This window comes from Actinoplanes auranticolor (assembly GCF_018332655.1).
GTDB lineage: Bacteria > Actinomycetota > Actinomycetes > Mycobacteriales > Micromonosporaceae > Actinoplanes > Actinoplanes auranticolor.
The window spans coordinates 1-56265 of the sequence record NZ_BOQL01000071.1; the positions used below are offsets into that span (position 1 = coordinate 1).

The following is a 56265-nucleotide window of genomic DNA, read 5'->3' on the forward strand; positions in this document are numbered from 1 at the left end:
ACTGAAGGTGATTCGCCGACAGTCGCGCGCCGCCGCATACGCCTAGCGTTGCGCGAAGCCCGCGACGCGGCCGGACTCACCCAAATGCAGGTCGCCGAGGAGATGGAGTGGTCTCTCTCCAAGGTGATCCGGATCGAGAACGGCGACGTGACCATCGCGCCGAACGACCTTCGGCCGCTTTTGTCGTTCTACGGGATCAAGGACCGCAAGCAGGTCAGCGATCTGCTGACTTCGGCGCGGATCGCGCGCGCCCGCCAGCGCCAGGCCTGGTATCAGACACCGGATTTTCGTGAGCATCTGTCCGACGCCACACGCCGTCTGATCGAGTACGAGATCGAGGCAGTCGCCATTCGCTCCTACTCCATCTACTACATACCCGGGTTTCTCCAGACCGAGAGATATGCCGCCGCGTTGACCGGCAAATTCGGCGAGGAGCTGGCTTCTCCGAAAAAAGAGCTGTTGCTCGCTGCGCGACAGAACAGGCGGCAGACTCTGCTTTCCCGCTTGGCCGCCGTCGAAGTCTTCGTGCTGCTGGAAGAATCGGTTTTCATGCGTCCCATCGGGGGCGAGGAAACGTTCGCCGAGCAATTGCATGAGATGCGGAGAGTGGCCGCCGAAGGGCAGATCCACCTTCGCATGTTGCCCTTCGCGCTCGACTACCCTATCGCCAATAATGGTAGCTACGACCTTATGGCCCTCAGCACTGAGGACACCGATAGCGAAGTCTTGTACCGCGAGAACGGCATGAACGACGAGATCGTCGAGGATAAAACCACGACTCAGCGCCATCGCCAACGCTTCGACCAGCTTTGGCATCTATCGAAAGACGAACCGGACACAATTCGGTTTATCGACACCCGGATCAAGAAGTTGGAGACACGATCACCTTCTCCCGATATCCCAGAACTGGAATGATTGCACCCGGTACACCAATGGCGGTGTACGAAGAAACCGGAGAGACCTGTGTCTACCTCAGAATCGCTGCAATGGCGTAAGAGTTCTCACTGCAGCAACGGCACCTGCGTCGAAGTGGCCAAGCATGACGGCCAGTATCTCGTTCGCGATTCCAAAAATCCCAACGCCGACCCACTCACCTTCACAACGGATGAATGGTCCGCCTTCGTGCAGGGCATCAACGAAGGACAATTCATCTTCTGACGATAAACCGCCATCCGTTCGGGGTGCAGTCGACGTGCCGTCACGCGTCGAGTGCTCTCTGAACGGCCGGAGCCACACCGTGCGGAGTCGGATACCGGGCTGCCAGCCCTCACCTGGCATTACTCGGTGGGGCAGCGGGCGTGGACACCGGCCGGGGATAAATGCAAGCAAAATTCAAACTTCACCCACTCCTCGTTGAACAGAAGCTTTCCCGCACCAGGCCTCAGACATACGGGACCAGCAGACTGCTGAGACTCATGATTGAGGAGGCGTCTCCCACTATCGCAAGCCGATGCGCTCACCTCGGCGTTTTCGAGACCCGCCCAAAGGGCCAAGTGACTCATGACATAGGTTGCCGGCCGCCTGGCGAGGTCCTTCAGTAAGGCCGTCGCATCAGAACGGCGAAGTGATCATCTCGCCGGACGACCTTCGCTCCCCTCCTCAAATATCTCGACGTAGTGGACCGGTCGCATGTCAGCATCCTGTTGATCGATGCAAGAACGGCTCGGACGCGTCCGCGGCATGCTGCGTAGAAGAAATCGCCCGAGCGCGAAGCCGACGCGACGGCGATTCGTTATTTAAAAACTATTCGTTCCAAGCCGCTTCAGTCGCCCGGCTACGGCAAAGCCGTATGAACTATGGGCGAGCGAGATTTCCACGGGCCGCCAAGAGCCCTGAAGGTCGCCGCGGCGACCGGGAGTGCCGCTCCGGCGCCGACGCCGTCACCGTATTGCTCCTCCTGGACGAGTCAGTGTTCATAGGACCATCGGACGGAGAGCAGGTCTTCAACGATCAGCTCGAGAATTCAACCGCTGGGCGACCGCAACCGTGACCGCATTGAACGATGCTTGTCATCCTCGACGCTCCGGTCACCAATAACGCCTCCTTCGATCTGCTCTCGCTCGGCGCGGACGATGCCGACAACATGCTTCTTTATCGCGAGAATGGACTAGCGGACGAGCTCGTCGAAGGCCGGTCGACGACCCGCCGGCACTCCGCGCGTTCAATGAGTTCAGGCACCCAGCCGCGAACGAGTCGGACACGATCGACTTCGTTCGGGATTTACACGTCGGAACGGTCAGCACCGGCCATTGACAGCTCAGACATTCGATGCGCCCATGGCACCGATGACCATTCGGTGTACCTGGGGCAGACCCCGAAAGGTAGACAATGGACAGCAGCAGCAACCTGCCCGTGTGGCGGAAGAGCAGCAAGTGCGCGAATTGTTCATGCGTGGAAGTCGCGCAAGTAGACAATGACACCTACTTGGTCCGCGACTCGAAGCTGCCGGACAGCCCGGTTCTCTCGTTCACGAAAGAGGAGTGGGTGGCCTTCGTGGAAGGCGTACAAGCAGGCGAGTTCCCGTTCTAGGTATGCCGGCTAGCCGCTCTGCGCACGGAAGACACGCCAAACGTGCGCAGAGCGGACAAAAATTTTCGCAAAAACGTCCGAAACGTCACCTTGTCGGTGTTACGCGCTGGTTCACTCACTGCCGCACACTTCATGACCTGTGAGGCGTCGCTTACCGTGTTACTCGGGAACCATCGCGGAGGAGTAGCCATGATGCATTCGACGGAACACCCGGCGTGGCGCAAAGGTAGCAAGTGCGCGAACGGAACCTGCGTGGAGATCGCCGCAGTCGACGGTGGGTATCTGGTTCGGGACAGCAAGCGCCCCGAGCAGCAACCGATGTTCTTCACCGGTGAGGAACTGTCCGCGTTCGCGGAAGGGTTCGTGGCCGGGGAGTTCGCGCCCGAGTGAGCGTTTCCGGTCGCTGATCTTCTGGCGTTCCCGGCTGTGCCCTGGGCCGAGCGGGGCATACTTCGCTGGTGGGCGACACCGGATCGCGACCGGACAGCTTCTCTTCCCGGGTCTCTGACGCGGGGCGGTTCCTCGTGCTGCACGAGGCCGCCGAGGAAGTTCTCGATGAGTTGACCGAGCGTTACGTCGTCGATCGGCGGGAGAGCAAAGAGCCGGTCGGGCCCGCGCCCGGTGCCGACGTGGTGCGCACAGTCTTGCTCATGCCCCGCAGCCCGGCCGCCGGGCCGCTGTCGATCGCCTTCACCGACTTCCCGGGCATCGTGCTGCGGCTGGGGCGCTGGTTCTTCGAGGCTTTGCCGGACTGCGGCTGCGACGACTGCGCCGAGGATCCCGCCGCGCTGGTCGAGGATCTGCGCTCGCGGGTGTCGGCGCACGTCGAGGGCGGTCTGTGGGAATGCGTCCGGCGCGGGGTCACCGGGTCGTGGCTCGAGACCCGGCTCATCGGGCCGGGGCTGCGGACCACCCGGCAGGCACCGATCGATCCCGCCGAGGCCCGGGCCGCCCGGCAGGAGGGCTTCGCCGCAGCCGTGCAGTGGGCCCCCTGGATCCGCCGCGCCCCTTAAGGCTCCGCGACGGCCTGGAGCGCCGCGCGGCCTAGGCCGGGCGGCCGCCGAGGAGGTTGATCGCTGTGCTGATCGACGGGCGGCGGACCACGTTGGCCATCGAGAGCTCGCCCCGGCAGAACGACTCGAACGCGCGCCAGCCCATCGGGGTCGCGAACGCCGCGTGCATCAGCCGGGGGTGTTTGGCGAAGACCCGCAGCAGGCGGCGGCCGGCGGCCATCTCCGGGGCGAGCTCGCGTTGCACGTTCTGATCGTATTCGGTCAGGTCGGCCGGGGTCTGAGCCCGGGCCGCGACCTCGCCGGCCCATGTTCCCGAGCGCAGCGCATAGCTGATCCCTTCCCGGGTCCACGGCTCCAGCAGACCCGCCGCGTCGCCGACGACCAGTACCCGGCCCTTGCGCAGCGGCGCGTCCGTACGGCGGCAGCGCGTCAGATGCCCCGAGTCGCGGACGACGCGACGGCTCGCCAGGCCGAGCTGGGCCAGGAAGTCGGCGAGGTACTTCTTCGTCTCGGCGCCCCGGCCCTTCTCCATGATCACGCCCACCGTGAGCTCGTCGTCCTTGGGGAACACCCAGCCGTACGAGCCGGGGACCGGGCCCCAGTCGAGCAGCACCCGGCCCCGGTACGCGGCGCGGTCGGCCCCGGTTGCGGCCACCTCCACCTCCAGGCCCAGGTCCTGCTGGTCGAAGGTCACGCCGACGTGCCGGGAGCTGATCGCCGCCGAGCCGTCCGCGCCGATGACGAACCGGGCGGTGAGCACCTCGCCGTCGGCCAGGGTCACGGTGGCGGCTTCGGCGTCCTGGTCGAGCGTGCGGACCTGGGCGTTCTGCCGTACCTCGGCGCCGGCTGCGCGGGCTGCCTCGTACCAGGCGAAGTCGAAGTCGTCCCGCCGTACCATCGTCAGCACCGGGTGTCCCGGTGAGCGGCGGGTGAAGGCCCGGCGCCCGTTCTCGGTGAAGGTGATGGCCGCGACCGTGTCGCGGGCCGGCACGGCGATCCGGGGCGCGGCGATCGCCAGGGACGTGCCGATCAGGCCGCCACCGCAGGTCTTGTAGCGCGGGTGCTCCGCGCGTTCGAGCACGATCGTCCGGGCGCCGGCCGTGGCCGCGGCGTGCGCCGCCGCGAGGCCGCCCGGGCCGGCGCCGATCACGGCGACATCCCACTGCGCTGTCACCTGCCGGAGTCTAGCGATCATCGTTGTGTACCACCGTACACACGATGGGTACAGTTGTACGCATGGGCGAACGGACGATGCGCGAGCGGATGCTGGCCGGTGAGTTGTACCTCGCGGACGACCCGGAGCTCGGGCGCGAGCTCGACCGGGCCGCCGCGCTGAGCCACCGGTTCAACACCATGGACCCCACCGACGGTGCCGCGCGGCGCGCTCTGCTCACGGAGCTGCTCGGCGCTTTCGGTACGGACAGCGAGATCCGTCCGCCGTTCCACTGTGACTACGGCTACCAGACGTTCATCGGCACCCGCACCTTCGCCAACTTCGGGCTCGTCTGCCTCGACGTCGCCACCGTGACCATCGGGGACGACGTGCAGATCGGCCCCAACGTGCAGCTGCTCACCCCGACCCATCCGGTGGCGGCCGGCCCCCGCCGGGACAAGTGGGAGGCGGCGCTGCCCATCACCATCGGTGACAACGTCTGGCTGGGCGGCGGCGCCATCGTGCTGCCCGGCGTCACCATCGGTGCCAACACGGTGGTCGGGGCGGGCGCGGTGGTCACCCGGGACCTGCCGGCGAACGTGGTCGCGGTCGGGAACCCGGCCCGGGTCGTCCGGGAGGTGCAGCCGTGACCACCGAGGCCGGCACGACGCGGCCGGGCCGGCGGTACGACCCCGATCGCAAACTCCGGATCGTCGACGCCACGGTCGACGTCATCGCCGAGCACGGGGTCGCCGGCACGACCCACCGGCGGATCGCGGCGGCTGCGGACGTACCCCTGGGTTCTCTGACCTATCACTTCGACGGCCTGGTCGATCTGCTCGCGCATGCGTTCCGCCGGCATGCGGAACGCATGTCGCGGTCCTACGAGGCCGCGTTCGACGGCGTCGTGACCACCGAACAGCTGATCGACGCGATCACCGATCTGATCCACGGTGACGCGGACGCGGACCCGCGCGACTGGGCGGTGGCCTACGAGCTGTATCTCGCGGCGCTGCGGGATCCGGCCCTGCGCACCGTCACGGAGTCGTGGATGCGGACCAGCCGCGCGGTGCTCGAACGCTTCATGGACCCGACGACCGCACGGGGCATCGACGCCCTCATCGAGGGCCTGGTCATGCACAAGACCCTGGCCACGACCCCGGGCGCGACCCGGGCCGAGACCCGCGAGATCGTCGCCCGCCAGCTGGGAGCCACCGCATGACCACCCTCGTCGCGCCTGCGGTCGACGTGCTCGCGGCACGGCGCGCGGTCTACATCGCGTTCACCGGCTGCGGCTTCGCCATGGCGTCCTGGGCGACGCGCATCCCGCAGGTCCGCGACGGGCTCGGGCTGACGCCGTCGCGGCTCGGCCTCGTGCTGCTGGCCATCGCGGCCGGCTCGATCGTCTCGCTGCTGCTGGCCGGGAACATCGTGGCCCGGTTCGGCTCACGCGCCACGGTGGCCACGATGGCGGGGTTGCTGCTGGTCGCACTGAGCGTGGTCGGCATCGGCTACCCGTACGGCATCGCGCCCGTGGTTGTCGGGCTGTTCCTCTTCGGCTTCGCCATCGGCGCCTGGGACGTGGCCATGAACGTCCAGGGTGCGGTGGTGGAGGGGCGCCTGGGAAAGTCGATCATGCCCCGGTTCCACGCCGGCTACAGCGTCGGTACGGTCGCCGGTGCGCTGGTCGGGGCCGGGGTGGTGGCGCTGCGCGTACCGGTCACCGCGCATCTGATCGCGTCGGCGGTCCTGATCGGAGTGGTCGTGATGCTGGCGGTCCGCGGCTTCGGACCGGACGACGCGCAGCCGCCCACCGCGGGCGAGGGTGGCGGCCTGCGTCGCACCCTGGCCACCTGGCGCGAGCCGCGCACGCTGCTCATCGGCTTGTTCGTGCTGGCGTTCGCCTTCGCCGAGGGAGCCGGCATCGACTGGATCAGCGTCGCGGTCATCGACGGCTACGGCGCCGACGCGACGATCGGCACCCTGATCTTCGCGGCGTTCCTGACCGCGATGACAGTCGGCCGGTGGTTCGGCCCGGGACTGCTGGACCGCTACGGCCGGGTGGCCGTGGTCCGGGTGCTCGCCGTGCTCAGCCTCGCCGGGCTGGCGCTCTTCATCCTGGGCCCGAACATCGTGACCGCTTTCGCCGGCGCGCTGCTGTGGGGGCTCGGGGCTTCACTCGGCTTCCCGGTCGGCATGAGCGCGGCGGCCGACGATCCGGCCAAGGCCGCGGCCCGGGTCAGCGTGGTCGCCACGATCGGCTACTGCGCGTTCCTGGGCGGGCCGCCCCTCATCGGCTTCCTCGGGGACCACATCTCGGTGCTGAAAGGGCTGGGCGCGGTGGCGGTGCTGCTCGCCGTAGCCACAGCGGCCGCCGGAGCACTGCGGCCGCTGCGGCCCACCGAAGACTGACGAGAAGAACCGCACCCGGTTGCCGCCGGGTGCGGTGTGGTGTCTCCCCTCGGACTCCGCCCTTTTCCTCACACCAGTGAAGCATGGCCAGTGCGCTGATCGCTACTACTCAACCTGCTACATCGCAGATTAGGTAATTCGGAGATCTACTCACGCAGTCCGATCCCCTGCACCGGCGGCGTGCGCAGGACCCGGCCGATCGGCAGCATCGTCGCGATCAGGGCCAGAGCGATCGTGCCGCCGAGGATGACCGCCGCGCCCAGGGCCGGCACGTACGGGATCCGTTCGCCCGAGACCGCGTGCACGACCGACGACAGGGTGATCGCCGCGATCGCCGTGCCGATCACCAGTGCGACGCCCAGCAGGCCGGCCTGTTCCGCGTGCACCATCCGCCTGACCTGGCCCCGCGTCACACCGACCAGGCGCAGCAGGGACAGCTCACGGGCCCGGGCCAGGGCGGCCATGATCAGGGTGTTGGCCGCCGCGAGCACCGCGTACCCGACCAGGACCGCGATGAGCATCTTGTTGAGCCAGGCGCTGACCGCCAGGTCCTGGGCGAGCTCACCGGTCAGCTGATCCGTGCCGATCACCGTGCTCATCGGATAGGCGTTCGCGAGATCCGTCAGGCCCGCGGTGACGTCCGCGCCGGGTGCGGTGCGGATGAGGACGTGATCGTCGAGGCCGGTCGCGGTGTGGCCGGTGAGGGTCTCGGAGTCCAGCGTGACGTCGCCGAACCCCCAGCCACGGTCGTAGAGAGCAACCACGCGCAGGGTCACCGGCGTGCCGTCGCCGAGCCACAACCGGGCGTCGTCGCCGAGCTTCCAGCCCGCCGAGTCGGCCAGAGTGGTGGACAGCGCCACTGTGGACGCCCGCAGATCGGTGAGGCTTCCCGACCGTACCCCCAGGTCCAGGGTCTGGTCGGCGCCCACCGGATCGATGCCCTGGGCCGCGACCGCCTGGGCCTCGAGCTGGTTCGGGATGATCACCGACGTGCGGCGTACCCCCGTCGCCGCGACCACCCCGGGGATCTTGCGGGCCTTCGCCGCGGCCGTCGCGGGCAGGCCGGCCGCGCCGGTCAGCGCATGCTGGGCGAGCGTGCCGTCGTGGCTCTGGACCACGGTCTGGCGTTGCAGGTTGTCCTGCAGGAACCACACCGTGCCGCCGAAGCCGACCGAGAGCACCAGCGCGGTCAGCACCGCGACCATGCCGCGGGCGTTCGCCCGCAGGTTGGCCGCGGCCAGGTAGCCGCTGGTCCCCCAGACGGTCCGCAGGACCGGGGTGAGCAGCTTGGCGGCGGCCTGGTTGATCCACGGCGCGAGCAGCGCGACGGCCAGCACGAAGGTGTAGAGCATGCCGGTCGCGGCGCCCAGCGCGGTCGTACCGCCGGTGGCACCGGTGAGGCCGATGAGCGACACCCCGCCGGCCAGGAACACCAGGCCGGACACGATCCGGACCTTGCCGCCGAGGGCCGGCTCCACCGCCGCCTCGCCCAACGCCTCGGTGGGACGGATCCGCGTGGTGCGCAGCGCGGCGATCCAGGCCGAGCTCAAGGCGACGACGGCCACCGCAACGGTCACGGCCAGCCCGGACAGGAGGCCGCCACTCAGCTCGAACGTGCCGGGGACGAAGCCGCGGGTCACGAGCTGGTCGCGGGTCCAGGCGGTCGCGGCCAGACCGGCCGGGACGCCCACCACCGCGGCGAGCAGGCTGAGCAGGCCGACCTCGCCGAGGATCATCAGCCGGACCTGACCCGGGGTGGCCGCGACCGCCCGCAGCAACGCGAGGTCACGGCGGCGGTGCCGGACCGAGAGCCCGACCGTGCCGGCGACAACGAAGATGATGATCATCGCGGCGTAGCCACCGAACGCGGCGCCGGCCTGCACCGTCAGCGCTCGCGCGGCCACCGCCTCGGGCTGCTCGACCAGTCCCCGCTCACCGTCCACATAGGTCTTCGCGTTCACCGCGGCTGTGCGGACCGCGGCCACCACGGCCGCCTTGTCGGCTCCCGGTGCGGCGAGCACGCCGATCGCGGTGAAACTGCCCGGATTCGGGTCGAGCCGCGCGGCCTGCGTGTCCGTGAAGAACACCGCCGCCCGCGGACCCACCGCGTCGACGACCCCACTGACCCGGAACTTGCGCTCGGTGCCGCCCACGACGAGCGCGGTGGCGTCACCGGGCTGCAACTTCCCGCCTGCGGCGAGCCGGGCGTCGACGGCGACCTCACCGTCGGTCCGCGGCTGCGTGCCGGACACCATCCGGTACGGGGCCAGCGCGGCACTCCCCCAGCCGTGACCGGTGGCCGGCACCCCGGGCGCCGCCACCGGCGTGACCGCGATCGAGTGGTCACCCACGGCACTGGCGACACCCGGAACCGCCGCGATCGCCTTCACCAGCGTCTCCGGGACCCGGCCGCCCTCGGGCAGCGACACAGTGGTGGACTCGGTCTCGCCGAAGATCTCCGGCCCGGCGATGGTGCGGTCACGGTCGGCCACGACGGCGACCGCCGCCGCGTACCGCTGGGGTGAGCCCTGATAGCGCAGGCCGGACTCGACCAGGAGCCCGCAGGTCATCAGGATCATCACCCCGGCGGCGAGGGCGACGAACGTCGCCACGAAAGTGCCCTTACGGAAGCGCAGCATCTGCGCGGCCAGTCCCAGCACGGTTCAGCCCTCCCGGCTCGTGACGGGCTGGCGGCGGCCGAGCCGCGCCAGCTGTTCGGCGATCCGCTCGGCCCCCGGCTGCGGCATGTCCTGCACGATCCGGCCGTCCGCGAGCACCATGACCCGGTCGGCGTAGGAGGCGGCGACCGGATCGTGGGTCACCATGATCACGGTCTGCCCGGCGTCGTCGACCACCGACCGCAGCAGGCTCAGCACCTCGGCCGCGGTCTGGGTGTCCAGCGCGCCGGTCGGCTCGTCACAGAAGATCACCTCGGGCCGGGTGACCAGCGCCCGGGCGATCGCCACCCGCTGCTGCTGACCACCGGAGAGCTCCGACGGCCGGTGCCCCAGCCGGTCACCCAGCCCGACGCGGTCGACGACCTCGGCGAGCCAGGCCCGGTCCGGGCGGTTGCCGGAGAGCCGCGACGGCAGCAGGATGTTCTGCTCGACGGTCAGCGCACCGACCAGGTTGAACGCCTGGAACACGAAGCCGATCCGGTTGCGGCGCAGCTTGGTGAGCGCCTTCTCGGACATCGACGAAAGGTCGGTGGCCCCGATCCGCACCCGGCCCGCGGTCGGCCGGTCGAGGCCGGCCGCGCAATGCAGCAGCGTGCTCTTGCCGGAGCCGGACGGCCCCATGACGGCGGTGGCGGTCCCCCGCAGGAATTGGGCGTCGACATTCGCGAGGGCGATGACGGGCTGCTCACCGCCGTACGTCTTGCTGACACCTTCGACGCTGACGGCGATATCTGACATGGCTGGGGCCTTCCGGAGCGGTCTTGTGCGGTCTCCTACGACGCTAGGGAGATCACCGCTCAGCTTCGATGAAGCAGACTGCCCACCCTGGGTACAGCAGGCGCTACCGCCCGGACGACGGGAAGTAGCCGGTCAGGTACCGCAGGGCCGCGGCGGCGTCCGGGCACGCCCGCCCAGGTCCGCGGTTCGTCACGCACCGGACGGCATCGTCCGCCACTTCGCCGCCCGACGGGCACCGCCGATGATCGACAACCCTTATCGTGGCGCGGTGACCTCGTACCCGCCTCCGGCCTTCGCCCCCGCACCACCGCCGCCGCGCAAACGCCGCACCTGGCTCATCGTCCTGGCGACCGTGGGGGTGCTGACCGTACTGGTGTGCGCGCTGGGACTCGGCCGGCTGTTCTTCCGGCTCAAGCACGTGACGGATGTCGAGAAAGAGATCGAGAGGACGACGGCGGCTTTCATCGAGGACCGCCGGGACGGGCTCAGCCAGGCGGGGTACGACGGGCTGTGCGCGGAGGCGAAGGACGAGTTCCGGCTCGAGGACCTCGCTAAGCCGCCGGAGGAGGCGGTCACCGACTTCAAGGTCTTCCACACGAATGTGGCTTATGAACGTGGCCAGGCGACGGTGAGTGTCGACGTGCAGCGGCCGGACGGGACGCGGGAGAAGGAGGTTTACATCCTGGACGAGGACGGCGAGCGGTGGAAGATGTGCTCGTTCCCGGCCTGAGCCGGGACCCCGTGGTGACCGGGAAAAGACGAAGCCCAGGTCGATGACCTGGGCTTTCGCGCTGAGCCGCCTGACGGAATCGAACCGTCGACCTACGCTTACCGAAAGTCACGGCCCCTTGCTTGTCGTTGGTCGTCAGGAACTATCACTGAACTGCTGATACATAGTCTTCAGCTTGTCAGCGTTCGTCACTGATAGTCGACCCGTGGCAGGGGTTTTCGGGGGGTAAACGGGGGGCACCGTTGGCCGTTGCCGGGACGTTCGCGGGCCTGCCAGACGTCCCATTCGGGCATCCCGACAACTCCGCCAGGGTTGGCGTGCCGGGCAAGTCGCTGGTCCGAGGCGGGAGCGTAGGCGTTGGCTGATCGCCCCAGGGCTGGGCGGAGCCGGAGTGAACCGCCCGCTCGGTGGCTTGTGGTGGGTGGCTTTGAGAGATGATGCCATCGGCGGGTGAGATCCTCAGCGGTCGTAAAGCGTAGAGAACTTCATGATCACCTAAGTGATCTCACCCGTCTCCACCGCCTCCACCAAGGCCGCTCACCGCACATCGGCCCAGCTCAGAAGCTGGTCAGCCGACTACGCAATGGCCCTGCACGACGGTCACCCAGGTTGGATGACCCTCCGGGCCTTAAAGAGCTTCAGATCCACCACTAACAGGGACCAGCGAAAAACGAGACGGTTACGCGGACCGGCGGTTTCCCACCCTCGCTGATATCGAACGGGACGCACTTTTGGTCCGGAATATGGAAACCACCGATATATGCGGTGTCGTAGTCCTTGCAACCTTGGAAGGTAACCGATCGGGTGGGTTCGTAGTTCCAGCGCTGCCCGTACTTGAGCCCCACGTCATTCGCGTTCGAATCAGCCACGGAAACGGTGACGACGGCACCTGCTTTGACCAGGGCGCCAATCTTGTAATCGCCGCTCTCGCCGTTACCGTAATCCTTCGGGTCAGCCGTTGCCCAGCTCTTGAGGTCCGGCCACGAGATTGCGCCGACGGTGAGGGCATTGTCGGTCGGGACGTCCGTGGATTTCACATGGGCCTCCTCGTCGACGCAGGCGACGAGGCGTGACCCGGGTGACTTCTCGGGCGATTGGGCGGAGGTGCCGTCGCCGGATTGAGAGCGCCCGTCGGTATTGGGATCCGTTCGGCCGTCGCCGGTGCAGCTGACCAGCAGAAGCGCGACAATGACCAGTCCTGGCCAGTGCATTTTGGCTCGAACCAGCATGTTAACCCCTTGCTTCGACGCCGTTCGTACCCATGCTCGCACACGATCCCCCGGAGAATCGCCGGGCCCCGCAAAGTCGTCAGGGGATGCCGCGTTGTTGCCAGTCGGGCTCCGCCTGGCGCGCCGACGGCGGTGTTGCGGAAAGCGATCATGACCGGAGTTCCGGTCCTGGTGCGGATCCGGTAGCGGTCCTCGTCGTAAGCGATGTCGCGGCCACGGTGAAAGCTGTCATCGACGGCCAGTGGCCACAGATCCGGGCGGCCACTGGTCCGGCGTCAGGGGCCGGTACCCCAGTCTGCGCCTGCCCAGTTGGAGGGCGCTCATTACACCGCCGCACTGAACGTCGCCACGGTTTTGACGGCACCGTAAGGGCTCCGAGAACGACCCCACCCAGCAATCTTATCCATAGGGGCTTGTCAATGCCGAGCGACTCCGGCAGCATCGATGTCTGAAGGTAGCGGATGCTTCACAGGGAGTATGCATGAGTCAAGAGCGAGGGATCTCGCGACGTCAAGTACTCAGAGTCGGCGCCGTAGTCGGCTCTGCCGTCACGCTTGTCGCGGTCTCGGGCCAAGCCGCCTCGGCCGCGCCGGAGGAGGTAGACCCGAACCAAGCTACGTCCAGAGGTGATCTCGGCCGGGTCTCAACGGCTAGCGGCGGCGTGGGCGTCATCGCGGCACCGAATCGCGCGAATCGAACGAAGGTCGAGGCTCCGGAACGGGTGCCGTTCGCGGGCTTCCCGGAAGGGATCACGCCGCGTCCGGGTGACCTTGTCACGGTCACCGACAACTGGGACGGGCTAGCGCTGGCCGCCGTACCCGTGGTGCATTGGCTGGCCGGCGTACCTAAACAGCGCAGCGACGGAAGTTTCGAGGTGGCGGGTGAACGGATCGCGGCATCGCCCCTGCTGAAGGAGAAGACGTCGAAGCGGATCCGGGTTTGCGTCCTAGACACGGAACTGCCCGACGCGCAAGTGCTGGCTGTTCGTGCCGCCTGAAGTGCCGGTGGCCGTCGACGCGGCGGTGCGAATGGTCGCGGCGGCGGTGCTGCTTTACTCGGCGAGCCAGAAGCTGGTGGCACCGAGCGCCATCCGCCAGACGATCCGGGCGCTGCGGCTGCCGGCTCCGCATGCCCTGGCGACCACTGTCGCCATTGGCGAGCTCGCCACAGCGGTTCTGCTGTTGGCCGCTCCGAGATTGTGGTTAACGTCAACACTTATTGTCGGCCTCGGAGTGTCCTTTGCCAGTGCGGCATTGATCGCGCGGATTCATGGCGAATCCGTCCGCTGCGCTTGCCTCGGCCGCAAGTCGGAGACCGACCTGGGTTGGCGGCAGTTCGCCTTGCTTCCGGTGTGGTCGGCGGTGGCGTGGGTGACGCACTCCGGAACATCCGATAGGTTCTCGGGCTCGTTGTGGGTTGCCGTTACCGCGGTCGCCCTGGCGGTGATCGTCGTCGTTTTTCAACTCCTGCCATTGGGCCTCAGGAGCTGGAGTTATCTCAAGGTGCTGGAGAGTCAATGGACTTCCTCTGGATCGTCGTCGCGATCCTCAGCGTCATCATCGTAATCTGCGTTCTGGCACTAGTCGACCAGTACCAAACGCTCGAATTGATTCGAGCCACACTCAAACTTGAGGACAATCCTTCTCCGATTCCCTTCGCGGACGACGGCTCGATTAGGCCTTCGCTGATCGGGCTTCCGCCGGACCTGGACGAGCAACCGCACCTGGCGCTGCTGTTCCTATCCGTCTCCTGCACCACATGCCGATCCATCGCCGAAGGGCTACGCCGACAGGACTGGCAACACGTTTGGATAGTCCTGCAACAAGCTCATTCAGAAGAAGAGGGCCGCCTCTGGCTTGACGGTATGAAGGTACCGATCAACAGGGCAACGGTCGACGTCGATGAAAGTGTTGCCAGAGCGGTCGGGATCGAAACGGTTCCCTCGGTCATTCTTTACCGTTCCGGCGAAGCATTTCTGGCTCAGACACTGCCGTCTTTCCGGCAGCTACAACCGCTGTTAGCTCCTCGCAAGACAACCAGCCCTCTCCCCGTCGTCAAGGAAGGAACAATCCAGCTGTGAGCGATACGTTGGAATGCGTAGTCTCCTCGAATACAGCCAGTGCCGCAGAACGACCGACTCGCCGTCGATTCGCCGTCCTAGGCGCCGCGTCCGCGGTGGTTGCCGGCCTGGCCACCGTGCTGAAAGCCTCCCCAGCCGTGGCGGACTGCCAAGGATCGCCCTGCTGTAGTTTGGCGCTGTGCAAACAGTGCAGCTACGCCGTAAGCAAAGACCGGTTCACCTGCCCGACGGACTATAAGCGTACCTACTGGACGTGCACGAGCGGCTCGCGGACATACGGCTGCGGTGAATGCACCACGGGCGCGAACTGCTGGAACGGCACATTCTACTGTTCCATCTGGTACGCGTGGTAACTGCTTGGGTAGTCTTGCTGGCCGCCATGGCTGGCTTCGCCCAATTGTTCAGCCCTTGAGGTCAGTCATTCATCGGAGTAATCCGCCCTTTCGTGCAAGGGGACTCGTTCCGAGCAGCCCGGGGATGGCTGCGCTTCCTGCTAGTTTTATCCGTCTCCCACGTAGCAATGGCCGGATTCGTCATCGGCTTGCTCTATCAGGTGGGCACCTTTTTTGCACCGCACACCGATGACCGGATCGCACTGGCGGTCGTCATCGCCGCCGCGCTTATTGCGGTAGTCTTCGACGTACGTGCGATCAAGACCGACTCATTCGCCCCTGGGCTGCACCGCCAGACATCCAAGGAGCTCGCCCACCGTGCGAACATCCCAGAATGGGTCGCACCAATGATGTGGGGCCTTGACACAGGGCTGATGTGGACCACATTCCGCGTCTCGGCGACAACCTGGGTGTTGATGGCAGCCGCGTTGCTGAACGTCGCTCCTCAGTGGAGCGGGCTCATTTTTGGCACGGCTTTCGCGGCGCCCTTGGCGGTGGCCGTATTGGTGGGTCGCGGCAACGTCAGCGAATTGGGCAGGCCAGGACCTCGCCGAGCGGTCCAGATGGCAACGGTAGCAGCGGCGTTGCTACCGGCCCTTCTCCTCGTCGGCGGGCTCGTGCTGTGACGAGCGGCCGGGGCCGGAACCTCGGCCCCGGCCTGGCTCTTACGCTGAGACGAGGACCGCCGGCCCCTCTCGCTCGACCACTGCATAACGATGACAAGAGTCGATAACCTACGCTTACCGAGCGTTACGATCTAGCGTTTGTCATTGGTGATCAGATCTTGGCATTGAGCTGCTCAAACTCGGTCGTCGACTGGTCAGCGTTAGTCACGATTAGTCAACACTTTGCAGGGGTTTTCGGGGGGGGGTAACGGGGGGCCAGCTGACTGTTGTCGGGACATTCGTGCGGCCACCAAGCGCCCGTACCGGGCTCCCGTCGACGTTTCGCGTGGGAGAGCTACCCATTCTGGGAAGTAAATCCGCGACGGAAGATCCAGACAGGATTCCAGTAGGCCGACGGGCAGACAGCCCGCAACGGCGGAGCATTTGTCTACGGCTACGGATCGCGTGGTGATGACTCCTGTCAGGCGACCGCAGCGACAGCCATCGAGAACTCCAGGTCACCGGACCTGTCCCGCACCGAGTTTGATGGAGACATCGAAACGTGTCAGGAACAAACGTCTCGTGCGGCCTGACCTGGAACAGTTACCAGCCGTCCCGGGTCGGGCGGCAGGAAATGGTCACAAACGGTTTGGATTGGGTCGCGCAACGGCTCTAGCGCCACGACGCGCACGGCGTGGTCGTCACCGATCATGGCGAGGAACTTGCCGTCCGGGTGAAAGCTGATTGCACGCACCGGTCCCGTGGGATTCACCAGCGGCAGACCCACCTGCTTGCCGGTGGTCACGTCCCAAAGTTCGACGGTGTCGTCCACCGCTGCCGCCACGACGGGCAGGTCGGGGCTGACAGCCACGGCTGACAGGGCGGGCCGGTTGTGCCGGTCGGCAGTGCCGGAGCGGCCGGTGCCGATGTTGTACAGCGGCTTCCCGATCGATGTGCCGGTGTGAACGTCCCACAGCTTGACGGATGTGTCGAAGGTGACGGCCAGCCGATCACTGCGTGGGCTGAACAGCAGACGGTGCGTGGCTCCATTGCCGAGGGTGCGGCCGTTGGTTGCACCCGTGGCTGGATCTCGCTGTTCGACGCCCTGGTAGGTCAGAATGGCCAGCCGATGCCCGTCTGGACTGCTCGCCATGATGCTGGGTGCCTCCCGTACGTCGGGCAGCGGGACGTCGGTCCAGACGTTCCGGGCGGGGTCCCACAGCTTCAAGGACGTAGGCAGCCCGAGCGCGAACGAAGGGAAGTCGTCAAGCTTCACGACGACCGGCGGCCATGGCTCCGTACCGGCGAGCACGGCCGACTTGATCTGCGCCCCACTGGTGCGGTCCCACAGGGCGGACTCCCCGTCGCTGTTCAGGACAGCGACGTAACGTTCGTCGGGGCTGATGGTTAGGTGTGTCGGTGACTCGACGGCATCCTTAAGCTGAACCAGGTATTGCAGCACCCGGCGCAGCAGTACGCCCTCTGGTTGTCTGGTCAGCAGGTGAGCGCCCAGCCCGGTCAGTCCGCGGACGAGGTCGAACTCCGACAGCGAAGGCCGTCGGCGCGCCGCGAGGCGCACCTCGGCGTCGGCCAGCCGGCGCTCGGCCAGGTCCGCGACAGCCCGGTCCAATGGACCGAGTGCTGCCGGGTGGGCGTGCGGGGCCGCCGTGGTGAGCGCGTGAGTGATGGCCGGTGTGCCGAACCAGAGTCCGGCCCCGGTGCTGTTGTTCAGGGCGTCGGCGGTCGCGCGTCGCAGCCAGGTGTGGACCGGCTCCCAGCCGCCATGTCCGGCCTGGGCGTGCACGCCGTGCAGGATCGCCACTCCGGCGGCACCCTTGGACAGCGATTGCGCGTGCCAGCGTGTGCTGAGTGGCCCGTAGTCGCCATCCGCGAAGTCCGGCAGTGGTGGATCGGTCAGGGTGTCGGTGATGCACGAGGCCGTTGTCTCGGCCTGGCGCGCCAGCGTCTTCAGCAGCGGTGGGAGGGTCATTCGGGCGCACCTGCCCTGCGGGCATGGCGGCGGACGGTGGCCAGCGCGAGGTGACGCGCCAGCCGGTAGGTCCCCTGTTCGGCGGCCTCGTCGGGACCGTGAGTACGGACGTGGTGCAGGTGCAGCAGCGAGGCGAGCACTGAGTCCGGTGTGATGGGGCCGCCCGTAGCGGACAGGGCCTCGGCGTACCGCGCCGCAGCGTCGGAGCGTTCCCGCCATGCGTCCCTGACCGGCCGTGCGAGCGCGGCGGGCTCGAAGGTGACGGCTTGCCGGAGCACGTCGCGGTCGATCGGCGAACGCCCGGCCTGCTTCAGGCGGGCTATCAGCCACTCACATCCGTCGTTGCGGTTGCCGAGCATGGCAGCGGCAAGGTCGACCACGCTTGCAGCGGTGAACGCCTGCCGATTGATCCGACGTTCGCGTTGTGCCCACAGTTGGGCGAGGGCTGCGGTGGAGTCGGCGGCGAAAAGCCTTTCAGCGGCGGCCAGCGCCGGACCATCCCCGTAGCGGCCGGACTCCGGATGGTAGGTGTCCAGGCTCAAATCCCCCGCGAGGCCCTGCTGCCGCAGCGCGGCGGCCCATCGGCCGATTTTTGCCGCCGCGTAGCCGAAGTCATCGGTGTGCAACCTGAGCCGAAGGTGCGGGACAGGGCGGCGCCTGCGGATGAACCACATCAGTGGCGGCTCGTCCCAGTCGGCAAGCAGCGCGGGTAGAGCGCCCATGAGGACAAGTTCCATCAGGGAGGGCTCCATGGCCAGGGACACGGAGATCAGGCCGTCGGTTCCGGGAAGCAGCGGCTTGGCGGGAGCAGGCGGTGGCCACGAGTTCCGTCCGGTAAGGGCGGCCGGCGCCGCCGCGGGCGCGGCCGTGGAGGCGACCGGCACGACGATCTCGTGGGCGCGGCCGGAAAACCATCCGAAGTCTGCTGGTTGCGCCGCGTCGACCAGGGTGATCGGTCCGTCGCTGGCGTCCAGGTGGGCGCGCAGCAGCGCCCGGTCCATGGGCTGATCAAGATTGAGCCGAAGCCGCTGGTCGCCGTTGCCGATCTGGGCCCAGGCCGGCAGTCGCAGCCTCGCGCGGAGTAGCTCCCAGGCCGTGTCCCACTCGCCGTCGTTCGTCTGCGCAGCAGGCAGACCAGCAGGGTCAATGCGCCAACGAGCCGCCGTCAGCACAGTTCGGCCGTACCGCAGCGCGGGCCGAAACGGCAGGCCGGACGCTGCGCCCCAATCGAAGGGCTTGAGCCGAGCGTCCATACCGCGCGGCAACTCCACAAGAAACCGGCCGAGCGGCGGCATGGTGTGCAGCGCGGCGGCGTGTACCACCGTCGGCTCGACCACCCGTCGCTGCGACAGCGACACCAACACCAGCCGATCACGACCGGCAGCCACACCTAGGTCATCAATGCCGATCGCGTCGTCAGTGACGGACCGGTGCTCGGCCAGCGATACCAGCCACGGCAGGACTTGCCTGGTGTTAAGGACGTTCTGTGCGTGCACCAAGAACGCCGCAGCCCAGCTCGGGCACGCCACCGAACAAGTCACCAAGAAGCACTACATCGTCAAGCCCGCCATCGCCCCGGACAGCTCCAACTTCCTGGAACAGCTCGGCGCCACACAGGTACCCTTGGCCGCGCGACGCGGCCACGGGCAGCACCGGGACAGTTAGATTTCGCCCGCGCGGCGGCCCCCGTCCCGCCCGCAGCCCGCATGGACGACCGCCACCGAACCTGGTCGCGTCCAGGCGTTTCTGGGGGGTTTTCGGGGGACGATTCAACCGCATAGATGAACGTGAGGCCCTGATCAGCGTTTCCGCTGGTCAGGGCCTCACCCTTTGAGCCGCCTGACGGAATCGAACCGTCGACCTACGCATTACGAGTGCGTCGCTCTAGCCGACTGAGCTAAGGCGGCAACGATCGTTGAGTCTACTGCATCGGTCGTCGTGCTCCTGAACGGGTCCGGTCGCGGCGCGTCGGAACCGGACGGCGGGTGTCATACCCCCGGGCTAGTCTGCCTCTCGTGACCGATCAACAGCCGCCCCCGCGGCATCGACGGCGGTCCGCCGAGGCTGAGCCCTCGGCGGCGCGGCGGCCGGTGAGCATGGATCCTCAGCAGCTCGGTTTCACGCCGCAACGGCCGGTCGGCTGGCTCGCTCCGTTGCTCCTGCTCAACACGGGTCTGCGCACCCTGATGGCCCTTCTCTTCGGCGCTTATCTCGACAAGCGCGAGCTGCAGAATGCGCTCTCCGGTGACTCCTTCCAGCAGCCGGGCACCGACGGTGAGCTGTGGCTCGACTACGTCGCCGACCTGGGCGACGGTTTCCACTCGACCTACTCCGTGGCGTACCTGTTGGCACAGCCCCGGCTGGAGGTCGACGGCCGGGTCCTGCCGCGCGGGCAGGTGCTGCTCATGGGGGGCGACCAGGTCTATCCGCTCGCCAACGGCGACGGTTACGAGAATCGGATGAAAGGGCCGTACCGCGCGGCCTTGCCCGAGGCGCCGGCCGACGGGCCGCGACCCACGCTTTTCGCGCTGCCGGGCAACCACGACTGGTACGACGGGCTCACCGCTTTCCTTCGCCTCTTCGCCCGCCGCAAGGACGGCCACATCGGCGGCTGGCGCACCCAGCAGCGCCGTTCGTACTTCGCTGTCGAGCTGCCGGCGAAGTGGTGGCTGTTCGCGATCGACGAGCAGTTCGGCGCCTACATCGACGACCCGCAGCTGCTCTACTTCGAGAAGGCCGCCCGCAATCTCGGCCCCGACGACCGGATCATCCTGATGACGCCGTCGCCGACCTGGGTCAAGGCGGCGAAGAAACCCGAGGCGTACGACGCGGTCGACTACTTCATCCGCACCATCCTCGCGCCGACCGGGGCCCAGGTCCGGCTGCTCGTCTCCGGCGACCTGCACCACTACGCGCGCTACACCGGCGAGGATCGTGAGCTGATCACGTGCGGTGGCGGCGGTGCATATCTGCTGGGCACCCACCAGCTGCCGGCGACCCTGACCGTGCCGCCGAAGGACACGCTGACCCGCAGCGCCAGCCGCAGCCGGGAGTATTCGCTGGCGTCCCGTTTCCCCAGCGCCGCGAAGTCCCGGCGGATGGGCTGGGGAGTGTTCGGCAAGCTGCCCGCGCGCAACACCGGCTTCGCGACGATGCTCGGCATCGTCCACACGCTGACCATGCTGGCGATGGCCGGCGCGGCCAGCCAGGGCGGCACGATCCAACGCCTCTTCAGCATCCCGCTGGTCTTCATGCTGGTGCTGATCCTGACCGGCACGGTGCTGTTCGCGCAGCCCCCCGGGGCCAGCTCCGACAAGCACGCCCGGCACTGGATACTCGGCCTGGTCCACGGGTTCGCCCAGATCGCGCTCGCGGCGGGCGGCACCTGGGTATGGCTGCAACTGCCGTTCCGCGACTGGGCCTGGCCCGGGCCGCTGGCGGTGGCCGCGGTGCTCTACGGGCCGGTGATCGCCTACCTGGCCACCCAGTTGCTGGCGCTTTATCTGCTGATCGCGAGCTATTTCGACGTCAACGTCAACGAGCTGTTCGCGGGCCAGGGCATCGAGGACGGCAAAAGCTTCCTCCGCCTGCATATCGCCGCGGACGGCACCCTGACCGTGCACCCGATCGGCGTGGAGAAGATCTGCCGGAAATGGAAGGCCGACCCGAACGGCGCCCCGGACAGTTCCTGGCTCCGCCCGGAAGAGCCACTGCTGACCCACCTGATCGAAGCGCCCATCGTCGTGGACGGCCCGGCCGACCCAGCGCCCGCGTCGGTCCCAGCGGCACCAGGCTCGGCGCAACTCTGAGCGGCGGCCCGGCGGCGGCCCGGCGGCGGCCCGGCGGCGGCCCGGCGGCGGCCCGGCGGCGGCCCGGCGGCGGCCCGGCGGCGGCAGCTTAATCGGTCAGGAGTCTGCTCGTCGTGCGCCTGTCGGGGGCCACAGACCGACGCGCGCTGCAGGAAGCAGCGGGAGCCGTCGGCGTCCATCCCGACGACGACCGCGTCCTTCGGGACGCTGTGGGCCCCACCCTGCCGTTGCCCTCAGGGGTTCTCACCCCGGGGTGCCCGCTGCCGGCGCCGACGCCTGGAACTTTGATACAGGGGACGTCCTTCACTTCGCCGTAGGCAGCACTTCTTCCGGCAAGGTAGCCCTCGGGCCCCGTCTGCATCGGCGCGACCGGACCGAGCCGGACCCCTGCCGCCCTCAACATCAAGGTCAGTTCGCGCCGTTCGGCAGATGTCATGATCGCTGCGCCGCGATGAACTGTCCGGGGGTCGTCCCGGTGATGTGCAAGAAGTCCCGAATCATGTGCGACTGATCGGCGTAGCCTACGGCGGCGGCCAGGTCGGCCTGAGTGGTGCTCTCCTCGCGCAGCCGCTCGGCAGCCGCCTGCAGCCGCCTGCGCTGGATGAGGCACTTGGGCGTGAGCCCGAGACGGCGGCGCAGGAGGCGCTGCAAGGCTCGCTCGCCGATGGTGAACCGCTCGCAGATCTGCGCAACCTGCAGGAGTTCCGGATCGTTCTCGACCGCAGCAACCACAGCGTTGAGGAGCTCGCCGTCAGCGTCGAGCGGCAGGAAGCGCCGCAGGGTGTCCTCGCACGCTTCAATGGCGGCTCGGTGGGCCGCCGGGTCGTGCGGATCCGGTGCCATGAGGCTCCGTACGCGGTCGACGACGGCTCGCCCGTCGTCGCCGAGCACCTCCTCGAGGTCGACGTAGCGGTCGTTGAGGGCGTCGACCGGACCGGCGATCGTGTAGCCCGCGGCCGGCGCCAGCACCAACCCGACGGCCCATCCGTCACCCATGAGCGTGGTCGTCGACAGCTCGGGGGCGACGCCGTAGAAGCGCGCGTAGTCGCCGCTGATCACTACCAGGCAGACGGGGTCCTGCAGCATTCTCTGCGGCGCCTCTTCCCCCGGCGGTACGGACCAGACCGGAATCCAGAACCGGCGCAGCAGACCAGTGAGGTCCGCGCTCGCGGCGTGCCGGTAGGTCCGGTGATAGGCGTCGCGCGGACCGGCCAGATGAGCCAGCTCCGCCGGGCCACGGCGCACCGTGCTCACGACGACACCGGGCTCGGCGTCGACGCGGATGCCGGCGGCGGTGTCGGGTTTCATCAAGTACCACCCAGAGCAGTGCTCATAGGGTCCCCAGCATGACTGACACCGCGACGCAGTACGAGATCGCCCTCCGCCCATTGACCGCCGTCGTCGAGGCGGTGCCGCCGCAGGCATGGGACGCGCCCTCTCCCTGCGAGGGCTGGAGCGCGCGGGACGTCGTCAGGCATCTCGCCGAGACCCAGTACGAGACGCTCACCAAGAACGGCGTGGATCTCGGCAGAGCGCCGGACTTCGACGCCGATCCCGTCGCCGCATGGGACGAGCACTCCCGGTGTGTGCTCGATGCCCTGGCGGATGACGACCACGCCGGCCGGGCCATCGACTGGTTCTTCGGCCCGACGACGCTCGGCGCGACTTTCGAGCAGTTCTACGTGTGGGACATGTACGTCCACCGGTGGGACCTGGCCCGCGCCGCTGGGCTTGACGCTGACCTCACCGACGCCGAGCTCGACCGGATCGAGCAGGGCGCCGACAGCTTCGGCGAGGCTCTGCACATGGACGGCATGTGCCGACCAGCGATCACCCCCACCGACGACGGCCGCACCACCCGGGTTCTCGCACGTCTCGGGCGGGTTGCCGGAACGTCGTGACAGCGGTTGAACGACCAGCTCAGCCTTCGTTGTACTGCTCGTCATGTGCCTGTCTCGGCCCGCAGACCGAAGCTCGTGAGCACGAGCATCGGGAGCCGTCCGCATCCATCCGGACGACCACCGCATCCTTCGGGACGCTGTGCGCCACCACCTTGCCGTCGCCCGCGGGGGTGGTCACCCGGGTGCCCACCGCCGGCGCCGACGCCTGGAACTTCTGGTACAGCGGATGCTCGTACTTCAGGCAGCACATCAGGCGCCCGCAAGCGCCTGAGATGCGCAGGGGGTTCAGAGGGAGGTCCTGGTCCTTGGCCATCCGGATCGTCACCGGCTCGAAGTCCGTCAGGAACGTCGCGCAGCACAGGTCGCGGCCGCAGGAGCCGATGCCGCCCTGGACCCGGGCCGAGTCGCGGGCCGACAGCTGACGCAGCTCCACCCGGCAGTGCAGGGTCGCGCCCAGGTCGCGGACCAGCGATCGGAAGTCCACCCGGTGCGGGGCCGTGAAGTAGATCGTGGTGCGGGCGCCGCCCGTACCCCCCTGCTCCAGGACGTGGTCCACGGCCACGACCTTCATCGGCAGCTCGTGGGCCTTGATCAGCTTTTTGGCCGCGACCTTCGCCTCGGCCTTGCGCTTGCGCAGCAGCTCGTCGCGGCGCAGGTCGCGGTCGTCGGCGAGGCCGGCGACCTTGGGGAAACCGTCCGTGTCCTCGCTGACCCACTGCGCCGCCCAGACGCACTCCGCCACCTCGGGCCCGTCGTCGGTCGGGACCAGCACCCGGTCACCCACCTGGGGCGAGAATTCACCCGGGTCGAGGTAATAGAGACGGCCGTAGCGGTTGAAGCTGACGGCGCACAGCATGCCCATGGCCCCACCCTACGGCGACGGACCGGCGGTGCGAAACAGCGCGAAACTACATAGATCAGCGCAACCCCTGGCATTGACTCTCGTTGGGCCATGCCGTAGACGCCGCTCGTTGCGGTGATCCTTGGGGGAGGACTTTTTCATGATGCCCGCCGTGCCAGCACGGGTTGATCTTGTGACACCCGCCGAGCCCGACCAGGGCGTACCCAGCACCACCCGGGCCCGGCTCAAGGCCGCCGCGCTCGGCGTGGTCGGGGCCCTGCTCGTGCCGCTGCCCGCGGCCGCCGCGCCGGCGCCCTGCGAACAAGCCCTGCGGTACGCCGCCCAGTCCGGCGCGCAGCTCATGCGCATCGGCACCCTCGACCTCGGCCCGGCCGGTCGCGACGACCAGCCGATCAAGAACGTCGGCGTGGGCGACGCCAAATCCGCCCTGGTCGCGCAGTCGCCCATCAACGCGGCCGCGCTGGGCCGGGTGCTCGACGGCGGCCCGGCGGACAGCACGCTCGGCGAGGTCCTGCAGCAGACCGCGCCACCCACCCACAAGAAGTCCGAGCGCCGCAAGCACGAAGCCACCGAGGCGGGACCGTTCCGGCTCGGTGCCAGTGAACTGACCGTGCACGCTCAGTGGGATCCACGGATGGCCTGCGGCAACGTCGCGGGCCCGGCGACCCGGGCCGAGGCGGAGCTGCGGCGGGCGGGGGTGCTCGACGGCGGGGATGCCGCGCTGGTTCGCGTACCCGGAAAGATCTCGGGCCTGAGCACGACGGCGATGGAGCGGCGCGGGCCGGCCGCGCGGGCCGTCGCGGCGGCCTCGATCGCCGGCGGCAAGGTCCGGTTGCTGGGCGGGGCGGTCACGGTCGAGATCGTGAAGCCGCCGTCGCTGCTGGCCACGATGTCCGGGGCGGACGGCGGTGAGGTGCGGTACCAGCCGGCGGTGCTCGAGGTCTCCGGGGAGGGCTTCGAGACGGTACGGCTGGACACGGCCGGCGACAACGTTGAGCTGCGCCTGGATGAAAACGGCGAACCGGCTCCCGAGCCGGACGGGGTGCCGCGGAACGACGCCGGCCAGGGCGGCGCGGCCGACGGTCACGCAACGTTGCACCGGGCGGGCTTCAACGTTGCCGCCCGGCGCGACCCGGACCACAGCAAGGGTGACAAACCGGGCAAGGGGCATGCCGACGACAAGCGTGTCCACAAGGGAACCTCGGGCAAGGACGCCGTTCGGGAGCCTGACGCACCCGCCGGCAAGCCGGACGCCAACGGCGGTGCGGCCACCCCGGATGTGAGCAAGGACGGTTCCGGGAAGCCGGGCGGTGGCCTCTTCTCGGGGCTGCCGAAGGTCGGCGCTCTCGCCCCGGTTGCGCCGCTTCCGCTGCCGAGCCTGCCCGGCGTCCCGCCGCTCGCCGGCACCGAGCCGGGCCCCGAGGCCGTGCCGGCGACCGGACCGGGCACGACCGTCGCGATCTCGCTGGGCGACGTGCGCCAGGCCGTCTCCGGCCACGCCATCGCCGCGAAGGCAACCGCGATGACCATCGCGATCACCAAGGGCCCCGACCGTCAGGCGTACGGGGACAGCGCCCCCAACCGCAGCGGCGCCGTCCTGGACCTCGACATGGGACTGCTCGAAGTGGCCGCCGTGGCCCCCGAACCCGCGGGCGCAGCGTCCGGCGTGGCCGGTGGCGACGCCGGTGGCCTGCCGATCACCGGGCCACGGGTGGACGTGCTGGCGTTGGCCGGCGTGGCCCTGCTGATCGCCGGCGCGGCGGCCCTGATCTTCGGCATGCGAGGCCGCCCCGGCCCCCGCCCCTGATCACCTGCGCACGGGCGCCTGAGGTGCGGCCGGCCTGCCTTTCGTCCGGGAACACCGGCTCGCTCGGACGGTCCATGGTCCATCGAGGTGGTACCGGCCGACCGACGGTGTACCTCCATCCCCCCGCAGGTGCTGTTCTGGCGCGACGAGCGGCCGGTTCCCCGTGCCGCACGGCGACAAAGGCCGTCCGCGGGCGTTGAGTGGGACGTAGGCCTGCGGGGGGTGCAGGAGACGCGGCGCCGCGCTCGGAACCGGCTATCCGAGCGTGGCGCCCGTCGTCACCGCAGCGCCGCCACCGGCTCGGCGAGGCGGGCCGAGGTGGGCAACAGGTCCGCGCCCGCCTCGTATCCCTCGGCGACCGCTTGCAGGACCAGCACCGCGACGGCGGCCGCCGCTTCCTGCTGGCGCACCGAAGCCAGGTCCGTTCCGGGCGCCGCCAGGGTCACCGCTTCGGCGGAGACGAGCACCTCGGCCAGGACTTCGGCCAGCGAGTCGCGGGCCGACCGCATCCAGGTCATCAGCGAGTCGGCCAGGTCCGCCGACGCCTGCAAACTCTCGTCCAGGCTTTCCGGGCCCCCGCTGAGGTGCACGGCCGCCCGCTGCCGGGCCGCGTCGTACGCCTCGGCAGCAGCCCCGGTCCACTCCCCCGGCTCCGGCAGCGACGCGGCCAGCACCGCATAGGCTCGCGCGTCCGCGCGCAGCTCCGGCGCCGCCTCCGCGAGCTCGTCCGGCCGCAGCGCCGCGACCGCCCGCGCCGCGTCGCCCGGGAGCAGGCGCACCCGGCGCAGCTGGATCCACACCCGGTGCTCCGGCGGCGCGCCGGCCGCCGCCAGGATGTCGTCGACCCGGCGCAGCAGCGGCCCCGCCGTGGCCAGCAGGCGGTCCAGCCGGTCCATCACATTCCCCTGCGGATTCGGCGGGCGGCCTCGTCGTCCGTCTCGGTGTAGGCCTTGGCGGTCAGCCGGACGTCGGCGGCCAGCGTGGTCAGCTGCGCCGCCGCGGCGGCTGCCTCCTGGGAGCGGGCGGCGAGCACCGCGAGCCACCGGTCGTGCAGCTGACGGCCCAGCCGGCCCGGCGCTCCCTCGTCGTCGGCGCCGAACGCACCCGGCGACGCGGCGTGGGCGGACAGCGACCGGTCCACTGTGATCAGCGCGTCCGCGGCGGACTCCAGGCGATCGGCCAGCTTCTCCATCTCAGCGGTCCCCCAGCGATCGGAACGCCCCGAACACCTCGTCGTGCAGCTTCTCCCGGGCCCAGCGGGCTGCTTCCGCCGCGGTGGTCACCACTGCCTGCACCTCCCGGGCCAGCTCGGTCGCCGTGCGATGCTGCAGGCTGCCGCGGATGTGGACGTCGGTGATGTCGCCCGCCGCGGTGACCAGGACCTCGATCGAGTCGTCCGGCGAGTGCACCGACACCACGTGACCGGCGACCGCCTTGTCGAACTCGGCCCGCAGCACGTCGAGCCGGCGGTAACGTTCGATCGCCTCGTCGATCCATGCCTCGTCGATCTCGCGGGGCATCCACAGGCTCCTTACCGGGCGTACCGCCTTGGTTGCTTTACGGCACCGCGACCGTACCCGGTTCCCGGACTCTCGCGCACCCCCCGGCACGTCCCTTGTGGATTACCCGCGCCACAGATTGAGCATCATCGCTTCGACGGCGATCTTCGGCTTGACGTTCTGCTCGATGGCCTCGCGGCAGGCCAGCACGGCCTCCAGCCGGCGCAGCGTGCTCTCCGGCGTCCATTTGCCCGCCGCCGCGGCCGCCTGCTCGGCCGTGTCCCGGTGCACCACGGCGACCGGCGCCTTCAGGCCCGTGACCAGCACGTCCCGGTAGAAGCCGGCCAGATCCACCAGCGCCCGGTCCAGCGCGTCCCGCTGCGAACGCGTCGACCGGGACTTCTGCTTCTTCTCCAGCTCCTTGAGCTGCCCGGCAGCGCCCCGCATGGCTCCCGCCGCGCCCCGGCCCGTACCGCCGGCACCCAGTGCCTGCTCCAGCGCCGCGCGTTCCGTCGTGTCGTTCTCGGCGAACGCGGTCGCCGCCTCCGCCTCCGCGGCCTCGATCAGCGCGGAGGCCGCGTCGAAGCAGGCGCCGACACTGGACAACCGGCGGGGCACCGCGAGCACGGCCTCGCGCCGGCCGCGGGCCTCCGGGTCGTTGGCGAGCCGCTTGGCCCGGCCGACGTGGCCCTGCGCGGCGGCCGCGGCCCAGGCCGCGACGTCCGGCGCGATGCCGTCCCGGCGGACCAGGACCTCGGCCACGGCCTCGGCGGGCGGCTGCCGCAACGGTACGACCCGGCACCGCGAGCGGATGGTCACCGAGATGTCGTCCGGGTGCGTCGACGGGGTGCAGAGCAGGAAAACGGTACGCGGGGGAGGCTCCTCGATGGCCTTGAGCAGCGCGTTCCCGGCCGCCTCGGTGAGCCGGTCGGCATCCTCGATCACCACGGCCTGCCACCGCCCGCCGGAGGGGGCACTGCCGGCCCGCAGCACCAGCGCACGCATCTCGTTGACGCCGATCGACAGTCCCTCAGGCACCACAAAACGCACGTCGGCGTGGGTGGCACCGAGCACGGTGTGGCAGCCGTGGCACTCGCCGCAGCCGACGCCGTCCCGCTCACACTGCAGGGCGGCGGCGAGGGCGCGGGCGGCGACCGAACGTCCCGAGCCCGGCGGGCCGGTGAAGATCCAGGCATGGGTCATGGCGCCGTTCCCGGCGTCGGCGCCACCGCCCACGATCCGGGCGGCGGCCGCGGCGGCCCGGCGCAGCGTCTCGACTGCCTCGTCCTGCCCGACCAGGTCGGCGAACACACTCATGGCGTCGATTCTCGCTCGCTCACGGCCGGCTGCCCACCCGCGGCCCGTCCGGCGGCGTCTCGTCATCGGCGGCCCGCGCCCGGTTGCCGGTCAGATCCTCGAGCACCTCGATCGGCGTCTCGTCGTCGTCCGCGTCAGCGGAAGCGGCCGGCTCATCGGTGACCGCGGCGAGACCGTCATCCTCAGCGTCGTCGTGAGGCTCAGCGGCATCGTCCGTCCCGGGGACATCGCTGGTGAGCGGCTCATCGGCGAGCTTCGTGGCAGAGACCGCGCCTGCCGAGTCCGAGGCCGGCCCACCGGCCGGGACCACCATCGTCTCGTCCGACTCGCTGCCGGAAGAGGCCGGTCGCACGACCACCGTCTCATCGGAACCACCGGCCGGGATCGCCATCGTGGCGTTCGGGTCGTCGGATGCCGGCCGCGACACCATCACCGTCGCATTCGGGTCATCGGATGCCGGCCGGGAGACCATCACGGTCGCGTTCGGGTCGTCCGGGGTGGACCGCGGCAGGGCCATCGTCGCGTCCGGGCCGAAAGCGGAGACCACCATCGTGTCGTCCGGGCCGGTTCCCGGGCGGATCACCATGGTGTCGTCCGGGAACGAGGCCGGGCGGACCACGATCGTCTCGTCCGAGCCGCTCGTCGCCACCGCGCCCGACCCCGTGCGCATCACCAGCGTCTCGGCCGGCCCCGCGTGCGGCGGGACCACCATCGTGTCGGCCAGGTCCGGCGCGTTCAGGTCCGGTCCCGGGGGTACGGCCGTCGACGCCGGGTCCGGGTGGCTGTCGTCGCCCTCGGTGAGCATCGCGTTGAGCCGGGTCGCCACCGCGTTCGCGATCTCCTCCGCCGGGCGGGCCGCGTCGAGCACCAGGTAGCGCTTCGGGTCCGCGGACGCCAGGTCGAGGAAGGCGTACCGGACGCGTTCGTGGAAGGAGCGGGACTCGCTCTCCAGCCGGTCGGTGCCGAGGCCGCGCTCGTCGACCCGGCCCAGGCCGACGGTCGGGTCGATGTCGAGCAGGACCACCAGGTCGGGCTTGAGGCCGCCGGTCGCCCACGACGACAGCCACGAGATCTCCTGGACCGGCAGCGTGCGGCCGGCCCCCTGGTACGCCAGCGACGAGTCCACGTACCGGTCGCTGATCACCACCGCGCCCCGGGCCAGGGCCGGGCGGACGACGGTGGCCACGTGATGCGCCCGGTCGGCGGCGTAGAGCAGCGCCTCGGCGCGCGGCGACGGCGCGTCGGCGCCTTCACCGTTGGACAGCACCAGGCTGCGGATCCGGGCGCCCATGTCGGTCGCGCCGGGCTCGCGGGTCACCACCACGTCGTGGCCGGCCTCGATCAGCGCCTCCGACAGGCGGGTGACCTGGGTGGACTTGCCCGCGCCCTCGCCGCCCTCGAAGACCACGAAGATGCCGTGCCGGGTGAAGTCCTCGCCCGGTGACAGCGGGCGGCCGCGGATCGAGCTCCACAGGTCGGCCAGCACCGGTACGCCGCGCTTGTCGTCCATCTGGCGGAACGCGCTGATCCCGGTCCAGACCCCGATGACCCCGGCGACCAGGAGCAGGATGCGGGTGGAGGAGATGTCGACCGAGAGGCTGCCGGCCGAGATGGTGCGGGAGCTGCCCAGGCCGACCAGCAGACCGGCCAGCGAGATGGCCAGCAGCAGGACGAGCCGGGCGCCGATCTGCACGACGGCGAAGACCCGGCCGCGTACCTCGTCGTTGACCTGGCCACCCAGCAGGGTGACGCCGGCCAGGAACGCCATGCCGGCGCCGGCGCCCACGAACAGTGCGCCGAACAGAGCCATGGACAGGTGGAACGCCACGGACAGGAAGCCGACCGCGCCGCTGGCGAGCACGATGCTCATGCCGAACCAGCGGCGTCGGGACAGCTCCTTGACGACCATCGGGCCCAGGCCGATGCCGATCGCCAGGCCGATGAAGAGGGTGGCGAAGAGCAGGTAGAACGCGGCGTCGCCGGCGCCGAGCGAGGCGGTGAAGAAGCGGGCCGTACCGATGACGATGCCCGCGCCCGCGAACGCGCCGAAGATGCCGAGCACCAGGCCGCGGACGAAGGGGGTGCCGCCGATGTACTTCCAGCCCTCGACGAACTGCCGGAACATCGAGGTCTGGGCGTTGCGCTCCTGACGTTCGCGGTGGCCCTCGCTGATCTCCTTGATGCCGAAGAAGACCACCGCGGCCGTGGCGGCCCGGGAGAACGCGTTGATCCAGAGGGCGAGCTGGACCGGCTCCGCCCAGTCGGGCAGCCCGCCGATCGGGCCGCGGACCACACCGTCGAGCGCGGCCAGGGCCAGCGCCGCCAGGATCGGGGTGATGCCGTACGTGGTGATCAGCGTCAGCTGGTTGGAGACCTCGAGCCGGCCCTTGGGGATCAGGTTGGGGACCGCGGCCTCCTTGGCCGGGATCCACATCAGGGTGATCGTCTCGCCGATGAAGGTGGCGATGACCGCCCAGGTGACCGTGACCCCGCCGGAGTCGCTGAACAGGGCGACGACCGGGATCGAGCCGTACACGAAGAAGCGCAGGATGTCGCAGATGACCATGGTGTAGCGCCGGTCGAACCGGTCGGCCATCACTCCCGCGACCGGCCCCAGCAGCAGTGCCGGAAGCAGCCGGATCGCGATCGTGCTGCTGAACGCGGTGCCCTGGGCGACGCTGCCGGTGACCTGCTGGGAGGCGAACAGCGCGGTGGCCAGGGTGCCGATCCAGTCGCCGAACGAGGCCACGCTGAGCACGAGCCAGAGCCGCCGGAACGGGCGGATCCGCAGGACGGAACGCAGGGCCGCCGCTCCCGACAGATCCACCGGAGGGCTGGCCTCCTTGCGTGCCGAGCTCGTTTCGGTGTCGATGGCCCCTACCTCCCCGTGGTCACTGCTCGAAGCACTCTAACGGGCGTACCCCGCTCATCGTGGCTGCGCCCGTTCGGGTGGCGCATTCATGAAGGTGTTTCGCATACGCCCGCGACCGGTTAGGTTGCTGGCGTGATCGTCGAACGCACCGCGTTGCAGAAACGACTCGACCGCGCGACCGGCGGACTGGAGACCCCGCTGGCCGTGGTCGACCTGGCCGCCTTCGACGCGAACGCGGCCGCACTCTCGGTGCGCTCGGCGGGCAAACCGATCCGGGTCGCCAGCAAGTCGGTCCGCGTACGCGCCCTGCTCGAACGGGTGCTGGCCCGGCCGGGCTGGTCCGGCGTGATGGCGTACACCCTGCCGGAGGCGATCTGGCTGGTACGCAGTGGTGTCACGGACGACGTGCTGGTGGCGTACCCCAGCGTCGACCGGACCGCGATCGCCGAGCTGGCCGCGGACCCGCAGCTGGCCGCCGCGATCACCGTCATGGTCGACAATCCCGCCCACCTGGACCTGGTCGATGCCGTCGTGGCGCCGGGCCGGCGGCCCGACGTGCGGATCTGCCTGGAGCTCGACGCCTCCTGGCGGCCCGCCGGGCCGCTGCACATCGGCGTCCGTCGCTCCCCCGTCCATTCCGCCGCCCAGGCCGGTTCGCTGGCCGCCCGCCTGGTCAAGCGGCCGGGCTTCCGGCTGGTCGCGATGATGTCCTACGAGGCGCACATCGCCGGGCTCGGCGACGCCCCGCCCGGGCAGGCCCTGCGGGCCCGGGCGATCCGGATGATGCAGCGCCGGTCGTTGCCGGAGCTGCTGCGCCGGCGGATGGCCGCGGTCCGGGCGGTACGCGAGCACGCCGACCTGGAGTTCGTGAACGGCGGTGGCACCGGCAGCATGGCGCTCACCGCCGCCGACCCGTCGGTGACCGAGGTCGCCGCCGGCTCGGGACTGTTCGGCCCCACGCTGTTCGACGGGTACCGCGCCTGGCAGCCGACCCCGGCGGCGTTCTTCGCGCTGTCGGTGGTCCGCCGGCCGGGACCGCGGATCGCGACCGTGCTCGGCGGCGGCTGGATCGCCTCCGGCCCGGCCGGACCGTCCCGCCAGCCCACCCCGTGGCTGCCCGAGGGCCTGCGGATGCGCGGTGACGAGGGTGCCGGCGAGGTGCAGACGCCGTTGCTGGGCGCCGCGGCCGACGACCTGCAGCCGGGCGACCGGGTGTGGTTCCGCCACGCCAAGGCCGGCGAGCTGTGTGAACACGTCAACGAGGTGCACCTCGTCGACGGCGACACGGCTGCGCCGACCCCGACGTACCGGGGAGAGGGGTATGCGTTCCTCGGCTGACCTACGCGGTGACGTGGCGGTGCAGGTACTCGCGGATCAGCGCCTTGGCCTCGGTCAGTACGGCCTCGTCGCCGGTCACGTCGCGCCGGAACGCCAGCTTGATCAGCGCGTCCGACGCCTCCACGGCGATGAGCAGGGCGAAACGCAGCCGCGCCCGGTCCATCAGCTGGAACTGCTCCACCAGCAGCTCGGCCAGCCGGTCGGCGATGACCGCGTTGTTGTCGCGTTCGGCGTCGAGCAGGTGCAGGTCCACCACGTCGCCGAAGTGGAGCGTCCGGAAGCCCGGCACGCTGCGGTGCATGTGGATGTAGGCGTCTATCGCCGCGTCCACGCCGTCCCACCAGTGGGCGAACGTCTCGTTGGCGAAGCGTGCCGACAGCGACTGCAGGTACGCGTCCATGTTGCGCATGGCGAGGGCCTGGACGATGGCCCGCTTGTCGGGGAAGAACTGGTAGACCGAGCCGATGGCGACCTCGGCCCGCTCGGCGAGCAGGGTCGTGGTCAGGCCCTCGTACCCGACCTCGTCCACGAGCTCCGCGCAGGCGTCGAGCATGCGCTGGACCCGGGCAACGCTTCTGCCCTGCACCGGAACCCGCCGCAGCGGTCCGGTGGTGACGGTTGGTGTCGACACGCGTCGCCACTCCCTCTCAGCAGTGATAATGGGAACGTTACTCGGATCAACGAGCGAGATGCATCGACGGGACGCCGGGGACACGCGGCATCTCCGGTTTTGTGCGACTGTCCGCTCGTCGGGAGGACAAAGCCGGAATGACTACGTCTCTGCACTGGCGCAACTGGGGCGGTAACCAGCTCTCCGTGGCCGCCGAGGTCCTGACCCCTGGCACTGTCGACGAGGTGGCCGCCCTCGTCAAGGAGGCGTCAGTCACCGGACACAAGGTGAAGGCGGTCGGCAGCGGGCACTCGTTCACCGCCATCGCGGTCGCCGACGACCGGCGGCTGCTGCTGCACCGGCTGAGCGAGCTGGTCGCGATCGACGGTGACCTGGTCACCGTGCAGGCCGGCATGCCGCTGCACCGGCTCAACCGGCTCCTGGCCGAGAACGGCCTGGCGATGCCCAACCTGGGCGACATCGACCAGCAGACGGTGGCCGGCGCGATCTCCACCGGTACGCACGGCAGCGGCCAGGCCCACTCGACGCTGGCGTCCTGCGTCGAGGCGGTCACGCTGGTCACGGGCACCGGCGAGGTGCGGCGCATCGACGCGAGCTCGCCCCTGTTCCCGGCGGCCCGGATCGGCATCGGCGCACTGGGCGTGCTGGTCGAGGTGACCCTGCGCTGTGTGCCGGCGTTCGTCCTGCTGGCCGACGAGCGCCCGATGCCGCTGTCCGAGGTGCTCGCCGGTCTGGACGAGGGCATCGCGACCAACGATCATTTCGAGTTCTACTGGTACCCGTACACCGACCGGGCGCAGCTCAAGCGCAACAACAAGGTGCCCGCCTCGGACCGGCCGCTGTCCGGGTTCCGGGGCTGGCTGGATGACGAGCTGCTGGCCAACACCGTCTTCCAGGGCGCCTGCCGGCTGGGCCGGGCGGTTCCGGCGACCGTACCGGTGATCAGCGCCGTGGCCGCCCGGGCGCTGACGGCACGGACCTACACGGACCGCTCGGACCGGGTCTTCTGCACGCCGCGCCGGGTCCGGTTCACCGAGATGGAGTACGAGATCCCCCGGGAGTGTGTGGGCGAGGCGCTGTCCGCGCTGCCCCGGATCATCGAGAAGCTGCCGTTCAAGGTGCAGTTCCCGGTCGAGGTGCGGTTCACCGGCCCGGACGACATCTGGCTGTCGCACGGCTACGGGCGCGACTCGGCGTACATCGCGGTGCACCAGTTCAGCGGCAGCCCGTACGAGCCGTACTTCCGGGCGTTCGAGGCTGTGTGCGAGCCGCTGGGTGGGCGCCCGCACTGGGGCAAGATGCACTACCGCGACGCGGAGTCGCTGCGCCGGGCGTACCCGAAGTTCGACGACTTCCTGGCCGTCCGCAACGAGCTGGACCCGGCCCGCATCTTCACCAACGCCTACCTCGACCGCGTCCTCGGCTAGTTATCCACAGGCCCGTCCACAGGCAGTCGCTACCGAGATCTCTCAGTTCGCGTTGGCAGTCGCCTTGGAAGGGGTGGCCTTCTTGGCGGCTGGGGAGGCGTTGGTGGTGCGCTTTGCGGGCGCGGCCTTCTTGGCGGCCGCCTTCTTGGCGGGCGACTTCTTGGCAGCGGCCTTCTTGGCGGGAGTGGCGTCGGAGGAGGCTGCTGCCTTTTTGGCGGGGGCCTTCTTGGCGGCTGCCTTCTTCTTGGGGGCGGGACCCTTGGCGCGCTTCTCCGCGAGCATCTCGGAAGCCTGCGCGACGGTCAGCTCCTCGGGCGTCTGGCCGCGGCGCAGGGAGGCGTTGAACTCGCCGTCGGTCACGTACGGGCCGAAGCGGCCTTCCTTGATCACCATCGGCTTGTCGGTCGCCGGGTCGTTGCCCATCTCGCGCAGCGGCGGTGCGGCGGCCCGGCGCTGACGGGTCTTCGGAGCGGCCAGCAGGGCCAGCGCCTCGTCCAGCGTGACGGTGAAGAGCTTGTCCTCGCTTTCCAGCGAGCGGAAGTCGTCACCGCGCTTCACGTACGGCCCGTAGCGCCCGTTCGCCGCCACGATCTCGGCCCCCTCGGGGTCCTTGCCGACCGTCCGCGGCAGCTCCAGCAGCCGCAGGGCCTGCTCGAGGGTCAGCGTGTCCGGCGTCTGCGACTTGAACAGCGAGGACTTCTTCTCGCCGCTCTGCACGTACGGGCCGAAGCGACCCGACTTGAGCGTCACGGACTCACCGGTGGCCGGGTCGTCGCCCAGGCTGCGCTCGCCGCCGCCACCCAGGTAGAGCTCGGTGACCTTCTCGACGGTCAGCTCGTCCGGCGCGACGCCCTCGGGGATGGACACCCGGTCCTCGGGCGCCTCCTCGGTGGTGTCCGGCAGGGCGCGCTGCAGGTACGGCCCGTACCGGCCGACGCGGACCACCACGTTGCGGCCGGCGTCGTCGGTGAACAGCGGGATCGAGTTCACCGCGCGGGCGTCGATGTCGCTGAGGTTCTCGGTGACCATCTTCTTCAGGCCGCCGGCCTTGGCGATCGAGTCGTCCGCGCCCAGGTCGCTGCCGAAGTAGAAGGAGGTGAGGAAGTCCAGGGCCGCGTGATCGCCACCGGCGATGTCGTCGAGCTGGGTCTCCATCGCGGCGGTGAAGTTGTAGTCGACCAGCCGGGGATAGTGGCCCTCGAGCAGGCCGACGACCGCGAACGCGATGAACGACGGGATCAGCGCCTGGCCGCGCTTCTCCACGTACCCCCGGTCCTGGATCGTCCGCATGATCGACTCGTAGGTCGACGGGCGGCCGATGCCCAGCTCTTCCAGGGCCTTGACCAGCGACGCCTCGGTGTAGCGGGCGGGCGGCGAGGTGTGGTGACCGATCGCGTTGAGCTCCTCGGCCGTCAGCGGCTGGTCCTTGACCAGGTTCGGCAGGCGGCGCTCGGCGTCCTCGGCCTCGGCGTTCTCGTCGTCGGACGACTCGACGTAGGCGCGCAGGAAGCCCGGGTCGGTGATGGTCTTGCCGCTGGCGCCGAAGTCGACCTCTTCGCCGGCGGTGGAGATCGCGCGGATCCGCACCGAGACGGAGTTACCCACGGCGTCGGTCATCTGCGACGCGACCGTACGGCGCCAGATCAGCTCGTAGAGCTTGAACTCGTCGGTGGACAGCTCGTTGGCGACCTCGCCGGGAGTGCGGAAGTTGTCCCCCGCGGGCCGGATCGCCTCGTGCGCCTCCTGCGCGTTCTTGACCTTGCCGGTGTAGCGGCGGGGCTGCGGCGGCACGTTGTTGGCGCCGTACAGCTCGGCGATCTGGCGGCGGGCTGCGCTGATCGCGGTCTCGGAGAGGTTCACCGAGTCCGTACGCATGTAGGTGATGTAGCCGTTCTCGTACAGCCGCTGGGCCGTGCGCATGGTCTGCGACGAGGAGAACCGCATCTTGCGGGCGGCTTCCTGCTGCAGCGTCGAGGTGATGAACGGCGCGTACGGCTTACGCCGGTACGGCTTCTCCTCCACGCGGGTGACCGTGAACGGGCGGTCCTCGAGACGCGCCGCGAGCCCGCGGGCCCCGTCGCCGTCCAGGTGGACCACGCCGGCACCGGGCTTGACCTTGCCGGTGGTCGGCTCGAAGTCGCGGCCGGTGGCGATCCGGTCGCCGTCCAGGGCGATCAGGGTCGCCGAGAACGACTTGGTGCCCTCGGTCTTGCCCTGCACCGACAGCAGAGCGTTGATGTCCCAGTACTCAGCGGTGCGGAACGCCATGCGCTGCCGCTCGCGCTCGACCACGATCCGGGTGGCCACGGACTGGACGCGCCCGGCGGACAGGCGGGGCATCACCTTCTTCCACAGGACGGGGCTGACCTCGTACCCGTAGAGCCGGTCCAGGATGCGCCGGGCCTCCTGCGCGTCGACCAGGTCCTTGTCGATCTCCCGCGGGTTGGCCACCGCGGCCTGGATGGCGGCCTTGGTGATCTCGTGGAAGACCATCCGCTTGATCGGGACCTTGGGTTTGATCGTCTCGACCAGGTGCCAGGCGATGGCCTCGCCCTCGCGGTCCTCATCGGTGGCGAGCAGGATCTCGTCGACCTCTTTGGCCAGCTTGGTCAGCTTGGCGATCTGGGCCTTGCGGTCCTGCGAGACCACGTAGAGCGCGTGGAAGCCGTTGTCGACGTCGACACCGAGCCGCGCCCACGACTCGCCCTTGTACTTGGCGGGCACGTCGGCGGCGTTCTTCGGCAGGTCGCGGACATGCCCGAAGGAGGCCTCGACGAAATAGTCGGGCCCCAGGTAGCCGGCGATCGTCTTGGCCTTCGACGGGGACTCGACGATGACCAGACGGGTCGTCCTGGCTTTCTCCGGCACGGCACTCCCACACTTCTCGATCGATCGGCGGCCCGTCGCGGACGACGGACACGCGGACGTTCAACGTAACGCGCCGGACGAGCAGGCATTCCCCGGGCAACGGAGAAGTCGGATGGTAACGGTCCGGCCACCGCATGCGTCCGACGGCGACACCGTACACCGGGAACATGGCGTCGTGTCGGACACAATCAGGGAAGGTCAACCGGCGGCGGCGCCCGGCCACAGCCTTTCGGGTGCCGCGGCGGGCCGTTCGCCGACCAGCTCGGCGAGCCGGGCGAGACGCCTGCGACCTGCGATGACGTACGCCGGACCGGCCTGGATGGTGCCGGCCAGACCGACCCGGGTCAGCGCGGCGTCCGCGGCTTTGTCAAGAAAGCCGTCGGGATCCAGACCGAGCGCGTAGCCCTCGGGCCGCGGCGACCCGGCCGCGGCGACCCAGAGCCGCAGCTGCGGCCCGGTCAGGAAGATCCGGTCGGCGGCCGGCGGCCAGGCCCGCGCGAGGCCGTTCAACCGGCTGCTGTAGGCGGTCCGGACCTCGAAGAAGACGGTACGGGGCTCCGCGTCCACCTTCTGCTCCACCGCCCCGGCTCCGGCGTCCGCGGCCTGGTCGGTGGCCGGGCTCCCGGCCTCGGCTGCGGCCGGTTCGCCGGGTTGCTCACCGGCCTGCTCGCCGGGCCCTGCGGGCGCCGGATCCGGGGGCTCATCGGAGTGCTCCTCGGCGGCGGCCAGCGTCATCTCCAGCGGCTCGGCCGTGAGTTCCGCCACGTGATCGTCGGGCCCGTCGTCGCTGACCGGCGCCCAGGTGACCACGAGACCCCGCGAGACCAGCTCCTCGACCAGCACGTGCACCCGCCAGGCGGCATCCACCCGGACCGCGACCCGGGCCGTACCGCCCATCCGGCCCAGCCGGCCGGGACCGGTGAGCAGCCCGGCCAGATCGGCCAGCGACGGATCGGCCGCCTCCACCCCGAAGATCGACAGTTGCCGCCCGGCCGGCACGGTCTGGACCGCGCGGCGCCGGCCCTTCGCCGCGGCCGGGGCGTGGGCGGGCTGAACCGGCGCGGGCAGGACCTCACGCGGAATCAGCGGCCACCCGGGCTCGGTCATGGTCAGCGGCGCTCCGTCATCAGCAGGTGCCCGTCATCAGCAGGTGCCCGTCATCGGCATTCCGGCGCCTCGTCGAACGCCTTCTTCAGCTCTTGCGAATCGAGCCGGCTGGTGTCCAGCTCACTCTGCTTGTACTCGACGTTGAGGGTGTCCACCACGGAGCCGACCTTGGCATAGAAGTCCTTCGACGGGCTGGTGGCCAGCGCCGCGATGCCGCTCTTGGCCCGCCCGTACGCGTCGCGCATCGCGCTCAGCGAGGCGGCGAAGCTGTCGGCGACCGCTTTGCCCTGCTCGACGTCCGGGACGCCGGCCTTCTGCACGCCGGCCCGGGCCTTCTCACTGGCCGACTCGGCCCCGCCGAAGAGCCGGGTCAGGTTCTCCTTCGCCTGCGCCGGGGTGGTCTCGGCGGTCATCTGCTGCTGGGTGCGGCTCGCCAGGGTGCCGATCTCGGAACGCCAGGGCGCGAGCACCGTGCAGACCGAGGCGGCCCAGGCGCGGGGCGCGGGACCGCCCGCGCAACCACCCAGTGTCACGACGAACGAGAGAACAAGCAGTAAGGGTGTGGTGCGGGCCGTGCGCATGGATTGCAGCGTACGGCCAACCTCCGACAGAGGGCACCCGGCGAGTGCCGGGTGCCCTCTACGACGTGCTCGGATCAGGCGCTGATCCGCTCGGACTTGTTGTCCGCGGTCGGGCTGGGCTCGCCCATGGAGATCGGCTTGCGCTTGCTCCACACCACCGCACCGGCCACCACCAGGGCCGCGACCACCGCGAGGGCGATCCGGACCGGGTCGTTGGCGTCCGCGCCGATGCTCAGCGAGATCACGGCCGGGGCGACCAGCAAAGCCACCAGGTTCATGACCTTGAGCAGCGGGTTGATGGCCGGACCGGCGGTGTCCTTGAACGGGTCACCCACCGTGTCGCCGATGATCGTGGCCTCGTGCGCCTCGGAGCCCTTGCCCCCGTGCGCACCGTCCTCGACCAGCTTCTTGGCGTTGTCCCAGGCGCCACCGGAGTTGGACAGGAAGACGGCCATCAGGGTGCCCGCGCCGATCGCACCGGCCAGGTAAGAGGCCAGCGCGCCGGCGCCCAGGCCGAAGCCCACCGCGATCGGCGCCAGGATGGCGAGCAGACCGGGAGTGAGCAGCTCACGCTGGGCGTCCCGGGTGCAGATGTCGACGACCTTGCCGTACTCGGGGCGCTGGGTGCGCTCCATGATGCCCGGGAACTCGCGGAACTGGCGGCGTACCTCCATCACGACCGCACCCGCCGAACGGGACACGGCGTTGATCGCCAGGCCGGAGAAGAGGAACACCACCGCGACGCCGATCAGCAGACCGACCACGTTGCGCGGGTCGGAGATGTTCAGCAACCCGAGAATCCGCGTACCGATCTGGTCGGCCGGGATGCCCGCGTCCGCCAGCGACGACTGCAGGGTGTTGGTGTACGCCCCGAACAGCGCGGTCGCGGCCAGCACGGCTGTAGCGATCGCGATGCCCTTGGTGATCGCCTTGGTGGTGTTGCCCACCGCGTCGAGCTCGGTCAGGATCTGCGCGCCCTGCTCGTCGACGTCACCGGACATCTCGGCGATGCCCTGCGCGTTGTCCGAGATCGGGCCGAAGGTGTCCATCGCGACGATGACGCCGACCGTGGTCAGCAGGCCGGTGCCAGCCAGCGCGACGGCGAACAGCGACAGCGTGATCGAGGTGCCACCGAGCAGGTACGCGCCGAAGACACCGGCGCCGATCACCAGCGCCGAGTAGACGGCCGACTCGAGGCCGACGCTGATGCCGGCGAGCACGACGGTGGCCGCGCCGGTCTGCGACGACTTGCCGATGTCCTGCACCGGGCGCTTGCTGGTCTCGGTGAAGTAGCCGGTCAGCGCCTGGATGGCGGCGGCCAGCACGATGCCGATGACAACGGCACCGATGGCGACGAGCTGCGGGTTGCGGCCGCTGGCGACCACGTCGGGATCGATGCTCGCCGCGTCCCGGAACCCGGCGAAGGTGTCCGGCAGGTAGACGAAGCTGACGATCGCCACGATGACCGCGGACAGCACGGCCGAGATGTAGAACGCGCGGTTGATGGCCGTCAGGCCGCTCTTGTCCGAGGCCCGCAGGCGGGTGATGAAGACACCGACGATCGCGATGACCACACCGACCGTGGAGACGATCAGCGGGAAGATGAGCCCGTCCTGACCGAACGCGGCCTGGCCCAGGATCAGCGCGGCGACCAGCGTGACCGCGTACGACTCGAAGAGGTCGGCGGCCATGCCGGCGCAGTCGCCGACGTTGTCGCCGACGTTGTCGGCGATGGTCGCCGGGTTCCGCGCGTCGTCCTCCGGGATGCCCTGCTCGACCTTGCCGACCAGGTCCGCGCCGACGTCGGCGGCCTTGGTGAAGATGCCGCCGCCGACCCGCATGAACATGGCGAGCAGCGCGGCACCGAAGCCGAAGCCCTCGAGCACGGTCGCGGCGTCGCTGCGGTAGATCAGCACGACCAGCGCGCCACCGAACAGGCCCAGGCCGACGGTGAGGAAGCCGACCACACCACCGGTCTTGAAGGCGATGCCCATCGCCTTCTCCCGGCCACCGGCCTCACCGGCCGCCGCGGCGACCCGCAGGTTGGCCCGGGTCGCCAGCGCCATGCCCGCGCCGCCGATGAACGCGCTGAAGACCGCACCGACGATGAAGAACAGCGAACGGCCGACCTTGACCGCGGTCTCACTGTCGGTGTTGTGCACCGGCAGCAGGAACAGCAGCACGACCGCGATGACGACGAAGATGGCGAGGGTCTTGAACTGCCGGAACAGGTACGCCGAAGCGCCTTCCTGGACCGCCCCCGCGATCTCTTGCATGTTGGTGGTGCCGCGGCCCGCGGAGAGCACCGTCTTGACGAAGACAGCAGCGAACGCCAGAGCCACCAGCGCGAAGACGATCGCGACGATGACGAACGTGACGTTCGAACTGCTGAGCGACCCCCCGCTGCTTTCCGCAGCGAGGGTTATGGAGGTCCCGGACATCAATGTCCTCCTGTACACCGACCGCACCCGGGCAGCGGACGAAACCGCCGGGCGCACTCCCTGCTCTAGGAGACGACAACCTGGTCCCGCGGACGCGGAACCAGGGAGCAGTAGCTGATTACCGGCGTACTGTAACGGCCGAACGTGGTGATGGTCACACGAGGATCCGGCCGTGTCAGGGTGATGTTTACCGCTGTGTTAGCGGTTGGCACCCGAATCGGTTACCGCTTAGGCTTCGCGCCGCCAGCAGGGGTTTCCCATGCCATGCGCCGAACGGTGTGATTTGTGCGCTCAACGGCGCCTTTGTCGCAGCGCCGGCTTCTTCTCAGCGCCGGGTTTGCTCAGCGGCGGTGCACGGGCCAGACCATGCGGACCTCGGTGCCGGCGCCTTCTTCCACCGGGCGCACCTGCAGATCGTCCACGAAGCCGGCCAGTAGGGCGAAGCCCACGCCGGTGGTCAGCGCCTCATCGGTCAGCGACTCGTCCGCCAGCTCGTCCGGCGGCAGCTTGGCCAGGCCGACGCTGGCCTCGATCGGCGCCCGGTCGATGACCCGGACCGTGTACGAGTCGGTGTCGGACATCTCGACCATGACCAGGTCGGGCAGGTTGTACTGCCGGTGCAGGGCGACCGCGCGGGTGCACGCCTCACCGATCGCCAGCCGGACCTCGTCGAGCAACTCCTCGGCGACACCCGCCCGCCGGGCCACCGCCACGCCGACCAGCCGGGCCGTACGGACGTGCACCGGTGCCGGCGAGAACGACAGCCGAACCGTGGCCATCACGCCGTCGGGGGGTTGTCGTCGCGATCGCCGGACGAGGTCGAGGTGGCCGCCTCGACGGAGGGGTAGATGGGGAACACCTGGTCGAGCGCGGTGATCCGGAAGATCTTGAGCAGCGGCTCCTTGGCGCACACCAGCCCGAACGTCCCATTGGCGGCCCGCAGCCGCTTCAGGGCGCCGACCAGCACGCCGAGGCCCGTCGAATCCAGGAAGTCGACGCGGGCGAGATCCACCACGACGTTGCGCGACCCACCGTCGACCAGCTCCACGAGCCGCTCACGCAGGCGTGGCGCCGTGTAGACATCGACCTCACCACCGACGTCGAGCACCGTGTGCTCGCCGACCGTGCGGGTCGTCAGCGACAGCTCCATCGGTCCTCCTCCCTCGGGGTCAAGCCTTCAGGCAGCCGATCTCCACAGCGAATCTAACCACCGACGCTTCCGGCACGACGCGTCGCACCCTCCCGTCGTACCCGTTTGAGGTTCGGGCCATACCGATGTCACAGTGCAGACGTGACCACCACCGTCCCCGGCGTTCCCGCCACACGCGGTGCGACGGCCCGGCCGCGACCCGCCGAACTCCTGCACCGGCTCGGCGCCCGCCCGGGCCCTTCCCCGGTCACCCACGTCGAGCAGGTCCCGGCCCGCCCCGGGCGCCCGGCGCCCTGGCCGGACTGGGCGGCCCCGCCGGTGATCTCGGCGCTCGCCGCACGGGGCATCACCGCGCCGTGGGAGCACCAGGTGTCGGCGGCCGAGCTCGCCCGCGCCGGCGACCACGTGGTCCTGGCGACCGGCACGGCCTCGGGCAAGTCAATGGCGTATCAGCTGCCCGCGCTGACCGCGCTGGTGGACGACCCGCGCGCGACGGTGCTCTACCTGTCGCCGACCAAGGCGCTGGCGGCCGACCAGCTGCGGGCGCTGGTCCGGCTCGGGATCGACGGGGTACGGCCGGCCACATACGACGGTGACACCCCGCGCGAGGAACGCGAGTGGATCCGCCAGCACTCCCGGTTCGTGCTGACCAACCCGGACATGCTGCACCATGCGCTGCTGCCGGGCCACGCGCGCTGGGGTGCGTTCCTGCGCCGCCTGCGGTACGTGGTGATCGACGAGTGCCACACGTACCGGGGGGTCTTCGGCTCGCACGTGGCGCACGTCCTGCGCCGGCTCCGCCGGGTCGCGGCCCGGTACGGCAGCGCACCGACGTTCATCCTGGCCTCGGCGACCTCGGGCGACCCGGCGCACGCGGCGAGCCGCCTCACCGGCCTGCCGGTCCGGGCGGTGACCGAGGACGCGTCGCCGCGGGGGGCGACGACCTTCGCGCTGTGGGAGCCGCCCCTGCTGCCGCGCGAGCCGGACGACCTGGAGAACGAGCTGCCCCCGGTACGCCGGTCGGCGCTGAGTGAGACAGCCGACCTGCTGACCGACGCCGTGGTGGCGGGCACCCGGACGCTGGCGTTCGTCCGGTCCCGGCGCGGCGCCGAGGTGGTGGCGACGATGACCCGGCGGGCGCTGGACGAGGTGGTGCCGGGCCTGGGTGACCGGGTCGCGGCGTACCGGGCGGGGTATCTGAAGGAGGACCGCCGGGCGATCGAACGGGCCCTGCTGACCGGCGAGCTGCTGGCCCTGGCCTCGACGAACGCGCTGGAGCTGGGCGTCGACCTGGTCGGCCTGGACGCGGTGCTGATCTGCGGCTACCCGGGCACCCGGGCGTCGTTGTGGCAGCAGGCGGGCCGGGCGGGCCGGGCCGGCGACGAGGCGCTGGCGGTGCTGGTGGCCCGGGACGATCCGCTGGACACGTACCTGGTGCACCACCCGGAGGCGCTGTTCGGCCGCCCGGTCGAGGCGACGGTCCTGGACCCGGCCAACCCGTACGTGCTGGGCCCGCAGCTGTGCTGTGCCGCCGTGGAGGCCCCGCTGACGAAGGCGGACCTGGAGTTGTTCGGGGGCGCGCCGGCGCTGGCGGCGGTGGAGGCGCTGACGGAATCGGGAGCGCTGCGCCGCCGGCCGTCGGGCTGGTACTGGACCCACCGCGGCCGCCCGGACGTCGACCTGCGCGGCACGGGCGGGGCGCCGATCTCGGTGGTCGAGTCGGCGACCGGCCGTCTGCTGGGCACGGTGGACCAGGGCTCGTCCCACGTCATGCTGCACACCGGGGCGGTGTACCTGCACCAGGGCGCGTCGTACCTCGTGGACGACCTGGACCTGGAGGACGCGGTGGCGCTGGTCCACGCGGCGGAGCCGGACTGGTCGACCCACGCCCGGGACGTGACGGACCTGTCGGTGGTCTCGATCCGCGAGTACGTGGACGCGGGCCCGGTCGGCCTGTTCCTGGGCGAGGTGGACGTGACGAACCAGGTGGTCTCGTACCAGCGCCGCCGGATCGGCTCGGGCGAGGTGATCGACACCAGGCCGCTGGACCTGCCGCCGAGGGAACTCCGCACGGTGGCGGTCTGGTTCACGCTCTCCCCGAACCTGTTGGTGGCCTCCGGCGTGGAACCGGCGGACTTCCCGGGAGCGCTGCACGCGGCGGAACACGCGGCGATCGGCCTGCTGCCGCTGGTGGCGACGTGCGACCGCTGGGACATCGGCGGCCTGTCGACGGCGAACCACCAGGACACGGAAGCCCCGACGGTGTTCGTCTACGACGGCCACCCGGGCGGCGCAGGCTTCGCGGAACGCGCCTACGCCACGGCGGCGGAGTGGCTCCGGGCGACGCGGGAGGCCATCTCCAGCTGCGGCTGTGAGACCGGCTGCCCGTCGTGCGTGCAGTCCCCGAAGTGCGGAAACGGCAACAATCCGCTGGACAAGAAGGGTGCGGTCGCCGTCCTGGACGCGGTCCTCGCCGCCCTGCCGGAGGATCCGGCGCCGGGTGTGGCTGAGCCCGCCGGACCAGCGCCGACTGCGGCATAGCCGGCCAGACCAGCGCCGGCAGCAGCTCAGCCCGCCGGGATCGAGACTGGTCCCGCCCGGGCGGCGGTCGACGCGGAGCGGACGAGGCCGGGCAGCGGCGTCACGATGATCTGGACGTCGATGACGATCTCCAGGCCGTCGAGACGGCAGGAGCGCATACGGGCACCGTTGGCGACGGCAAATCGCTCCGCTCGGGCACAAGCCACCTCCGCACCCTCCACCGCACGGGCAGCGCCGGCCAGCGCGCCGAGGTCGGCTGCTGTCCGGGCCTGGTGCCGCCCGACCCGCGCGGCACCGACAGCTGCTCCGGCGATCCCGGCTGCCACCAGCACCAGCCCGAGCGCCAGCACGAAGATCGAGGCCGCACCCCGGTCCCGCTCCAGATCCGGTACAGGCCCGTCGGCAGCCGGCCCGCACCGCGTCCGTCTCACGGCAAGGCGCCGTCGGGCCCAGCCCATGGCGCGTGTCCTCACGGGACTGTGCCGAGCAGCTCGGGCTCACGGGCCGCGACGGCCTGCGCCCGTACCGAAATGGCCGGAAGGTGGCCGCCCAGGATCGGCACCGGAGCCTGCACCGTGACCGTCACTGTCTCCTCGCCCTCCACCAGATCGACCCGCGCTTGCGCCGGAGCGATCCGGGCGGCCTCGTCGATGCCCGGACCCCCGCGGGCGGCGGCCAGCGCACCCTCCCTGGCCGCGTCCACGCACCGGCCCTTGGCGGTCACCGCACCGACCGCCGTCAGCCCGGCGAACAGGAGCAGCATGAGCGCCGGCAGCCCGGCCGCCAGTTCGGCGGTGAACGCGCCCCTGTCCGTCCCGAGCGCCCGCAGGCGACCGGGCCACCGGCGCCCGCTCACTTCAGCGCGTCGTTGATCACGCCGGTCAGCGAGGCCTGCACGGCCGGGCTGCTGAGCACCTTGAGCAGAATGCCGGCGAACGCGACGGCGGCGAGGGTGCCGACCGCGTACTCGGCGGTGTTCATGCCGTCGTCGCCGCGCAGGCCGGCCAGGCGGAGGAACAGTTTGTGCACGTGGATCTCCTTGATGTGGTGGGTTCTCACAGGACGTCGCCGAGGACGGCGACCACCACCGGCACGAGGCCGGCGAGGACGAAGGCGGGCAGGAAGCACAGCCCGAGCGGCAGGACGATGAGGACACCGGCGCGGTGGGCGGCGGCCTCGACGGCCACCGACCGGTCCCCGCGCAGGTCGTCGGCGAGCCGGGTCAGCGCGTCGGCCAGCGCGCCGCCGCTGGCGCTGGACCGCACGGCTGCGGCGACGAGCCGGTCGGCGCCGGGTACGCCGGCCAGGTGCGCCCACGCTTCCGGCGGTTCGGCGCCCAGCCGCAGCGACCGGCCCACCCGATCGAGCCGCTCACCCAGCGGGCCGCCGAGGGCGTCGGCGACAGCGGACACCGCCCGGTCGACGGGTGCTCCGGCGCGCAGGACCGCGGCGAGCAGGTCCGCACCCAGCGGCAGATCCGCGACGGCTCGCTGCCGGGCCGCCCGCACGTCGGCCGGCTCCCGCCGCCGCAGGAACTGATCCACTCCGACACCGACGGCGATCCCGAACGGCACGGCCCACCAGCGCCCGACCAGCGCGACCGCTGCGAGCCCGGCAGCGGCGGCGAGAACGACGCGAGGGTTCCGACCGGTGCGTGGCCGGCCGAGGCGGAACAACCGTCGCCGCACTGCCCGCCGCTGGGCGGATGCCAGCCCGAGGAGGCTCACCAGGCCGACCAGACCGAGGAAGATGATCAAAGGACTACCTCACCGACGGATACGGGCGCCAGCGTCAGCAGGGCCCCCAGCAGCTCAGCCCGGGGGCATGGCGGAACAGAAGGCTCGGACGCCCGCGCGACCTGCAGGAGCGCGGCGGCGCAGCAGGGCTCGAACGGCACCCGGGCCGGACCTCCGGACTGTAGGAACGCCGCGGCGCCACACACCGGCTCCCTCATCGCGCCGGCCCGTTCGACAGCCGGTCCGCCCACAGCAGTCCGGCGCTCTGCAGGAGAACGGCCCCGATCGCGCACGCCGCTCCGGCCGGTGTCCGAAGCAGGATCTGCAGCGGATCGACGCCGATCCCGTAGCCGAGCGCGATCCCGCCGATCGGCAGCCCCGCCAGCAGTAAGGCCGTCGCCTGGGCACCGGCGGCCTGGGCCGCCGCGGTCGCCCGGGAACGATCGCCGGCCCGGGCATCGGCCTCGATCCGCTCGACGAGGTCGGCTGCCGGCGCACCCGTCTGCTCGGCCAACCGCCCCACCGCAGCAGTCAGCTCGGCCAGACGAGGATCGCTGACGCCCGATGGTGGGCCGGTCTCGCTAAGGGACGCGGCCGGGAGCGAGCCACTCGGAGGCCCTCCCAGGAGCGAGCCGCTGAGCGGCCCTATCGCCAGGCCCGCACGCAGATCGGCCGCAAGCGCGTTCAGCCCGTCGAGACTGTGGGAGCGCGCCGCCACGTCCCGGCGACGAGCCGCACGGCGCACAGCGGCCCGAGCCCCGAGCGCCCCGTAGACCGCGAAGACCAACCCCGCCACCGGCCCGGCCACGATCAGGCCCACCACCGCACCCGTCGCGACCGCGACACCGACCGCCCGCCGCGGCGATCCGTCGACCAGCGCCTGAGCCCGGGACCCCAGCCGGCGCAGCTCCGCAACGCTGAGGACCTGACGCCGCCCGTTGAGCCGGCGCAGCACCGCGCCCGCCGGCCAAGCGGCAACGGCGGCCGCCCCCGCCAGCAGCCCGGCAGCGAGCATCCACGCCAGCCCGCTCACGGCCGCACTCCCCCGGCTGCGTGCAGGACCGGCGGGACCGCTACCCCACGGTCGGCCAGGTGCCGGGCCAGCATCTCGGCGCCTGGGCCCGCACCCCGCCCCAGCTGCCAGGCCGGTACGACGGTCACCAGCCGCTGCTCCCCCGCCGCCCGCAGCACCCCGACGGACTCCAGGACGCGTCCCCGGTCCGTACGCCGCACCTGCAGCACCACCTGCAACGCCGCCAGCACCTGCGCGTGCAGCGCCGCCCGCGGCAGACCGCCCAGCATGCCCAGCGCCTCCAGCCGGGCCGGTACGTCAGCCGGCGCATTCGCATGCAGCGTGCCCGCCCCGCCGTCGTGCCCGGTGTTCAGCGCCCCCAGCAGGTCGACGATCTCCGCGCCCCGGCACTCGCCGACCACCAGCCGGTCCGGGCGCATCCGCAGTGCCTGCCGCACCAGATCGGTGAGCCCGACCGCGCCCGCACCCTCGACATTGGCCGTACGGGCCTGCAACGCCACCACATGCGGATGCACCGGCCGCAGCTCGGCGGCGTCCTCCACCAGCACGATCCGCTCGGTGGGCGGCACGAGCCCCAGCAGCGTGCCGAGCAACGTCGTCTTCCCCGACCCGGTCCCACCGGTGACCAGGTAGGCGAGCCGCGCTGCGACCACCGCCGTGAGCAGCGGAGCCACCGCCGCGGGCACAGTGCCGTGCTCGACCAGGTCGGCGAGGCTGAACGGCCGCTGCCGGAATGTCCGCAGCGACAGGTAGGGCCCGCCCGTGGCCACCGGCGGCAGCACAGCGTGCAGGCGAGTGCCGTCCGCGAGCCGCGCGTCGGCGTACGGCTGACCGTCGTCCAGCCGCCGCCCGCACGCAGCCGCCAGCCGCTGGGCCAGCCGGCGCACCTCGTCGACATCCCCCAGGACCACCGCCGCACGCTGCAGCCCGGCACCCCGGTCGATCCACACCTGTACGCCGTTGACCAGCACGTCCGTGACCGTGGGATCGGCCAGCAGCGGTGCCAGCGGCCCGGCTCCGACGAGCTGGTCGTGCACCCGGTCGGCCAGCCGCAGCACCGCGGTGTCGCCCAGCACGACCGCATCCGGCTCGGCGCGCACAGCCGACACCACGGCGGCCGGGGTGGCTTCCACCCCGTCGGCGGCGAACCGCCGCCGTACCCGCTCAGCGACTTCGGGGTAGAGCTTGCCGGCGGCGTGCCGGCCGACGGAGACGCTCACGCTGCCACCCCCGCGCGGTCCTCCTGGACCAGCTGCCGGATGAGCCGTTTGCACAGCTCCGCCAGGGGCCCGCGCCCGTCGGCAGCCGGGGCGTCCCCCTTCTCCAGCGCCTGGCAGATGGCTGCCTCGGGTCGCAGTGACCCGGCGAGCGGCAGGCCGATCGACCGCGCCACGTCGCATTGCACAATACCCCGCACCCCATTACCGTCCGCTACGTGGCGACGAAACGACATGCGGCTATCTACCTGCGGATAAGCGATGACCGGGAGGGACGCGAACTTGGCGTCAACCGGCAGCGAGAGGACTGCATCGCCCTGGCGAAGAGGTTGGGCATCGCGGTCTTCCGGATCTACGAAGACAACGACATCAGTGCGTCCACACGGTCGCGCAAGGAACGGCCGCAGTACAAGCAACTCATCAGCGACGCACGGGCCGGGATGTTCTCCACGGTCATCGCGTACACCTCCGGCCGTCTCACACGACGCGTCCGTGAGCACGAGGACTTGATCGAGCTAGCGGAAGAGTTCCGTACAGAGTTCGTCTACGTCCGGTCGCCCTCGCTCAATCTGAATGACGCGGCAGGCAGGACGGTCGCGCGCATCCTCGCTGCCACAGACGCAGGCGAGGCCGAAAACATCTCCGAGCGGGTGGTTCGCGATGTCAAGCGCCGGGCAGAGGCGAAGATGTTCCACGGGGGAGCTGTCCCGTTCGGCCACCGGGCGATCAAGGAACTGATCAACGGCCGAGAGCGTGTGGTCGGTATTGAGATCGACCCTGAACGCAGAGCGTGGCTCGAAGAGGCCGCAGAACGGGTGCTGTCGAATGAATCGGTCTACGGGATCTGCGTCGACTGGAACGCCAAGGGACGGCTGTCGTCAGCGGGTAAGCGGTGGAGCCCTCGGACGTTAAAACGCGCTCTGACCAGCGAGGCGGCCATCGGCAAGCGTAAGTACGAAGGCATGCTGCACGACGCACCTTGGGAGCCCATCCTCGATGAGGCCACATGGGAAGTTCTGTGCGACATCCTCAACGACCCCGAACGCAAGAAGTCCACCAGCAACCAGCGCAAATACCCGCTGTCCGGCCTGGTGTTCTGTCCGTGCGGCAACCGGCTCACGAGCACCAGCGATAAGGCAAAGCAAGCGTCGTCGTTCGAGTGCTCCAGTGTGAAGACCAGTAAGGCGGGCTGCGGCAAGATCCGCATTGTCATGGCTCCGCTTGAGCGATACATCGTCCAGCAGGTGTTCACCCGGCTTGACTCGCCGCAGATGCGTCGGGCTGTCGCTACGGAGCAAGACGGCGCCCACACCGCCGAACGAGATCTGCGGAAGGCCGTGCGCGATGACGAGCGGGCATTGGAACGCCTGGAAGACGAGTATGACGATGGCGGCCTTGCCGAGGACCGGTACAAGCGCCGCAAGGGTCGCATCACTCGGCGGTTGGAGGACACCCGCGCGGCGCTTCTGGCGGTGACCGAGAAGGCGACGAGGGCGAACCTGCCGACCGGAGCCGAGCTACGAGCGGTGTGGGACACGAAGGACAACACCTGGAAGCGGACCATGCTCGGCTCAATCATCGAGCGCATCCAAGTCGGCCCTCAGCCGATCAACCCGAAGACTGGACGACTGTTCCCAAGCGCTCCCCCGCGTCGGCGGAATGAAGACGAGGACGCATGGCGTCAGCGCTTCGACTTGGAGCGAGCCAAACAGTTCGCCCTACGGGTGAGCGTCACTTGGCGGCACTAGAACGGCGGATTGTCGTCGAGGCCGGGCGACTCGCGACGCATGAACGGCAGCCAACGCTTGAGGCCGTTGTACTCGGCCGGGTGGAAGATCACCCGCTTAGGCGACTCACCGACTGAGCGGGCCCAACGCAGCCCGGACGCATCGGTGAATTCGATCTGGACCTCTACCTCTCGGGGGTCGAAGACCGTCCCGGGGTCACACCGAATTGGCGGGTGACATGTGATCCACTCCCGGTCTTCGCTCTCTATAGCAGCACCATAGGTGTGACTATCCCATCTGTCAGCCACAGTCACACGCAAGTCGAAGATGGGTGCACCGCTGTAATTCTTGAGCTCCCACTGAAGCCGAGTGATCGGTCCGGACATTTTAGCGTTCGGCTCGTCGCCGTCCCAGTTAGAAATCTGCCCGACGATCAGACGAGCTTGGGCCGCATCCGAATCTGCCTTCTCCTCACGACGCACCCGGATCTCATGACGAAGCAGCCAACCGGTAAAGATCACCGCCACGCTGGACATCAAGACGCCGAGGAGGCTTCCCCATCCCTGCATCCAGTCGGTTACCGAGGGAGCATCAGCCGCAAGCACAGCGTCAGGGTATCGAACCAGTGCTAACCAACGACGACCGTGACCACCACGCCGAGCGCGAAAAAGAAACCGTTAACTGTAGCGCCTTGCCATAGGGTCTTCTTTCCCTCACGCGCAACCTCGGCACGAAGGACATTCGCAACAGCGATCCGCTGCTCGTCAGACATGTCCTTGATCTGCTGCGCCGTTTCGGCTTCGAGGCGGAGTTGATCTACTGCCGCCCGCCTGGCATCGAGTGCAGCTTCGACTTCAGCAACAAGCTCCGACGACTTCTTCATCGAGCCAGCCAACTCCTGAAGCCGGTCCTCCAAAAGAGAATCATTACGCTTGTTCTTCTTCCGAGCATCTACAACCAATCGACCAACGACTGGGTTCAGTACATATAACACCACTTCGGCGAAAGGCGAAAGCGCAATGGAAAATGTCCTACCGACTTCACGGAACATCTGGCCCATGGATTGGAGGAGTTCGACGAAGGTGCGGAGAAGTGGTGGCATGGACGCAGCATAAGACGCGACGGCCCTATTCCACCTGTTGAAGGGCAGCCCTAAGACATCGTGGGATGGGGGTTAGGCCAGGTCATCGGCCCTCTTACGTTCGTTTTGCTTCACCCGACACGGACCACGGAGGACACCATGACCGACGCGAACACCACCCCCGCGACCGACGACGCAACGCCTACGCCGGCGGCTACCGTCACCCCCCGCAAGCCCGCTACCCGGAAGGCGAAGGCACCGGCCAAGAAGGAGTTCGCGCCGAAGGTCACCGACTCCGGCCGTCTGGACCACACCGACTGCGGGCACGAGCGCACGATGGCTGGCCGGTCCAAGTGCCGCGCGGTGTACAAGGCCGCTGCCGCCCAGGACGCGAAGTGACCCCACCGCCCTGCATCGTCTGCGGCAAGGACGACCACGACGGTACGGAGGATCACCCCCTGATCCGCGAAGACACCCTCGGCAACTGACCAACCGATGAACGGCTCCGCTTCGGCGGGGCCTTCGTCGTTTCCGGGAGACCTCATGAAGCGGAAGATGATCGGCTATCTGCGCCGGTCCAAGGCCAACAAGAAGCGGCCGGACGATCCGGCCTACGGCATCGAGGCACAGCGCACGATCATCGAGCGGGTAGCTGGGCTGAACGACTGGGAGATCATCTGGGCTCCTGCGGACGATGGGGCTACGGGTGCCCACACTCGCCGTGCCGGGCTCCAGTGGACTCTCGATCAGCTCGCGGCCGGTGAAGCGGACGGCCTGGTCGTCGCCAAGCTCACCCGCCTGTCGCGGTCGGTGGCGGACTTCGCCCAGGTGTTGCGTGTGGCCAAGAAGCAGGGCTGGACGGTTGCCGCCCTGGACCTCGGCATCGACACCGGGACAGTCAACGGTCGTCTCGTGGCCAACATCGTCATGAGCGTGGCCGAGTGGGAGCGCGAGATCATCAGCGAGCGGACGGTGGAAGCTCTCGCGGAGGTTCGTGAGTCAGGCGTCCGGCTGGGTCGCCCCATCCTCATGCCCGAGGACGTGATCGCGAGAGTCAGGCGTCTGCGGATCAAGGGTCACACCCTGCGGGCCATTGCCGAGCAGCTCAACAAGGATCAAGTCCCCACGGTGCACGGCGGCGCTCGCTGGCACAGCTCCACTCTCAGGGGCGTCTTGAAGCGATCCGGTGGCGACCCCCGGGCACGTACACCGGCGCGGGTGGCTTAGGACGGCACGGACGATCTCAAGACCCTCTAAGGCAGACCCCCGCACCACGATGGTCGGGGGTCGTTGCCAGCGGGGGCTAACAAGCCCCCGAGATCCATCCCCCGTGGGTGCACTGGTCGCCCTCGCCGCAAGGCGGTTCCTTCCCGCTGAGCGCAGGTGGAGGTATGAGCCAGCCATCGATCCGGCCCCGGTACACGCCGTCACCCAGCTTCTCTAGCCCGTCCTCGGGGCCGAACTCAGCGAACAGCCGATCAAGGATCGACGGTGCATCGGTCCAGACCTCCAGGTTGACCCCCCACGGGTCGATCTCGGGCTCAGCGTCGATGGCCGCTTGAGTCAGTTTCCACTTTTCTCTTGGCATGTGACCACGTTACCGCTAGTCAACCCCCTCGGTACACGTCTCTGACGGTTTAACAGTAGTCAAGGTCATCGCGCCCTAGCGTCAGGGATATGCCACGCGCGGACATCGGCCTCATGGGCGCAGCCGAGATTGGTGCACGCCTTCGCCTGTCTAAGCAGCGGACCTACGTGATCATCGGGCGCAAAGGATTCCCCGACCCCCAGGCTGAGCTGGCAATGGGCAAGGTGTGGCTCACCGAAGACGTAGAGGCGTGGATCAAGGCCAATCGTCCGGAGCTGGATCAGCCCGACCAGGCATGAGACGGTGAGGCATGGCCGACCGAACCATCACCGTGATCCTGAGAGACGGCACGACCGAAGAGAAGTACGCCAAGCTCGCCAACACGATCTGGGCCGTCGCTTCAACCTACGAAAAAGACTTCGTCGGTGTTCAGCAAGACGAACAAGCCGACGCTGACTACCTGAACAACTGGTACGACAAGAAGGACGGCAAGGCGCGCTGGAGCTGACGTCTCACGGGGTGGCACGGTAGGGCCGGCGGCGCCTCACGGGGTGCGGTGACTGATCGTGACCACACCCCGCTGCACGTGACGTCCGTTGCCTGTTTACGGCAACTGGTTCTTCTTGCCAGGCCGCATGGCCTTGATCAACCCGGCCATCGCCTCGATTGCCTCGACCCGCTTGTCTCTCGGCACGAGCGCCAACGCCCAGAGGAACATGATCACGATGGCTGCTATCGGCGCGCAGATGACCAGCACGGCAGCCCAAGGTCCATTAGCCATCAACGGCTCAAGGAATGTCAGCCCCACGTCTCGCCTCTCGACTCGTCTGGTCGAGAAGGGCGCAGGGGCTCAGCTCGACCAGCATGCTGCTGGGAGCTGAGGTCCTGACTGTCCGACAGTGCAGACTGGAAACTCAGAGGTAATGCCGGACTGCTTGTTGGGTTGCCAGCCCGGTGGTGGCGAGTCCTTCATCATCGAGGTGAGGCAAGGGACTAAACCATTTAGCTTCGCTGGCGGCCCGTCGGCGACTCACTCAGCGAAACTGATCTAGACCTCTAATGTGCCAATGTGCCACCTCGCTGCCTGCCTCCTGGCAAACAGCGAGGTTGCAAAATACTAACTGCCCGTCGTCCTCGGGTATGCCGAGCATCCCGATAGCCTCACGGTACACCGTGACCGCACAACGTCACCACTTCTAAAGACAGCTCAACCGGCCATGAGACACGAAAGCGGCCCGGTCCCAGGGTGTGGGTGTCCGGGCCGCTATGTGGATCTCAGTCGTCGTCCAGGCCGATCATGGCCCGGTCGGCTTCGGTCTCGTCCTCATCAACCTCGGCCAGCTCTCCCTCGATGGTGAGGTGACCTTGAGGAAGCCCGTCATCAAGAACGATCGCCGAGGCAATCGCCTGTCGCGGTCCGATCGTGGCGTCAAGACTGACCTTGGATGCCGCCTTACCGTGCTGCTGCTCGTAGAGGAACATGGCGATCTGCATCCGCACGTTAGCGGGGGTCTTCGGGTCATCGACTAGCTCGCCAAGCACCCGCATCGCGGCGTCAGAGTGGGCCATCAGCGCATCGTGAGTCGCCTCAGCCAACCGCTTCTTCCGCTCCGCTTCGATCATCGGAGTGATCCACTTCGGCTTGCCGCCTGAAGGAAACGAACCATCACTGTTCTTCGGGCGGCCTCTGCCGAGCTCTTCCAGATCCCACTCAGACACGGGCTTGTAACCGATGACCTCTACCAGCATTGGCATATCACGCGCCGGATTGGTGTTCCGGCGTAGTCGCTTCCTGATCCGGTTTGGATCTCGGCTCAGTTCCCGGTCAGCCATGTCAGACCCGCAGGTCATCCGCAGACGGAGCGTCGTCCGTGCGCACGAAGTTCGGGTTGTCTTGCCGCGAACCTCCACCTGAGGGCACCTCGGTCATCTGGCTGACCACACCCGCTAGCGTGGGCTGAGTCGTGCGGAGGACAGGGTACTTGTCCACGAACTGGCGCTGGTAGTCGTCCGGCGTCATCTCCGCGAGGGCACGCATGGTGTCCTCCTGCTCGATGAGGGTCTCGTGCAGATCCATCGCCTGCTGGTACTGGCCCTGCATGGTGCGGATCTGGGCCAGGGCTTCCTTGGACGGTAGGCGGCCGGCCCTCACGTCACGGCGGATGGCAGCCAGCTTGTCGCGC

General features: G+C 69.4%; 55 protein-coding genes, 1 tRNA gene and 3 pseudogenes (1 of these 59 only partly in view). 25 read left to right on the forward strand and 34 right to left on the reverse strand.

The genetic code is table 11. The annotated features are described in order from the left end of the window. The 5 genes from Aau02nite_RS38890 to Aau02nite_RS38910 all read left to right on the forward strand — a co-directional run. Positions 1-915, forward strand: a 915-nt coding sequence (locus tag Aau02nite_RS38890) for a helix-turn-helix domain-containing protein (protein ID WP_246595776.1), incomplete at its 5' end; no start/stop codon positions are given. Between the two features lie 48 nt (positions 916-963). Next, positions 964-1158: a DUF397 domain-containing protein gene (locus Aau02nite_RS38895; RefSeq protein WP_212993660.1), complete on the forward strand. Its 195-nt coding sequence runs from the start codon at positions 964-966 to the stop codon at positions 1156-1158. Between the two features lie 1170 nt (positions 1159-2328). Beyond that, on the forward strand, positions 2329-2529 hold the full coding sequence (locus tag Aau02nite_RS38900; RefSeq protein WP_212993661.1) for a DUF397 domain-containing protein: 201 nt from the start codon (positions 2329-2331) through the stop codon (positions 2527-2529). Between the two features lie 189 nt (positions 2530-2718). After that, on the forward strand, positions 2719-2919 hold the full coding sequence (locus tag Aau02nite_RS38905) for a DUF397 domain-containing protein (RefSeq protein WP_246595777.1): 201 nt from the start codon (positions 2719-2721) through the stop codon (positions 2917-2919). 68 nt (positions 2920-2987) lie between these two features. Beyond that, positions 2988-3542, forward strand: a complete 555-nt coding sequence (locus tag Aau02nite_RS38910) for a DUF6226 family protein (RefSeq protein WP_212993662.1) — start codon at positions 2988-2990, stop codon at positions 3540-3542. A gap of 31 nt (positions 3543-3573) precedes the next feature. On the opposite strand, the gene Aau02nite_RS38915 is transcribed toward Aau02nite_RS38910, so the two are convergent. Further along, the gene (locus Aau02nite_RS38915; protein WP_246595778.1) at positions 3574-4716 is read right to left on the reverse strand and encodes a geranylgeranyl reductase family protein; all 1143 of its coding nucleotides are present in this window, start codon (positions 4714-4716) and stop codon (positions 3574-3576) included. 62 nt (positions 4717-4778) lie between these two features. On the opposite strand from Aau02nite_RS38915, the gene Aau02nite_RS38920 reads away from it, so the two are divergent. From Aau02nite_RS38920 to Aau02nite_RS38930, 3 genes are read left to right on the forward strand one after another with little or no spacing between them, the layout of a single operon-like run. Beyond that, positions 4779-5345 (forward strand): sugar O-acetyltransferase, encoded by a 567-nt coding sequence (locus tag Aau02nite_RS38920; protein ID WP_246595779.1) that lies wholly within the window; start codon positions 4779-4781, stop codon positions 5343-5345. Continuing rightward, positions 5342-5917 (forward strand): TetR/AcrR family transcriptional regulator, encoded by a 576-nt coding sequence (locus Aau02nite_RS38925; RefSeq protein ID WP_212993664.1) that lies wholly within the window; start codon positions 5342-5344, stop codon positions 5915-5917. Before Aau02nite_RS38920 ends, Aau02nite_RS38925 begins: the two co-directional genes overlap by 4 nt. After that, a complete protein-coding gene (locus Aau02nite_RS38930) occupies positions 5914-7107 on the forward strand; it encodes an MFS transporter (RefSeq protein ID WP_212993665.1) in 1194 nt (397 codons plus the stop codon). Before Aau02nite_RS38925 ends, Aau02nite_RS38930 begins: the two co-directional genes overlap by 4 nt. A gap of 146 nt (positions 7108-7253) precedes the next feature. Here Aau02nite_RS38930 and Aau02nite_RS38935 read toward each other — a convergent pair whose 3' ends face one another. Together Aau02nite_RS38935 and Aau02nite_RS38940 are read right to left on the reverse strand one after the other, a co-directional pair. Further along, positions 7254-9767 (reverse strand): FtsX-like permease family protein, encoded by a 2514-nt coding sequence (locus Aau02nite_RS38935; RefSeq protein WP_212993666.1) that lies wholly within the window; start codon positions 9765-9767, stop codon positions 7254-7256. Between the two features lie 3 nt (positions 9768-9770). Next, a complete protein-coding gene (locus Aau02nite_RS38940) occupies positions 9771-10523 on the reverse strand; it encodes an ABC transporter ATP-binding protein (RefSeq protein WP_212993667.1) in 753 nt (250 codons plus the stop codon). Positions 10524-10791: 268 nt separating this feature from the next. Between Aau02nite_RS38940 and Aau02nite_RS38945 the strand changes: the two genes are divergently transcribed. Beyond that, the gene (locus tag Aau02nite_RS38945; protein ID WP_212993668.1) at positions 10792-11253 is read left to right on the forward strand and encodes a hypothetical protein; all 462 of its coding nucleotides are present in this window, start codon (positions 10792-10794) and stop codon (positions 11251-11253) included. 650 nt (positions 11254-11903) lie between these two features. Here Aau02nite_RS38945 and Aau02nite_RS38950 read toward each other — a convergent pair. Next, positions 11904-12482, reverse strand: coding sequence for a hypothetical protein (locus tag Aau02nite_RS38950; protein ID WP_212993669.1), 579 nt, complete (start codon positions 12480-12482; stop codon positions 11904-11906). Positions 12483-13143: 661 nt separating this feature from the next. Here Aau02nite_RS38950 and Aau02nite_RS38955 point away from each other — a divergent pair. The 4 genes from Aau02nite_RS38955 (at position 13144) to Aau02nite_RS38970 (ending at position 15580) form a co-directional block, all read left to right on the forward strand. Further along, positions 13144-13479, forward strand: coding sequence for a hypothetical protein (locus tag Aau02nite_RS38955; RefSeq protein WP_212993670.1), 336 nt, complete (start codon positions 13144-13146; stop codon positions 13477-13479). A gap of 7 nt (positions 13480-13486) precedes the next feature. Beyond that, positions 13487-14047, forward strand: a complete 561-nt coding sequence (locus Aau02nite_RS38960) for a MauE/DoxX family redox-associated membrane protein (protein ID WP_212993671.1) — start codon at positions 13487-13489, stop codon at positions 14045-14047. Then, entirely contained in the window at positions 13999-14562 is a 564-nt protein-coding gene (locus tag Aau02nite_RS38965) for a hypothetical protein (RefSeq protein WP_212993672.1), read from the forward strand. Before Aau02nite_RS38960 ends, Aau02nite_RS38965 begins: the two co-directional genes overlap by 49 nt. 520 nt (positions 14563-15082) lie before the next feature. Beyond that, positions 15083-15580, forward strand: a complete 498-nt coding sequence (locus Aau02nite_RS38970) for a hypothetical protein (RefSeq protein WP_212993673.1) — start codon at positions 15083-15085, stop codon at positions 15578-15580. Between the two features lie 544 nt (positions 15581-16124). Here Aau02nite_RS38970 and Aau02nite_RS46970 read toward each other — a convergent pair. Continuing rightward, on the reverse strand, positions 16125-17549 hold the full coding sequence (locus tag Aau02nite_RS46970; protein WP_246595780.1) for a hypothetical protein: 1425 nt from the start codon (positions 17547-17549) through the stop codon (positions 16125-16127). After that, positions 17546-19090, reverse strand: a complete 1545-nt coding sequence (locus Aau02nite_RS38980; RefSeq protein ID WP_307857976.1) for a lantibiotic dehydratase — start codon at positions 19088-19090, stop codon at positions 17546-17548. Before Aau02nite_RS38980 ends, Aau02nite_RS46970 begins: the two co-directional genes overlap by 4 nt. Here Aau02nite_RS38980 and Aau02nite_RS46975 point away from each other — a divergent pair. Further along, positions 19038-19214: pseudogene (locus Aau02nite_RS46975) on the forward strand (site-specific integrase); the annotation flags it as partial. The gene Aau02nite_RS38980 and the pseudogene Aau02nite_RS46975 overlap by 53 nt on opposite strands. A gap of 168 nt (positions 19215-19382) precedes the next feature. Here Aau02nite_RS46975 and Aau02nite_RS38985 read toward each other — a convergent pair. Then, positions 19383-19456 (reverse strand) — tRNA-Thr (locus Aau02nite_RS38985). A gap of 108 nt (positions 19457-19564) precedes the next feature. Here Aau02nite_RS38985 and Aau02nite_RS38990 point away from each other — a divergent pair. After that, the gene (locus Aau02nite_RS38990) at positions 19565-21358 is read left to right on the forward strand and encodes a metallophosphoesterase (RefSeq protein WP_438841215.1); all 1794 of its coding nucleotides are present in this window, start codon (positions 19565-19567) and stop codon (positions 21356-21358) included. A gap of 432 nt (positions 21359-21790) precedes the next feature. On the opposite strand, the gene Aau02nite_RS38995 is transcribed toward Aau02nite_RS38990, so the two are convergent. Then, positions 21791-22666 (reverse strand): helix-turn-helix domain-containing protein, encoded by an 876-nt coding sequence (locus Aau02nite_RS38995; RefSeq protein WP_212993676.1) that lies wholly within the window; start codon positions 22664-22666, stop codon positions 21791-21793. A gap of 38 nt (positions 22667-22704) precedes the next feature. Between Aau02nite_RS38995 and Aau02nite_RS39000 the strand changes: the two genes are divergently transcribed. Further along, complete coding sequence (locus tag Aau02nite_RS39000; protein WP_212993677.1) at positions 22705-23259, forward strand: maleylpyruvate isomerase family mycothiol-dependent enzyme; 555 nt, start codon at positions 22705-22707, stop codon at positions 23257-23259. 19 nt (positions 23260-23278) lie between these two features. Here the strand turns inward: Aau02nite_RS39000 and Aau02nite_RS39005 are convergent, their stop codons facing one another. Beyond that, a complete protein-coding gene (locus tag Aau02nite_RS39005) occupies positions 23279-24121 on the reverse strand; it encodes a PSP1 domain-containing protein (RefSeq protein WP_212993678.1) in 843 nt (280 codons plus the stop codon). Positions 24122-24272: 151 nt separating this feature from the next. On the opposite strand from Aau02nite_RS39005, the gene Aau02nite_RS39010 reads away from it, so the two are divergent. After that, on the forward strand, positions 24273-25928 hold the full coding sequence (locus Aau02nite_RS39010; RefSeq protein ID WP_212993679.1) for a hypothetical protein: 1656 nt from the start codon (positions 24273-24275) through the stop codon (positions 25926-25928). 278 nt (positions 25929-26206) lie between these two features. Here Aau02nite_RS39010 and Aau02nite_RS39015 read toward each other — a convergent pair whose 3' ends face one another. The 5 genes and pseudogenes from Aau02nite_RS39015 to tmk all read right to left on the reverse strand — a co-directional run. After that, complete coding sequence (locus tag Aau02nite_RS39015) at positions 26207-26824, reverse strand: hypothetical protein (RefSeq protein ID WP_212993680.1); 618 nt, start codon at positions 26822-26824, stop codon at positions 26207-26209. Then, on the reverse strand, positions 26824-27120 hold the full coding sequence (locus Aau02nite_RS39020) for a type VII secretion target (RefSeq protein ID WP_212993682.1): 297 nt from the start codon (positions 27118-27120) through the stop codon (positions 26824-26826). The genes Aau02nite_RS39015 and Aau02nite_RS39020 overlap by 1 nt, the downstream gene beginning before the upstream one ends. A 1-nt stretch (position 27121) precedes the next feature. Continuing rightward, complete coding sequence (locus tag Aau02nite_RS39025; protein ID WP_212993683.1) at positions 27122-27448, reverse strand: YbaB/EbfC family nucleoid-associated protein; 327 nt, start codon at positions 27446-27448, stop codon at positions 27122-27124. 102 nt (positions 27449-27550) lie between these two features. Continuing rightward, the gene (locus Aau02nite_RS39030) at positions 27551-28744 is read right to left on the reverse strand and encodes a DNA polymerase III subunit delta' (RefSeq protein WP_212993684.1); all 1194 of its coding nucleotides are present in this window, start codon (positions 28742-28744) and stop codon (positions 27551-27553) included. 670 nt (positions 28745-29414) lie between these two features. Further along, a pseudogene (gene tmk / locus Aau02nite_RS39035) lies at positions 29415-31502 on the reverse strand (dTMP kinase); the annotation flags it as partial. A gap of 246 nt (positions 31503-31748) precedes the next feature. Here tmk and Aau02nite_RS39040 point away from each other — a divergent pair. After that, a complete protein-coding gene (locus Aau02nite_RS39040; protein WP_212993685.1) occupies positions 31749-32954 on the forward strand; it encodes an amino acid deaminase/aldolase in 1206 nt (401 codons plus the stop codon). Between the two features lies 1 nt (position 32955). Here the strand turns inward: Aau02nite_RS39040 and Aau02nite_RS39045 are convergent, their stop codons facing one another. After that, complete coding sequence (locus tag Aau02nite_RS39045) at positions 32956-33585, reverse strand: TetR/AcrR family transcriptional regulator (protein WP_212993686.1); 630 nt, start codon at positions 33583-33585, stop codon at positions 32956-32958. Positions 33586-33722: 137 nt separating this feature from the next. Between Aau02nite_RS39045 and Aau02nite_RS39050 the strand changes: the two genes are divergently transcribed. Next, positions 33723-35012, forward strand: a complete 1290-nt coding sequence (locus Aau02nite_RS39050) for a D-arabinono-1,4-lactone oxidase (RefSeq protein ID WP_212993687.1) — start codon at positions 33723-33725, stop codon at positions 35010-35012. A gap of 42 nt (positions 35013-35054) precedes the next feature. Here the strand turns inward: Aau02nite_RS39050 and topA are convergent, their stop codons facing one another. From topA to Aau02nite_RS39080, 6 genes are all read right to left on the reverse strand, one after another. Beyond that, positions 35055-37880, reverse strand: coding sequence for a type I DNA topoisomerase (gene topA / locus Aau02nite_RS39055; RefSeq protein WP_212993688.1), 2826 nt, complete (start codon positions 37878-37880; stop codon positions 35055-35057). A 198-nt stretch (positions 37881-38078) separates the two neighbouring features. Continuing rightward, positions 38079-38987 carry a hypothetical protein gene (locus Aau02nite_RS48140; RefSeq protein WP_438841216.1) on the reverse strand — a complete coding sequence of 303 codons (909 nt, stop codon included), beginning with the start codon at positions 38985-38987 and terminating at the stop codon, positions 38079-38081. A gap of 50 nt (positions 38988-39037) precedes the next feature. Continuing rightward, the gene (locus tag Aau02nite_RS39065; RefSeq protein WP_212993689.1) at positions 39038-39568 is read right to left on the reverse strand and encodes a hypothetical protein; all 531 of its coding nucleotides are present in this window, start codon (positions 39566-39568) and stop codon (positions 39038-39040) included. Between the two features lie 74 nt (positions 39569-39642). Then, a complete protein-coding gene (locus Aau02nite_RS39070) occupies positions 39643-42009 on the reverse strand; it encodes a sodium-translocating pyrophosphatase (protein WP_212993690.1) in 2367 nt (788 codons plus the stop codon). 341 nt (positions 42010-42350) lie between these two features. Beyond that, the gene (locus Aau02nite_RS39075; protein ID WP_212993691.1) at positions 42351-42791 is read right to left on the reverse strand and encodes an ATP-binding protein; all 441 of its coding nucleotides are present in this window, start codon (positions 42789-42791) and stop codon (positions 42351-42353) included. After that, on the reverse strand, positions 42788-43159 hold the full coding sequence (locus tag Aau02nite_RS39080) for an STAS domain-containing protein (RefSeq protein ID WP_212993692.1): 372 nt from the start codon (positions 43157-43159) through the stop codon (positions 42788-42790). Before Aau02nite_RS39080 ends, Aau02nite_RS39075 begins: the two co-directional genes overlap by 4 nt. Positions 43160-43300: 141 nt before the next feature. Here Aau02nite_RS39080 and Aau02nite_RS39085 point away from each other — a divergent pair, with 141 nt between their 5' ends. Continuing rightward, positions 43301-45700: a DEAD/DEAH box helicase gene (locus Aau02nite_RS39085; RefSeq protein WP_212993693.1), complete on the forward strand. Its 2400-nt coding sequence runs from the start codon at positions 43301-43303 to the stop codon at positions 45698-45700. Positions 45701-45726: 26 nt separating this feature from the next. On the opposite strand, the gene Aau02nite_RS39090 is transcribed toward Aau02nite_RS39085, so the two are convergent. The 7 genes and pseudogenes from Aau02nite_RS39090 to Aau02nite_RS39120 form a co-directional block, all read right to left on the reverse strand. Next, positions 45727-46131: an Rv3654c family TadE-like protein gene (locus tag Aau02nite_RS39090; protein ID WP_246595782.1), complete on the reverse strand. Its 405-nt coding sequence runs from the start codon at positions 46129-46131 to the stop codon at positions 45727-45729. Between the two features lie 38 nt (positions 46132-46169). Beyond that, the gene (locus tag Aau02nite_RS39095) at positions 46170-46556 is read right to left on the reverse strand and encodes a TadE family type IV pilus minor pilin (protein WP_212993695.1); all 387 of its coding nucleotides are present in this window, start codon (positions 46554-46556) and stop codon (positions 46170-46172) included. Beyond that, positions 46553-46681 carry a DUF4244 domain-containing protein gene (locus tag Aau02nite_RS39100; RefSeq protein WP_246595786.1) on the reverse strand — a complete coding sequence of 43 codons (129 nt, stop codon included), beginning with the start codon at positions 46679-46681 and terminating at the stop codon, positions 46553-46555. Before Aau02nite_RS39100 ends, Aau02nite_RS39095 begins: the two co-directional genes overlap by 4 nt. Before the next feature lie 74 nt (positions 46682-46755). Next, a complete protein-coding gene (locus tag Aau02nite_RS39105; RefSeq protein WP_438841218.1) occupies positions 46756-47412 on the reverse strand; it encodes a type II secretion system F family protein in 657 nt (218 codons plus the stop codon). Positions 47413-47650: 238 nt separating this feature from the next. Further along, a pseudogene (locus Aau02nite_RS48145) lies at positions 47651-48178 on the reverse strand (hypothetical protein); the annotation flags it as partial. A gap of 287 nt (positions 48179-48465) precedes the next feature. Continuing rightward, positions 48466-49689 carry a TadA family conjugal transfer-associated ATPase gene (locus Aau02nite_RS39115; RefSeq protein WP_212993697.1) on the reverse strand — a complete coding sequence of 408 codons (1224 nt, stop codon included), beginning with the start codon at positions 49687-49689 and terminating at the stop codon, positions 48466-48468. Next, positions 49686-49862, reverse strand: coding sequence for a hypothetical protein (locus Aau02nite_RS39120; protein WP_212993698.1), 177 nt, complete (start codon positions 49860-49862; stop codon positions 49686-49688). The genes Aau02nite_RS39115 and Aau02nite_RS39120 overlap by 4 nt, the downstream gene beginning before the upstream one ends. A gap of 42 nt (positions 49863-49904) precedes the next feature. Between Aau02nite_RS39120 and Aau02nite_RS39125 the strand changes: the two genes are divergently transcribed. Continuing rightward, a complete protein-coding gene (locus Aau02nite_RS39125; protein ID WP_212993699.1) occupies positions 49905-51434 on the forward strand; it encodes a recombinase family protein in 1530 nt (509 codons plus the stop codon). On the opposite strand, the gene Aau02nite_RS39130 is transcribed toward Aau02nite_RS39125, so the two are convergent. Together Aau02nite_RS39130 and Aau02nite_RS39135 are read right to left on the reverse strand one after the other, a co-directional pair. Then, the gene (locus Aau02nite_RS39130; RefSeq protein WP_212993700.1) at positions 51431-52018 is read right to left on the reverse strand and encodes a hypothetical protein; all 588 of its coding nucleotides are present in this window, start codon (positions 52016-52018) and stop codon (positions 51431-51433) included. The genes Aau02nite_RS39125 and Aau02nite_RS39130 overlap by 4 nt on opposite strands. A 23-nt stretch (positions 52019-52041) precedes the next feature. Further along, positions 52042-52515 (reverse strand): hypothetical protein, encoded by a 474-nt coding sequence (locus Aau02nite_RS39135; protein WP_212993701.1) that lies wholly within the window; start codon positions 52513-52515, stop codon positions 52042-52044. Positions 52516-52653: 138 nt separating this feature from the next. Here Aau02nite_RS39135 and Aau02nite_RS39140 point away from each other — a divergent pair, with 138 nt between their 5' ends. Both Aau02nite_RS39140 and Aau02nite_RS39145 read left to right on the forward strand, forming a co-directional pair. Further along, a complete protein-coding gene (locus Aau02nite_RS39140) occupies positions 52654-52893 on the forward strand; it encodes a hypothetical protein (protein ID WP_212993702.1) in 240 nt (79 codons plus the stop codon). A gap of 144 nt (positions 52894-53037) precedes the next feature. Next, positions 53038-53721 (forward strand): recombinase family protein, encoded by a 684-nt coding sequence (locus Aau02nite_RS39145; RefSeq protein WP_212993703.1) that lies wholly within the window; start codon positions 53038-53040, stop codon positions 53719-53721. 76 nt (positions 53722-53797) lie between these two features. On the opposite strand, the gene Aau02nite_RS39150 is transcribed toward Aau02nite_RS39145, so the two are convergent. Beyond that, complete coding sequence (locus Aau02nite_RS39150; protein WP_212993704.1) at positions 53798-54082, reverse strand: hypothetical protein; 285 nt, start codon at positions 54080-54082, stop codon at positions 53798-53800. 89 nt (positions 54083-54171) lie between these two features. Here Aau02nite_RS39150 and Aau02nite_RS39155 point away from each other — a divergent pair, with 89 nt between their 5' ends. Then, positions 54172-54381 carry a DNA-binding protein gene (locus Aau02nite_RS39155; protein ID WP_246595784.1) on the forward strand — a complete coding sequence of 70 codons (210 nt, stop codon included), beginning with the start codon at positions 54172-54174 and terminating at the stop codon, positions 54379-54381. A gap of 11 nt (positions 54382-54392) precedes the next feature. Further along, entirely contained in the window at positions 54393-54590 is a 198-nt protein-coding gene (locus tag Aau02nite_RS39160; protein WP_212993705.1) for a hypothetical protein, read from the forward strand. 96 nt (positions 54591-54686) lie between these two features. Here the strand turns inward: Aau02nite_RS39160 and Aau02nite_RS39165 are convergent, their stop codons facing one another. The 3 genes from Aau02nite_RS39165 to Aau02nite_RS39175 all read right to left on the reverse strand — a co-directional run. Further along, complete coding sequence (locus Aau02nite_RS39165; protein ID WP_212993706.1) at positions 54687-54890, reverse strand: hypothetical protein; 204 nt, start codon at positions 54888-54890, stop codon at positions 54687-54689. 467 nt (positions 54891-55357) lie between these two features. Continuing rightward, positions 55358-55831, reverse strand: coding sequence for a hypothetical protein (locus Aau02nite_RS39170; protein ID WP_212993707.1), 474 nt, complete (start codon positions 55829-55831; stop codon positions 55358-55360). An 85-nt stretch (positions 55832-55916) separates the two neighbouring features. Continuing rightward, positions 55917-56265, reverse strand: the 3' portion of a protein-coding gene (locus Aau02nite_RS39175) for a hypothetical protein (RefSeq protein WP_212993708.1). The gene runs 209 nt beyond the window's last position; the window shows 349 of its 558 coding nt (coding positions 210-558); its start codon lies off the right edge, out of view; the stop codon is at positions 55917-55919.

Excerpts from the sequence above, each read along its gene's own strand:
- Aau02nite_RS39025 (WP_212993683.1), bottom strand. The coding sequence starts at position 27,448 with ATGCCCCGCGAGATCGACGAGGCATGGATCGACGAGGCGATCGAACGT.
- Aau02nite_RS38940 (WP_212993667.1), bottom strand. The coding sequence starts at position 10,523 with ATGTCAGATATCGCCGTCAGCGTCGAAGGTGTCAGCAAGACGTACGGC.
- Aau02nite_RS39140 (WP_212993702.1), top strand. The coding sequence starts at position 52,654 with ATGACCGACGCGAACACCACCCCCGCGACCGACGACGCAACGCCTACG.
- Aau02nite_RS39065 (WP_212993689.1), bottom strand. The coding sequence starts at position 39,568 with ATGCGCACGGCCCGCACCACACCCTTACTGCTTGTTCTCTCGTTCGTC.
- Aau02nite_RS38905 (WP_246595777.1), top strand. The coding sequence starts at position 2,719 with ATGATGCATTCGACGGAACACCCGGCGTGGCGCAAAGGTAGCAAGTGC.
- Aau02nite_RS39020 (WP_212993682.1), bottom strand. The coding sequence starts at position 27,120 with ATGGAGAAGCTGGCCGATCGCCTGGAGTCCGCCGCGGACGCGCTGATC.
- Aau02nite_RS38965 (WP_212993672.1), top strand. The coding sequence starts at position 13,999 with ATGGACTTCCTCTGGATCGTCGTCGCGATCCTCAGCGTCATCATCGTA.
- Aau02nite_RS38930 (WP_212993665.1), top strand. The coding sequence starts at position 5,914 with ATGACCACCCTCGTCGCGCCTGCGGTCGACGTGCTCGCGGCACGGCGC.
- Aau02nite_RS39150 (WP_212993704.1), bottom strand. The coding sequence starts at position 54,082 with ATGCCAAGAGAAAAGTGGAAACTGACTCAAGCGGCCATCGACGCTGAG.
- Aau02nite_RS39170 (WP_212993707.1), bottom strand. The coding sequence starts at position 55,831 with ATGCTGGTAGAGGTCATCGGTTACAAGCCCGTGTCTGAGTGGGATCTG.
- Aau02nite_RS39145 (WP_212993703.1), top strand. The coding sequence starts at position 53,038 with ATGAAGCGGAAGATGATCGGCTATCTGCGCCGGTCCAAGGCCAACAAG.
- Aau02nite_RS46970 (WP_246595780.1), bottom strand. The coding sequence starts at position 17,549 with ATGACCCTCCCACCGCTGCTGAAGACGCTGGCGCGCCAGGCCGAGACA.
- Aau02nite_RS39030 (WP_212993684.1), bottom strand. The coding sequence starts at position 28,744 with ATGAGTGTGTTCGCCGACCTGGTCGGGCAGGACGAGGCAGTCGAGACG.
- Aau02nite_RS39100 (WP_246595786.1), bottom strand. The coding sequence starts at position 46,681 with ATGAACACCGCCGAGTACGCGGTCGGCACCCTCGCCGCCGTCGCGTTC.
- Aau02nite_RS38995 (WP_212993676.1), bottom strand. The coding sequence starts at position 22,666 with ATGAAACCCGACACCGCCGCCGGCATCCGCGTCGACGCCGAGCCCGGT.
- Aau02nite_RS38970 (WP_212993673.1), top strand. The coding sequence starts at position 15,083 with ATGGCCGGATTCGTCATCGGCTTGCTCTATCAGGTGGGCACCTTTTTT.
- Aau02nite_RS39015 (WP_212993680.1), bottom strand. The coding sequence starts at position 26,824 with ATGGACCGGCTGGACCGCCTGCTGGCCACGGCGGGGCCGCTGCTGCGC.
- Aau02nite_RS39000 (WP_212993677.1), top strand. The coding sequence starts at position 22,705 with ATGACTGACACCGCGACGCAGTACGAGATCGCCCTCCGCCCATTGACC.
- Aau02nite_RS38900 (WP_212993661.1), top strand. The coding sequence starts at position 2,329 with ATGGACAGCAGCAGCAACCTGCCCGTGTGGCGGAAGAGCAGCAAGTGC.
- Aau02nite_RS39005 (WP_212993678.1), bottom strand. The coding sequence starts at position 24,121 with ATGGGCATGCTGTGCGCCGTCAGCTTCAACCGCTACGGCCGTCTCTAT.
- Aau02nite_RS39135 (WP_212993701.1), bottom strand. The coding sequence starts at position 52,515 with ATGCCACCACTTCTCCGCACCTTCGTCGAACTCCTCCAATCCATGGGC.
- Aau02nite_RS39050 (WP_212993687.1), top strand. The coding sequence starts at position 33,723 with ATGACTACGTCTCTGCACTGGCGCAACTGGGGCGGTAACCAGCTCTCC.
- Aau02nite_RS38950 (WP_212993669.1), bottom strand. The coding sequence starts at position 12,482 with ATGCTGGTTCGAGCCAAAATGCACTGGCCAGGACTGGTCATTGTCGCG.
- Aau02nite_RS39155 (WP_246595784.1), top strand. The coding sequence starts at position 54,172 with ATGCCACGCGCGGACATCGGCCTCATGGGCGCAGCCGAGATTGGTGCA.
- Aau02nite_RS39070 (WP_212993690.1), bottom strand. The coding sequence starts at position 42,009 with ATGTCCGGGACCTCCATAACCCTCGCTGCGGAAAGCAGCGGGGGGTCG.
- Aau02nite_RS38920 (WP_246595779.1), top strand. The coding sequence starts at position 4,779 with ATGGGCGAACGGACGATGCGCGAGCGGATGCTGGCCGGTGAGTTGTAC.
- Aau02nite_RS48140 (WP_438841216.1), bottom strand. The coding sequence starts at position 38,987 with ATGACCGAGCCCGGGTGGCCGCTGATTCCGCGTGAGGTCCTGCCCGCG.
- Aau02nite_RS39160 (WP_212993705.1), top strand. The coding sequence starts at position 54,393 with ATGGCCGACCGAACCATCACCGTGATCCTGAGAGACGGCACGACCGAA.
- Aau02nite_RS39080 (WP_212993692.1), bottom strand. The coding sequence starts at position 43,159 with ATGGAGCTGTCGCTGACGACCCGCACGGTCGGCGAGCACACGGTGCTC.